Raw genomic sequence first — 57,671 nt, 5'->3', positions numbered from 1 at the left:
CGCGCTTTCACGACGTCGCGGGCGGACCAGGTGAGGACGAAGCCGGACAGGACGAAGAAGAACGAGACGCCCATGGCGCCGCCGTTGACGAGCATGGCCCACAGGACGGCCCGGACCGGTCTCGGGGCGGCCAGATCCGGGTCGTAGAACAGTTCGAGGGTGTGCTGACCGAATACGACGAGCGCCGCCGCCCAGCGCAGGCCGGTGAGGGCCGGCAGGCGGCTGTCGCGGTTCACGTTTGATGTCTAGTCACTCTTCCCGGCCCGCGCATGCCAGGCCGGGAAGAATTCACCCCGATGTGACCGGTGGTGACGTTGTGCAACCTCAATGTCACCGATTGCGTTCGTTCCAGTTCGCGCCGGCGCCACCGCTGCGGTCGCTGCTGCGGTCGCCGCTGCGGTCGCCACTGCGGTCGCCGCGGTTGTCGAAGCTGCGACTGTCGCGGTTGCGGCTGCCGCGGTTGCGGTCGCGCAGGGCGGGCAGGCGCATGGTCAACAGACCGAGGGCGATGATGACCAGGCCGATGACGATGTTGCTCGCGATGGCGCCGCCACTGGGGTACGCGCCCAGGATGACCCACGGTGCGATGAACGTCCACACGCCGACGACAACGGGCACCCACGTCATGCCGTGGGTACGGCCGTAGGCGACGGTGAAGCCGGCGGCGAGGACGCCGACGGCCACGCCGCAGATGAAGTTGTTGACCGCGAGGTCGTTCTCGAAGAGCGCGAACCCCACGATCCACGGCGACAGGGCGAGGTACAGCCCGGCGAGCATCAGCGCGCCGTCGGTGATGTGCGCGGTCGGCGTCTCCGCCGCGCGGTCGTAGCGGGCCCGAAGCTCGACGATGTCCGGGTGCTGATCGAGGTCCGCGATCGGGCGGGTCATGACGGTCCCCTTTCCTTGGTCGGATCCGTGCACTAACCCGAACAGGGGAGAACTAACACGGTGCGGCGGCGGCGCTGCAGACGCCGGCCGCCGCACCCTGGTTCGCGATGGGAGCCGCGAAAGGGTTGGCATCACCTCCGGTGGATCGATAGCCGTCGCGACCATAGGGGAATTCGAAGGTGCTTGTCCCGGGAGCGCTCCCATGCCAGAATCAGCGCCACCTCGCGTCTGGGAGCCGACGGGGCACACGCAGCGACTGGCTTATGCACCAACGCCGCCGTGCTGGCGCGTGCCCGTTTCCCGCCCAGAAACTTTCACGAGGAGCACCCCACTCATGACCACCCGGAATCAACGCTGGCTGCGTTCAGCGGCCGTCGGCCTCCTGGCCGCCGGCACGCTGTTCGTCATGCCGGCAGGGATCGCACACGCCGCCACCGGCTGTTCGGTCGTCTACTCGGTCCGCAGCCAATGGCCGACGGGCTTCACCGGCGATCTGCTGGTGAAGAACCTCGGCGACCCCCTGACCACGTGGAACGTCAGCTGGACCTGGGCCGGCAACCAGCAGATCCAGCAGAGCTGGAACGGCGACTACACCCAGACCGGCACGTCGGCCAGCATCCGCAACGCCCCGTGGAACGGCAGCCTGCCGTCGAACGGGACCGTCAACCCGGGCTTCAACGCCGGGTACAGCGGCACCAACGTCAACCCGACGAGCTTCTCGCTCAACGGGGTCGCGTGCACCGGCCCGAACGCGGCGCCCTCGGTGGCCATCACGGCGCCGGCCGCCAACACCCGCTACTCGGCGCCGGCGTCGATCCCGATCACCGCCACCGCATCGGACCCCGACGCCGGTGACTCGATCGCGAAGGTCGAGTTCTACCACGACGGGCTGCTGCTCGGCACCGACACCACGGCGCCGTACGCCTACACCTGGACCGGCGTGCCGAGCCAGGCCGCGGCGTACAGCCTGCAGGCGAAGGCCTACGACAGCAAGGGCGCGGTGACCACCTCGACGGCGGTGCCGGTGTTCGTCGACCCGGTCGTCGGGCCGTCGATCCTGGCCGCGCCGTCGCCGCTGACCGTGCCGGAGGGCGGCTCCACGCCGCTGTCCGTCAAGCTCAACCAGGCGCCGAGCGCTTCGGTCACGGTGGCCGTCACCCGGACCGGCGACACCGACATCACGGTCGCGCCCGCCACGCTGACGTTCACCACCGCCAACTGGAACACCGCCCAGACGGTCACCGTCAGCGCCGCACAGGACGCGGACACCGTCAACGGCGCCGCCACGATCAACCTGACCGCCACGGGTTGGGCATCGGCGTCGGTACCGGCGAACGAGAGCGACGACGACGTCGCCGGCGGCGTGTACGTCCAGCGGTTCCTCGAGCAGTACCAGAAGCTGCACAGCTCCGGGTACTTCTCGCCGGAGGGCGTGCCCTACCACTCGATCGAGACCCTCGTGGTCGAGGCGCCGGACTGGGGTCACGAGACGACGTCGGAGGCGTTCAGCTTCTGGCTGTGGCTCGAGGCGCAGTACGGCCGGGTGAAGCAGGACTGGGCCCCGTTCAACAAGGCCTGGGACACGATGGAGAAGTACATCATCCCGACCCACGCCAACCAGGTGACCGGCGGCTACAACCCGGCCGACCCGGCCGACTACGCTGCCGAGGCAGGGCAGCCCAGCCTGTACCCGCAGCAGGGCGGCCACCTCGACTCGTCCGTCAAGGTCGGCGCCGACCCGCTGTACAGCGAGCTGACCTCGACCTACGGCAACACCGACATGTACGCCATGCACTGGCTGATCGACGTGGACAACACGTACGGCTTCAGCTCGTGCACCCCGCAGCCCGGCTCGACGGTGTCGTACATCAACACCTACCAGCGCGGCCCGCAGGAGTCGGTGTGGGAGACCGTCGCCCACCCGTCGTGCGAGGACTTCCGCTTCGGCGCCAAGGCCAACGGCGGCTTCCTGCCGCTGTTCATCGACGGCTCGCCCGCCAAGCAGTGGCGCTACACCAACGCCCCTGACGCCGACGCGCGCGCCATCCAGGCCGCGTACTGGGCGCAGCAGTGGGCGACCGCGCAGGGCAAGGCCGCGGACGTGGCGGCGGTCGTGAAGAAGGCCGCCAAGATGGGCGACTACCTGCGGTACTCGATGTACGACAAGTACTTCAAGAAGCCCGGCTGCACGTCGACGGGCTGCGCCGCGGGCACCGGCAAGGACTCCTCGGCGTACCTGCTCAACTGGTACTTCGCCTGGGGCGGCGACGCCGGTGGCGCATGGTCGTGGCGGATCGGCTCCAGCCACAACCACCAGGGCTACCAGAACCCCCTGGCCGCCTACGTGCTGTCGAACGTCTCCGGCTTCGCGCCGCTGTCGCCGACGGCCAAGGGCGACTGGCAGACCAGCCTCGGGCGGCAGCTCGAGTTCTACCAGTGGCTGCAGTCCTCGGAAGGCGCGTTCGCCGGTGGCGCCACCAACAGCGTCGGCGGCAACTACTCGGCTCCCGCCGCGGGCACGCCGACGTTCTACGGCATGTTCTACGACGAGAAGCCGGTCTACCACGACCCGCCGTCGAACCAGTGGTTCGGCTTCCAGGCGTGGTCGGTGGAGCGGGTCGCGGAGTACTACTACGCGACCGGTGACGCCAAGGCCAAGGCCATGCTCGACAAGTGGGTGTCCTGGGCCATCGCGAACACGACGTTCACCGCGAACGGCGACTTCAAGATCCCGGACACGCTCCAGTGGACCGGCGCGCCGGCGACCTGGAACCCGGCTTCGCCGGCCGCGAACACGAACCTGCACGTCAGCGTCGTCAGCACCGGCACGGACGTCGGCATCGCCGCCGCCTACGCCCGGCTGCTGACGTACTACGGCGCGAAGGCGAACAACGCCGCGGCGAAGACCACGGCGAAGAAGCTGCTCGACGGCATCTGGCTGCACACCGACAGCAAGGGCGTCGGCATCCCGGAGACCCGCACCGACTACAACCGCTTCGACGACGTGTGGTCCTCGTCCAACCAGCAGGGGCTGTACATCCCGGCCGGCTACAACGGCGTCATGCCCAACGGTGACGTCATCGCCCCCGGGAAGTCCTTCCTGGACACCCGTTCCTTCTACAAGAACGACCCGAACTGGCCGGCGGTCCAGGCGTACCTGAACGGCACCGGCCCCGCGCCGGCGTTCACGTTCCACCGGTTCTGGGCCCAGTCCGACATCGCCATGGCGATGGCTGACTACGGCCTGCTGATCGGCTAGCACCCCCGCACGGCGGCGGCCATCGACTCGTCCTGCGAGCCGGTGGCCGCCGCTCCCGTGCCCGGCCGCCGCTCGTGTACCGGTGGCGCCGGGTCCGCGGTCGCCGGAAAGTGTCGTACCCCGGCGATAGTTTCCAGGGCATGACGGTGCTACAGGCTTCGCAGGGCGGCTTCCGCGCGGGATTCCGCACCCGCGTAGTGGAGTTTGCGGGCCAGGCGGAGGGCCTCTTCGGCGTCGCCCGGGTTGCGGTTCGCGAGCGCGAGGACGCGGCGCAGGTCGGGTTCGGCGAAGCCGGTCTGGCCCGGCAGTCCCTGGCTGAGGGCGGCCTCGGCGGCGCCGGTCGCGTCGGCGGTGCGGCCCAGGGTCAGGCACGCGTCGGCGTAGAGGGCCTCGAGGCGGGCGAAGCGGCGCATCGCGTCGCCGAGATGGTCGCGGGCCCGGGTGATCCTGGTGAGGCCCTCGGCGCCGCCGTCGCAGACCTCGGCCCAGCCGAGCAGGATCGCGGCCATCGCCCGGTATTCGAGGTGGCCGCCGCGCTCGGCGAGCTGCAGGGTGATGCGGGCCGCGGCGGCGGTCGCGGGCGCGTCGAAGCGGTCGGCGGCGACGCAGGCGGCGTAGTGACTGACGTACATCTCGAGGAACAGCTCACCGACGCGGACGGTGCGCTCCCGGGCGGACCGCAGGTGCCGTTCGGCGGCTTCGTGGTCGCCGAGCATGCCGCACACGATCGCGGCGGGGGCCTGCGCGCCGACGACCGGGTCCCAGTTGACGATCGGGAAGACCGGCAGGTCACCGCCGGGCAGGGCGTCCAGGGCCGTCTCGAAGCACTCGCGGGCGCGCGGCAGGTCGAGCACCGACAGCGCGGCGGCGCCCTCGTGCACCTCCGCGACGATCGTCGCCCACGGGTCGGTGCTGCCCTGCTCGCTCGCCGAGCGCGCCATCGCGACGCCGCGGGCGACGTCGCCGGCGGCGGTGTGGAAGGACGCGTAGCCCCACAGGGCCGGCAGGATGTCGAGGACCGGGCGGCCGCGCAGGCGCACCAGGAGGGGTTCCATCGCGGCGTACTGCGCGGTCACGAACGGCGCCAGGTAGCCGTCGGTGGCCTGATGCATGTAGGCGAGCCGGATCCGCAGATCGAGCTCCGTGACGTCGCGGCGCTCCCCCGCCGGTGCCCGGTGCAGGACGGCGATCGCCTCTTCGAGCAGCGCGGACGCCTGCTCGTGGGCGGTCAGGTCGTGGGCCTCGCCGGCCGCCTCGACCAGCGCGGGCACCACGTCGAAGGGCGACAGCACGGGCAGCGCCGCGCGCAGGTGCGCGGCGAGGTCCGCGACGGTGGCGAGGCCTGTGTCGCGCAGCGCCTGGGCGGCCCGCGCGTGCAGCCTGGCCCGGCGCAGCGGGCCCTGGTCGAGATATGCGGTCTGGCGGACCAGGTCGTGGGAGAAGCGCAGCAGTCCCGGGTCGTCGGTCGCGGTCAGGATGCCGCTGACGACGGCCGTGTCCAGGGTGTCGAAGAGGGCGAGCTCGTCGATCTGCACGACCTCACGCAGCACCGGCACCGACACGTCCCGCCCGAGGACCGACGCGACGGCGATGACGGCGTTGACCTGCCCGGGCAGCTTGGCGAGCCGCCGCCGCACGACCTCCTGCACACGCACCGGGACGTGCTCGGGCGCGAGGGTGTGCTCGGCGACGAGGACCCGCAGCAGTTCCACCACGAAGAACGGGTTGCCGCCGGTGCGGTCCAGCAGCATCGCCACGGTCTCGTCCGGCACGTCCGCGCCGGTGACGTCGCGGGCCAGGGCGGCGACCCCGTCGGCGCCGAGGCCCCGCAGCGGCATCCGCACTGCCGACGGGTCGGCGAGCAGCTCACCCAGCGCGCCGGCGAGGGGCGCCTCGGGCGCGAGTTCGGCCTCCCGATAGCCGACCGCGAGCAGGACCGCGCTGCGCCGCACCGCCTTCGCGAACATGGTCAGCAGCACCGTCGACGGCGCGTCCAGCCAGTGCGCGTCGTCCACGATGAGCACCAGTGGCCGGAGCGCGGCGAGGCGGCACAGCCCGTCGACGATGCCCTGGTAGAGCCGGGACCTGGCCAGCTCGGGGTCGGCGATGCGTTCCGCGGCGGGCAGCGGCAGCGCCTCGATGAGGGTCGGGTCGAGGACGGCGGGCAGGTTGCCGTAGGGCGCGAACGCGACGGCCAGGGCGTCGGCGGCACCGGGTGCGGCGGCGACGGTGCGGAGGATCTGCGCCCAGGGTAGGAACACGGGCGGCGCCTCACCGTCGACGCCGGTGCCGGTGCCGACGAGCCCGCCGGCGTGAGCGGCGAGCTCCCGCAGCAGGGCGGACTTGCCGATGCCGGGGCTGCCGGAGACCAGCAGCAGCCGGCCGCGCCCGGTGGCGGTGCGGGCGAGGAGTTCCTGGATGGTGCGCAGTTCCGCGTCCCGCCCGACCAGCCCGCCGTCATCGGCGATGTCACGGCCACCGGCTGCCGCGACCGCGTGGGAAGCTCCGGCCGTCGCGAGCGCGTGGGAGCCGCCGGCTGCCGCGACCGCGTGGGAGCCACCGGCCATGGACGTGGTGACGAGGCCGTCCGTGGCCGGTGCGTCCGGTCCTGCCCGTCGCTCCTGGCCCGCGCCGGGCGCGCCGGCGGTTCCCTGCCCTTGCCGGTCGGACATCTCCGGAATGTTCGCGTCAATATGGGCGAATGGCGTGGCGGGTGCGGGGTCTGGCGACCCGCTCGACGTCGCCGCCGCACCCTTGTCGGACATTTCGGAAATGTCCGCAGCAACCGGGGAGCCGGAAGCGGGAACGTGCGACCCGCTCGTCGTCGAACCTGCGGATGTCCCCGAGGGCGGAACGCCGCCCGCTCCGGACACCGGCGCCCCCGACGTCGGGGCGGTGGGCGCTGTCAGGTGGGGGGCCTGGCGCAGGATGTCCTGTTCGAGCCGCTGCAACGCGGGCCCCGGTTCGATGCCGAGCTCGTCGACGAGACCGGAGCGGGCGCGACCGTAGGCGGCGAGCGCCTCGGCCTGGCGGCCCGAGCGGTACAACGCCAGCATCAGCTGCCCCCACAGCCGCTCCCGGTAGGGGGCCTCGGCGAGGGCACTCTCGCTCAGGTAGGCGACCTCCGCGGCCCGGCCGAGCCGCAGGAGGGCCTCGGAGCGCTCCTCCACGGCGATGAGGCGGAGCTCCTGCAGGCGGCTGCGTTCGGCGCGGGCGAGCGGCGAGTCGCCCAGCTCAGGCAGCGGGTCGGCGCGCCACAGGTGCAGGGCGTCGGTGAGGACCCGCAGCGCGACGGCCGGGTCAGTGCCGGTGCGGGCCTGCTCGACCGCGGCGGCGAAGCGGGCGGCGTCGACGGCGTCGGCCGGCACCATCAGCTGATACCCGGGTGTGCGGCTGACCAGGACGGTCGAGCGGTCGCGGGCGGTGCGGCCGGGTTCGAGGGCGCGGCGGAGGCGGGAGACATACGCCTGCAGGGAGGCGATCGCGCGCTCAGGCGGCTCGTCCGCCCACAGCTCGTCGATGAGCCTCTGCACCGACACGGTCCGGCCGGGCTGCATCGTCAGCATCGCCAGGACGGCGCGCTGCTTCGGGGTGCCGGTGTCGACCGGGCCGCCGTCCCCGACGACTTCGAGCGGGCCCAGGATCCGAATCTGCAGGATGCGAAACTCCCGGAACTCCAACTCGGCCAAGGACGCTGACGCTGAGCCTGATGCTACCGCTCACAGCTCCACGGCGAACGACCCGTCGTCGAACGGTCCGAAGCCCGCCGCCTGGAGCAGCTCCTCGCCGTGCGCCAAGGGCGCCGCGACGAGCCTACGGGCGGGACCGGCCCGCAGTGCGTCCACCAACGAGATCAGCACCTGAACGGCGAGGTCTGTGCGTCCACCCGGCGCCACGAGACCGACCAGTCGGACGATGGTCTCGCCGGGGCGCACGGCCACGAGGGCGGCCGCGGGCTGCTCGTCGTCGTCGGCCGGGTCGATGAGCTCCCACCACTCGAGACCGTCGAACAGGAACTCGTCGACGACGGACACGCCGAGCGCGAGCCGGGTCACGGCGCGCCGCCCGGCCGGCACGCGCCGCACCAGCCGCATTGCTTCTTTCACGTCTCCAGCAAACCCGGCCGCGCTTGCAAACGCCTTGCCATGAAGCGCCGGGCGTGCGCGAGATCACGCCGGGCGCGCTGCTCAGCCGCCGGAGAAGAGCAGCTTGAGGCGGGTGCCGCCGCTGGAGACCCACTCGCGCCCGGCGCCGGAGCGCAGGTGGGCGCCCATCGCGTGCCAGTCGCGCTCCGGCAGGCCGACGACGTAGCCGTCCTCGAGCTGGTCGACCGTCACCGCGTCGCCGCCCTGGATGAACAGCAGGAAGTGCACGCCGGCCTGGTCCCGGGAGCACGGCCGGCCGGCGACGACCTCGCGCGGCTCGCTCTGGCCCGGAGTCCACACCCTGACGCGTCCGGTCATCGTGGTGTACCGCGGGATCAGCGCGAACCTCGGCGGCACCTGCTGCCAGATCCCGGCGATCGCGGCGCGCTGGCCGCCGTCGACGATCATGGCGACCTCGCCCGGGCCGTCGAGGACGAGGACGCTCTCGTGCACGGCCGTCGCGACGTCGCCGAGGATCGTGGACCCCTCGTAGCGGGCGAGGTCGACGACCGGGGCGCGGTCCGGGTCGAACCACCACGGGTAGGGGAAGCAGCCCTGGGCGGCGGCGAGGCTGCCGAGCACCCTGCCCCGGCCGTGCGGACCGGCGACCTCCCGCTCCCCCTCGAACAGCAGGACCAGCAGCAGCGGCGGCCACCCGGCGGGGAACCAGGCGGCGTCCCCCGCGGCGTGGGCGATCAGCGCTCCGGCGACCTCGGCCCGCCCGATGACCATCGGCCGGGGGAACCCGAGGACGTCGCCGACGGCGAACCGCCAGCCCTGGTGGAGGGCGGCCGAGTACATACCGATGATCAGGTCCACCAGTTCGCTGTGCACCGGGTCCTGCGGTGCGTCACCGGTGCGCAGGACCGCGGCGGTCACCTCGGTGAGGCCCACGGACGCCAGGCCGGCGGAGCTGTACACCCACAGACGGCTGCCGGCGGGCAGGCCCGGGAACCCGTCCGGGTCCTGCGGGACCTCGCACTCGTCGACGGTGACGGTCAGCGCCCCATCGGCGGCCACGACCCGTCCTACCTGCCGCACCGCCGGGAGCCGGACCGGGTCGTCGCCGCCGCGCGGCAGCGGGACGGACGCGGCCGGCCAGCGCGGCACCCAGTGCTGAGGGAACCGTTCGTGGACCGGTACGTCGACGGGGCCGTTGCCGCCGGGCACGAACTTGCGCATGACGGGCCGGGCGGTGACGGCCAGGTCCCACGCCAGCCGCCAGGTCCGGCCACCCTGGCTGACCTCGGCGATCAGCCGCCAGTGCAGGACGTCGGGCTCGTCGGTGACGACCGCCATGACGACGCGACCGGTCCCGCCGGCCGGCGCGGGGCGCAGGCGGCGGCCGTACGCGTCCCGGGCCGGCCGCGCCTGCGGCGGCACCCCTCGCAGCAGCAGCACCTCGTACTGCGGGATCTCCAGCGGCTCGAACGCGTCGACGGCACGTCCGGCCACCGGCTCGAGGTCGGGACTGAGGATCAGGTCCGGGCTGCGCGGCATCGCGAAGCTGGTGCCGTCCGCGAGCAGTGGCCCGGTGCCGATCTCATCCGCGGTGAGCGACCGCAGCGTGACGCCGTCGACGCCGCTGCCGCCCAGGTCGAGGTCGAGGTCGAGGAACAGGTTGTGCCCGGTGAGCGGCGTGTGGACCGGCCGCGGCCCGACGTCGGAGCCCGGGGACCGCACGAACGTGACGTGCGAGCGGGAGGACAGCTCGGCCCGGAACGGCGGCTGCTCCCCACCGGCCGCCGGCAGGCTCCGCGGGACGGGCCGGGTGAGGATCTGCGCGGCCCAGGCCTGGCCGCCGGTGCTGGCTGTCATCGTGCTCCGTTTCGTCGCGCTCGTGGTCCGCGCAGCTCAGTGGGCGATGGTGCGGAAGGGGTGGCCGCCGAGATCGATGCGCCGCACGCCGCTGCGCCCGGCGCAGGTCCAGTCGAGGTCGAGGACCCACTCGATGTCGCCGGTCTGCGTATGTACGACCAGGTCGAACACTTCAGGGTCGGCGGGGCTGACCTTGAACGGGAAGTCGTCGCCGCCGTCGGGCCGGCGCAGGCGCGGCTCCGGCTCGTCGAGGAACAGGTCGAACTGCCGGACCCGCAGGCTGCCGAGGTGCGGGTTGAAGTCCCCGGACGGTTCGCGCCGCGCGAGCACCACCGGCCGCAGCGCGTCGAGGACCACGGCGGGCATGCTGGGCGCCTCGACGATGAGCCGCACCCGGTGCCCGCTGCCCGGCACCTCCTCCGGGCCGTCCGGCCCGCGGGTGATGACGTAGCCGACGTCGTGCAGCTTGACGGTGACCGCCAGCGGGCCCTGGTCCTCGGCCGGCGGCCGGCGTCGCTCCTCGCGGTGCCGGGCCAGGTCGGCGAGCATCCGCACGTGCTCCCTGCGCCAGTGCGCGAGGTCGAGGTCCCCGGTCCCGCCGGCGTTGCGGTGACACGCGGCGACGAACGCCGCCACGAACCCCCAGTCGGGCACGGTCCGGCCCTGGAGCTTGTCGTCGATGGTGGCCCGCGGATAGGGCCGGCCCGCCTGCCGGGTCAGCCGCTCCAGCTCACGCAGCGACGGCTCCCCCGCCAGCCGCCGGCAGCCACGGAGATGTTCGGCGAACGCCGCCAGGGCGGTCGATGTGGACACCCGAAAATCGTAAGCGGCGAATACGCGGCCGGACGTCCGGAAACTGTCCGGAGATCCACCCGGCCGGTGGTTCGGCGGTGCCGGCCGGGCAGCTGGCGGTGCGGGTCTCCGTACGATGGCCGGCCTTGCGCGCGGCCGGATACAGCGAGAGACCGATCAGGAAGGACAGGCTCCAGTGGGGCAGCTCGGCGGCGGACCCGCCAGCAGGCTCCCGTCGATCAGCTCGACCCGGTCGTCGGTGGTCACTCGTCGGGGCGGTGGTCGCCCGTTGCGCCGTCGAGGAGCTCCCGGAGGATGTCGAGGTGGCCGGCGTGGCGGGCGGTCTCTTCGATCATGTGGATCAGGACCCAGCGGAGGGTGACCGTTTCGCCATACCAGGCGGTGCCCGTGTCCTCGACGGCGAGGGAGCCGATGACGGCGTCGCAGCAGGAGCGGGCGCGCGCATAGAAGGCGAGGACGTCGGCCGTCGACTCGCCGGGCTCGATGCGCAGGTCGGCTTCGGGGTCGTCGTCGCGGAACGGCAAGGGCTCGTGGTCGCGGGCGAACGTGCCGCAGAACCAGCTGTATTCGACGGCGGCGAGGTGCTTGACCAGGCCCAGCATCGTGCTGCCGGACGGGGTCATCGGGCGGCGGAGCTGCTCGTCGTCGAGGCCGTCGAGCTTCCACAGGACCACGTCGCGGTGGCGGTCGAGGCTGGCGTGCAGGCTCTGCTGCTCATCGCCCAGGTAGGGCACCCGAATCGTCACGCGCGCACCGTAACAGCGCGGTACGACACTTTCCCTCGGATTTCGCCGCGGCGTTGGTACGGTCGGCTGCGTGACGCGGGATGAGCTGATCGCACATTGCCTGGCGAAGCCGGGGGCGTGGCAGGACACGCCGTGGGACGGTGACGTCGTCGTCAAGGTCGGACCGAAGATTTTCGCGTTTCTCGGCGGCGAGCGCTCCGTCGGCGTCAAGTGCGCGCCGACGCGGGAGGCCGCCGACGAGTGGCTGCGGCGGTTTCCGCAGGACGCGGCGGTGATGCCGTACATCGGGCGGTCCGGGTGGAACTCGTTGACCGTCGGCGGGGCGATCCCCGACGACGAGGTCCTCGAGGCGGTGGACGAGTCCTACCGCTGGGTCGTGTCGAAGTTGCCGAAGAAGGACCGGCCCCAGTAGCTGGTTCGCGCTGATCATGTTCGGCGAGAGGACCGGGCACGGCCGCGGCAATGTCGTCGTCCGGGCCGTCCCGCGTCGCTGAAGCGGCTAGCGTTGACGGTGCCTGGGGGCGACGCGGCGGGGGATCACGGGTGCCGAAACCGATCGCGGTCACGCTGCGCCGGCAGTTCGTCTGGCTGGTCGTCGTCCTGTTGTCCGTCGGCGCCGCCCGGTTCTTCGCGGGGCACTACCTGACCGGCGTGCACGACGCGCAGCTGCGCGACCTCGCCGGGGCGCAGCAGGCCAACCAGCGGATCCTGCAGGACCTCACCGACATCGAGACCGGCGTGCGCGGCTATCAGCTGACCGGCGACCCGTTGTTCCTCGAGCCGTTCCGGACCGGCGCCGCGGACTACCCGCGGGCCCACGCCGAGGCGCTGCGCACGGCCCCCGACGACCGCACCCGGATCCTCGTCCGCGACCAGGACCAGGCGGCGCAGCGGTGGCTGGCGCAGGTCGCGCTGCCGATCAGCGCCCTGCCCGCCGGGCGTCCGGGCCTCGACGCGGACCGCAGCGCCCGCGGCAAGGAGCTGTTCGACGCGATCCGGGCGGCGAACGCGGCCGTCGGCGCGGCCGTCGAGGAGGCACGGGCGGCGGCGACGGCGGCGTACCACCGGGCGAGCAGCATCCTCGAGGTGGCCCTCGCGCTGCTGGCGTTGCTGCCGGTGCTGGTCGCGCTGCGCATCTACGCGGCGGTGAACCGGATGCTCCTCGCGCCCCTCGCCCGGCTGCAGGACACCCTCGAACGACGCGCGGGCGGCGACCGCGACGCGCGGGCCGTCGTGGAGGGACCGGCCGAGGTGCGGCGGCTCGGCGCCGCGTTGAACGCCGGGCTCGACGAGGCGGGCGAGGCGCGCGAGCGGATCGTGTCGGCGGCGGACGAGGTCGCGGCGCAGAAGGCGTATCTCGACCAGGTCCTGGACGTCGTCGAGGTCGCGGTCCTCACCAGCGACGCGGAGGGCCGGGTCGTGCACAGCAACCGGGCGGCGCGCCGCCTGGGCCTCGCCGCGGTCCGCCCGCCGGCCCCCAGGCCCGTCGGCGCCGCCGACGTGGTGCCCAGGCCCGTCAGCGCCGCCGAGGTGGTGCCCGCGCCCGCCGCCGCCGCCGACGTGGTGCCCGGGCGGGAGATCGCCGCCGACGTGGTGCCCGGGCCCGTCGGCGCCGTCGAGGTGGTGCCCGGGCGGGAGATCACCGCCGGCGACCGGTGCGTGGTCGTCGACGCCCGCCCGCTGTCCGGCGGCGCGGGCTGGGTCACCACCGGCCGCGACGTCACCGACCTGCGGGAGCGGGAGGCCGACCTGGCCGCGTTCGCCGCCGTCGCCGCCCACGACCTGCGCTCGCCGCTGGCGACGATCTCCAGGTGCACCGAGATCCTCGCCGGCCAGGTCACCGACCAGGACGACGCCGCGCTCGTCACGCGCATCGGCTCGGGCGTGGAGCGGATGCGCGGCCTGATCGAGGATCTGCTCGCGTACGCCACCGCCCGCGACGCCGTCCTCGAACCGGCCCCGATGGACGTGACCGCGCTGATCACCGGCCTGTCGCCGGCCGTTGTCGTGGACGGGCCGCTGCCGGTGCTGGACGCGGATCCGGCGATGCTGCGCCGCCTGTTCGACACCCTGATCGGCAACGCGCTGCGGTCCACGCCACCGGGCCGCGCCGCGGACGTCCACGTCTCGGCGTCGGCGTCGGCGGACGGGGGCGTGTGCCTGGTGGTCGCGGACCGGGGCATCGGCATCCCCGCGGACCTGCGCGGCCGGTTGTTCACCCCGTTCCACCGTGGCTCCGGCGGCCGAAGCTACTCCGGCACGGGCCTGGGTCTGGCGATCTGCCAGCGCGTCGTCGCCCGTCACGGCGGCACGATCGCCGCGTCCGGCAACCCTGGCGGCGGCACCCGCGTCGAGATCACCCTGCCGGCGTCACGCGTCGCCCAGCCTGTCCCTTCCTGAGGCGGCCACTGGTGTACTGACCGGCGCCGAGCAGCACCACGAGGGCCAGCACGCCGGCGATGACGAGCAGTCCGGCCGGATCGACGAGCCGCACCCCGCTCGCCCACGGCGGCGCGCTGTTGCGGACCCAGGCGTGGCCGAGCGGGAGGAGCCCGTCGATCGCGGCGGCAACGACGGTCGCGGTGACCATCGCTGCGACCGCCGCCGCGACGACGGTCGCGGTGCCGGTCGCGGTGCCGGAGGTCGTCCCGCCACGGCGCCCGATGCGGTGCGCGGCGACGCCGGCGACGGCGATCATGGCGAGGAGCGCGGGCACGTTGCCGGCCGCGACGCCGGGCAGCAGCGCCGCTGCCGCGAGCCACGCCGCGCCGCCCGCGAACCCGCACGTGGCCGCCGTCGCGACGCCCGGCAGGTTGCCGGTGCGGCGGCCGGTCGCGCGGACCGTCGCGAGGAGGACCAGCCCGAGCAGGGCCGCCCACACGGCGAGGACCGTTGCGGCGTCGCCGGTCCGGGGTCCCCCGTCGTGGGTGATCGGCGGGTCGGCCCGGAGCGCCTGTGCCACTGCGAGCACCTCGAACGCGACCACGCACCCGACCGCTGCCCGCACGACGGTCGCGCCGCTGTCGTGCGGTGCTGCCGGCCCGACCGGGATCGCGGCGACCAGGACGAGGACGGCCACGACCGCGACCATGACCTCGGCGCGCTGCCGCATCGCGTCGAACCCGACGTGCCGCGCCATCGTCGCCGCCGCGACGAGCGCGCCCGCCGCCCCCAGCCACAGCAGCCCGGCCGCCGGGTATCCGCTCAACCGCCCTGTCAGGGTCGTCATGAGCACGAACTTTACCGCCGGCTGTGTGGTCGATCACATGTCGGGTGTCTGCTGAGCCTGCCAACTGGGCCCGGCGGCTACGGGCAGCCGGGGCCGGCCGGCGGGGTCGTGCGGGTGCAGGACGGGGGTGCGGACAGGCGGTTGGTGGCGGCGACGCCGATGCCCGCGAGGGACATCACCGCTGCTGCGACGAGCAGGCATGGGGCCAGGAACGTCCTGAGCATGCCGTGATCGGACAGAGCGTCGGGCTCGGCAACGCGTTCGGATAACACGTTGGCAACGATCTCATGGCCGCTGGGTAACGCGGTGTCGACTGAACGCCTGATTCCAGCGGCCACGGTACGGACAAATGTGCGGATTCAGGGGCGGACGGCGGACCGGGCCGCGGCGGGGGTGTCGGCGGCGAGGGCGGCCTTGGCGAACTGGACGCATTCGTCGTAGGTGTGGGCGGCGAGGGCTTCGCGGACCGCGGGGATGCTGCGGGCCGCCATCGACAGGCTGGTGATGCCGAGGCCGACGAGGACGAGGGCGAAGTCCGGGTCGGCGGCCGATTCGCCGCAGACGCCGACGGGTTTGCCGGCTTCGCGGCCGGCGGTGGCGCAGGCCGCGATGAGCGAGATGAGGGCCGGCTGCCAGGGGTCGAGCAGTTCGGCCAGGTCGCCGCACATGCGGTCGGCGGCGAAGGTGTACTGGCTGAGGTCGTTGGTGCCGATGCTGAGGAAGTCGACGTCGCGCAGGACGGTGCCGGCGCGCAGGGCGGCGGCCGGGACCTCGATCATGACACCGGTGGTGCGCAGGCCGGCGGCACGGCAGGCGGCGGCGAAGGAGGAGGCTTCGGCTGCGGTGGCGACCATCGGGGCCATGACCCACACGTCGGCGGAGGTGGCGGCGGCGGCCGCGGCGATCGCGGACAGTTGCGTGTCCAGGACCGATGGCATGGTCCGGGCGACGCGCAGCCCCCGGATGCCGAGCGCCGGGTTGGGTTCGTCGGTGAGGCGCAGGAACGGCAGGGGCTTGTCGGCGCCGGCGTCGAGGGTCCGCACGACGACCTTGCACCCGGGCAGGGCGGCGAACACCTCCTGGTATGCGGCGACCTGCTCGTCGAACGAGGGTGGTTCGGTGCGGTCGAGGTACAGCAGCTCGGTGCGGAACAGCCCGACGCCCTCGACACCGGGGGCCAGGTCGCGGGCGGAGCCGATGTTGGCCAGCAGGGCCACGGGGCGGCCGTCGGAGGTCGCACCCGGCCCGGTCGAGGTGGAGCGGCGCTCCAGCAGCGCCCGCTGCGCCTCGTTGACCGATCTGACGGAAAGGTCCGACAGGCCCACCGCGACGGCCCCGGTGGAGCCGTCGAGGCTGACCTGTACACCATCCGGAATGTCCAGAACGGGAGCGCAGCGCACCACGGCGGGGATGCCGAGGGTGCGGGCCAGGATGGCGGTGTGGCTGGTCGGCCCGCCCTCGGCGGTGATCAGGCCCAGGACGACGGCGGGGTCGAGGCCGGCCGTGTCCGCCGGTGCGAGGTCGCGGGCCACCAGGATGAACGGGTGGCCGGGCGACGGCACCCCCGGCATCGGCAGGCCCTGGCAGGAGGCGACCAGCCGGTCGCGGAGGTCGTCGAGGTCGCTGACCCGCTCGGCGAGGTATCCCCCGGCCGCCTCGAACGCGGCCCGGTGCTCGGCGAGCGCGGCCGCGAACGCGTGCGGTGCCGCGGCCCCTCCGTCGATCGCCGCGTCCACCGCCTCGAGCAGCATCTCGTCGTCGGCCATCAGGACCTGCGCGCGCAGCACCTCGGCGGCGGTGGCGTCCGCGGCGGTGTCGGCCCGGCGGGTCAGGTCGGCGACGACGGCCGCGACCGCGGTCCGGGCGCGGGCTCGCTCCACGGCGATGTCGATGACCGGCGGTGCGGGCGGCAGCGGGGGCGGCGGGGCCAGCCGGTGGACCGGCCCCGCGGCGCGTCCGGGGCTGACGCCGATGCCGTGCAGCTCACCCATCTGCGGCGTCCAGGTCCCGCTCCAGCAGGTCCGCCAGGGCATCGACGGCGGCCTGCGCCCCGTCGCCGTCCGCTTCCAGGGTCACCGCTGTGCCCTTCTTCGCGCCGAGGGACAACACGGACAGCATGCTACGGGCCGGGACTGGCTTCTTCTCACCGGTGCGGATGGTGACCGGCACCGGCTGTTTCGCGGCGGCGGCGACGAACAGCGCGGCGGGGCGCGCGTGCAGGCCGCTGGCGGAGCCGACGAGGACGGTCCTGGTGGGCATCGACGACCTCCTACGGTTCGATGGTGACCTTGATGGCCTCGCCGCGGGCGACGATCCCGAAGGCGTCGAGGGCGTCCGCGAGGGGCAGGCGGTGGGTGATGAGGTCGGCGACAGGGACGGCACCGGACGCGATGAGCCGCAGCGCTTCCTTGTTGTGGGCGGGGCTGGAGCCGTTGGCGCCGACGATGGTGAGCTCGCGGTAGTGCACGACGTTGGAGTCGACGGCGACGACGGGCTTGTCCTTGGGCAGGCCGCCGAAGAAGCTGATCCGGCCCTGCCGGGCGGTCATCTGCAGGGCCTGCTCCTGGGCGGCGCCGGACGCGGCGGCGGTGATGACGACGTCGGCGCCGCGGCCCTCGGTGAGTTTCATGACGGCGTCGACGACGTCGGTGTCTGCGCCGCAGATCGCGGCGTCGGGGCGGACCATGCCGGCGGCGAGGTCGAGGCGTTCCCGGTTGAGGTCGACGAGGAAGACCCGGTTGGCGCCGCGGGCGCGGGCGAGGCGGACGTGCAGGCAGCCGATCGGGCCGGAGCCGACGACGACCACGTCGTCGCCTTCGCCGACGCGGGCGAGGTTCTGGCCGTTGAGGACGCAGGCGAGGGGTTCGGCGACGGACGCCTCGGCGTAGCTGACGCCGTCGGGGATGCGGTTGAGGCCGTCGACGTCCAGGACATTGTGCGGCACGAGCATGTACTCGGCGAAGCCGCCGTCGAAGTGGTATCCCATCGACACCTGGTTCGAGCAGACGGTCATGTGCCCGCGGGCGCACTCGCCGCAGCGACCGCACGGGATCGCCGCGATGACCTGGACGCGGTCGCCCGGGGCCCAGCCGGTCACGTCGGCGCCGACCTCGACGACCTCGCCGGCGATCTCGTGGCCCATGACGCGCGGCGGCACGATGTGGTGGTGACCGTGGTTGTAGATCTTCACGTCGGTGCCGCAGGTGGAGCAGGCCCGGACGCGGATCTTCACGTCGGCGGGGCCCGGGGTCGGCTCCGGGGCGTCCTCGATGCGGACGTCGCCGGGAGCGTGGAACGTCAGTACCTTCACAGTTCTTCCTTTGCCAGAAGGCGGATGACGAAGCCGGCATCCGTCGCGTTGCGCAGGCTTTCGGCAGCCGCGGGGTCCATCAGCACCTCGGCCAGGGAGGCGAGGATGTCGACGTGGCCGTCCCCGGCGGCGGCGATGGCGACGCAGACGCGGACGTCGTTGCCGTCCCAGTCGACGCCGTCGGGGAAGCGCAGCACCGCGAGGGCGTCGCGGCGCACCGACTCCTTGCTGTTCAGCGTGCCGTGCGGGATGGCGACGCCCTCCCCGATGTACGTGGAGATGCTCTGCTCGCGGGCGAGCATGGCGTCCACGTAGTCCTGGCTGACGGCACCGACCTCGACGAGGACCTCGCCGCAGCGGCGGATCGCCTCGTCCCGCGATCCGGCCCGCTCCTGGAGCCGGATCGCGTCCTCGGTGAGCAGGTCAGCCACTGAGCTCACCGCCACGCTGGACGGCGTTGACCACCTTCGTCACCGCTGGGTCGCCGATGAACACCATGAAGGGCACGATCACCTTGTCGGGGGCGCTGACCCGGGCCCGGGCGGCGAGGCCCTGGTGGCAGATGACCACGTCCGCGTCGGCGGGGATCTGGTTGACCGGGGTGTGCTCGACGGTGACGGCGTTCTTCGACAGCTGCCGGCGCAGGGTGCTGGCGAGCATGACGCTGCTGCCCATGCCGGCGTCGCACGCGACGACGACCTTCTTGATCTCGGTGCCGTTGATGGTGGGCATGTTCGCTATACCTCCTGGCGGGTCTGGGCCGGGGTGTGTGCGGGGCCCTCTTCGACGATCGATGCGTCGGCCGCCGCTCCGGAGTCGTCATCGGCGTCGGCCGGCGGTTCGCCGCGGCCGAAGCCGAGCAGGAGCGACGCGACGGCGAAGGTGACCGCGGCGGAGATCGCGATGCCGAGCAGGACGACGAAGTAGCCGCCCTTCGGGGTGACCGCCATGTAGGCGAAGATGCTGCCGGGCGCCGGGGTCGCGACGAGGCCCGCGCCGGTGACCATGAAGGTGCCGACACCGGCGGCGCCGCCGGCGATCATGGCGAGGATCAGCTTCGGCTTCATCAGCACGTACGGGAAGTAGATCTCGTGGATGCCGCCGAGGAACTGCACGATGATCGCGGCCGGGACGCTGGGACGCAGCGCGCGGGGGCCGAAGAGCATGAAGGCGAGCAGCAGGCCGAGGCCCGGGCCGGGGTTCGACTCGATCATGAACAGGATCGACTTGCCCTTGTCGGCCGCCTCGGCGACACCGAGCGGGCCGAGCACGCCGTGGTTGATGGCGTTGTTGAGGAACAGCACCTTGGCCGGCTCGACCAGCACCGAGGTGAGCGGCAGCAGGTCCTTGTCGACGAGCCAGTCGACGCCGGAGCCGGCGCGCTTGGTGAGCCACTCGACGACAGGGCCGATGCCGTACACGCCGCCGATGGCCATCGCGCCGCCGATGATGCCGGCGCTGAAGTTGTCGACGAGCATCTCGAATCCGGGCCGGATCCGGTTCTCGACCAGGCCGTCGAAGAGCTTCAGGAGGTACGCCGTCAGCGGGCCGATGATCATCGCGCCGAGGAACATCGGCACGTCGGCGCCGATGACGAGGCCCATGGTGGCGATCGCGCCGACGACCGCGCCGCGCTGGCCGTGGACGAGCCGGCCGCCGGTGTAGCCGATCAGGACGGGCAGCAGGACGGTGATCATCGGGCCGACGAGGCCGGCGAGCTTCTCGTTGGGCAGCCAGCCGGTCGGGATGAACAGGGCCGTGATCAGCCCCCACGCGATGAAGGCGCCGATGTTGGGCATGACCATGGCGGCCAGGTAGCCGCCCACGCGTTGCACGGAGGCCTTGAAGCCACCGCCTTGGACCTGCGGGGTGTAGGTCGACACGGGGTTCTCCTTCAGGAGGGCGGGCCGGAGCGCAGCAGGGGGCGGAGCTGGTCCGGCTGGGGGTGGATGGTGACGTTGTGGCGGATCAGGTCGGCGGGGCCGGGCATCCGGCTGCCGGGGAGGCTGACCGCGGCGGCGCCCCACGCGAGTCCTTCGGCGAGGGCGGCCGCGCCGTGCGCGCCGGCGGCGAGGAACCCGGCGAGGAGGGCGTCACCGGCGCCGACGGTGCTGCGGGGGCGGGTGACCGGGCAGGTGCCGGTGACGACCCCGTCGGCGTCGACGAGGACGGCACCGTCGGCGCCGAGGCTGGCGACGACCGTGCCGGCGCCCCACGACCGCAGCTGCTGGCAGGCCTCGACAACGTCGCCGAGGGCCGCGAGTGGCTTGCCGACGACCTCGGCGAGCTCGTCGCGGTTGGGTTTGAGCAGGGTGGCCCCGGCCGTGGCGGCCTCGCGCAGCGCGGGGCCGCTGGTGTCGACGGCGACCCGGATGCCCGCGGCGCGCAGCCGCCGGCAGAGTTGTGCGTACGCGTCGGCCGGCAGTCCCGGGGGGACGCTGCCGCAGAGCACGACCCAGTCGGCGCTGCCGGCGCGGGTCAGCACACGGTCGGTGATCTCGTCGAACTCGGCGCGGAACATCGCCGGCCCGGGCTCGTTGACCTTGGTCACGGTGCCGTCGGGCTCGGCGAGCGTGATGTTGGAGCGGGTCCGTCCGGTGATCGGGACGGCGAGGACCTCGACGCCCTCGGCCTTGAGCAGCCGGATGAGCTGGCTGCCCTCGTCGCCGCCGCACGGCAGGACCGCGACGGACGGCACACCATTGGCGAGCAGGGCGCGGGACACGTTGACGCCCTTGCCGCCGGGGTCGAGGTGCGCGGCGGTGGCCCGGATGACCTCGCCGCGGGTGAGCGCCTCGACCTCCACGGCCCGGTCGAGGCTCGGGTTCAGCGTGACGGTGACGATCATGCCCGGGTCACTCTCACGCCGGCGGCCTCCAGGTCACCGACGAGGTCGTTGTCGGCGACCGTGTCGGTGATGAGCAGGTCCAGGTCGGCGAGCTCGCCGAAGCGGGCCAGGTAGTCGTTGCCGAGTTTGGTGTGGTCGGCGAGCAGGACCGTGCGGCGGGCGGCGCGGATCATCGCCCGCTTCACGGCGGCCTCGGCCGGGTCCGGGGTGGTGAGGCCGCGCTCGACGGAGATGCCGTTGGTGCCGAGGAACGCCACGTCGACGTACAGGTCGGCCAGGGGCCGCAGCGACCAGTCGTCGACGGTGGCGAGGGTCTTGCCGCGGACCCGCCCGCCGAGCAGCAGCACGTTGAGGTTGGACCGGACCCCGAGCGTCGTGGCGATGACCGGGGAGTTGACCACGACGGTCAGCTCCCGGTCGGCGGGCAGCAGCGAGGCCAGGCGGGCGGTGGTGGTGCCCGCGTCGAGGATGATGGCGCCCTCCTCGGGCACCTCGGCGAGCGCGACCTTGGCGATGCGCTCCTTCTCCTCGATGAGGACCGCGTCGCGGGTCGCGAGCGCCGGCTCGAAGCCGATCCGCTCGACCGGGATCGCTCCGCCGTGCACCCGGCGCAGGACTCCGGCCCGCTCCAGCATGGTGAGGTCCCGGCGGATGGTCTCCGTCGTGACGTTGAGCTCGTCGGCCAGGCCCGCGACCTCGACCCGGCCCTGCGCGCGGGCGATCCGGAGGATCTCCTGCTGCCGCTCTTCGGCGTACATCGTGTTGTTTCACCGCCGTTTCGTTTTGCTTGTGCTTTGTTTACGCCCGCTTTTGTTGGAAGTCAAGAGTGGCCCGGTGACGAACCAGATGGCGAGCACGACCGATACCTGCCCGACACCCGCCTTGAGCCCGGCCGTACGCGCCGGGTCGCCGATCCACAGGATCCCGGCGCCGAGGAACGCGCAGGTCAGCGCCCACGCGATGGCAGCCAGGCCGAAGAGCCGCCACTCGTGTGCCCGCTTGTCAGTGGGTTTCTGTGGTTTCGGGCCACCGGCGAACCGGTACGCGAACCGCGCATCCGCCCACCGGACCATGGAGTGCCCGAACGCGAGGGAGAAGCCGAGATACAGCGCGGCGAGGGCGTGCCGCTGACCAGCGGTGGCACCATTGCGAAGGTCGACGGCACACGCGATCAGCAGCGCGAGGTCGACCAGCGGCACGGCCGTCAGGACCACCGCACCGGCCAGCGGGCGGCGCAGCGGGTACCGCAGCAGCAGCCCCAGACCGAGCACGACCCAGAACGCGATCTCACAACCGATGATGAATCCGATGACCATGCCTTTGAGCGTTCCGTGCCGGTCCGAGGATCGCGTCGGCCGTGACGACGGCTCGCGCGTACATCCTTCGTCGCATACCGGCGCTGCCCGGTCGGTGGTGGAATCGTGAGCATGAGAGGCAGGATCGTCGACCTGGCGCTGGCCGGTGCCGGGCTGAGCATCGGGCTGCTGATGCTCGTCACCGGGCAGTACCAGCAGCAGTGGGGCGCCGGCTGGCTGGTGCCGCCCCTCGTGGTCTGCTGCGCGGCACTGCTGCTGCGGCGCACCGCTCCCCTGGCCTCGGTGCTCATCGGCACCGCCGCCATCACCGCCGACGTCGTCGTCGGGCCGTCCCTGGCCACCCCGCTCGTCTACACGCAGGTCCTCTACGACGCGTGCGTGCACGGCCGGCAGTCCCTCGCCCGCGCGCTGCTCGCCTGCTCCGTCGCCGGCTCGGTCATCACCGCCGTGGTGGCGCTGGTCGTGTTCCGCGATGTGCGGGCACTCGGCCTGGCGATCCTGCTCGCCCTGGTCACCGTCGTGCCGGTGCTCACCGGCACACACGTGCGGCACCACCGGGAGCAGGCCTCCATCGCGCGGCAGCTGGTGCGGCTCACCGAACTCGACCGGGCCAACGCGGTCGCCGGCGAGCGCGCCCGCATGGCCCGCGAGCTGCACGACGTCATCGCCAACCACCTCAGCGCCGTCGCCATCCACGCGACCGCCGCGCTCAGCGCCGACCTCGGGCCGGCCAGGACCCGCGACGCGCTGCAGGTCATCCGCGAGAACAGCGTCCGTGGCCTGGCCGAGATGCGCCAGCTGGTCGGATTCCTGCGCGACCCCGCCGGCGGGTCCGCCGCCGAGGACGTCACCGCGGGCCTGGCCGACCTCGAGGACCTCGCGGGCAGGGCCCGGCGCTCCGGTCTGCCGGTCGCGGTGTCGGTGCGAGGTGAGCCGGCCGACCTCCCGACCTCAGTGGACCTGGCCGCCTACCGAATCGTGCAGGAGTCGCTCACCAATGCCCTGAAACACGGCTCCGGCGGCCCGGTCACCGTCTCGGTGTCGTATGCTCCATCCACTGTGGACATCGCGGTGGCGTCTTCCCTCGGTGCCGCCGCAGCGTCGGACGGTGCCGGCGCGGGCGTCATCGGCATGCGGGAGCGGGCCGAGCTCCTCGGCGGGTCCCTGTCCGCCGGCCCCTGCGACGACCGCTGGCTGGTCTCGGCCAGCCTGCCCCGCCAGGTGACCGCGTGATCCGGGTCCTCGTCGCCGACGACCAGCCGGCGGTCCGCGCGGGCCTCGTCCTCATCCTCGGCTCCGCATCCGACCTGGAGGTGGTCGGCGAGGCCTCCGACGGCCAGCAGGCGGTCGACCTCGCCGCCTCGCTGCGCCCCGACGTCGTCGTCCTCGACGTGCGCATGCCCCGCCTCGACGGCATCGCCGCCACCCGCTCCATCGTCGCCCTCGGCATCCCCGGCGTGCTGATCCTGACCACGTTCGACCTCGACGAGTACGTTTTCGGCGCCCTACGCGCCGGCGCCGCCGGCTTCCTGCTCAAGGACGCCTCAGCCGCCGACCTCCTCGCGGCGGTCCGCGCGGTCGCCCGCGGCGACGGCGTCATGGCCCCCGCGGTCACCCGCCGAGTCATCGCCACCTTCGCCGGCCCGCCCGCTCCCCCGGTCGACCTCACCGACCTCACCGACCGCGAACGCGACGTCCTGCGCTGCCTCGGCGACGGCCTCTCCAACGCCGAGATCGCCACCCGCCTCGGCATCGCCGAAGCCACCACCAAGACCCACGTCAGCCGCGTCCTGGCCAAACTCGGCCTCCGCAGCCGCGTCCAGGCCGCCATCGCCGCCCAGGGCCTCCCCGGCTCCTAATGCAACTCGCCTCGGAGCAGGCCGTAGATCAGGCTGTCCCGGCGCGAACCCCGGAACGGCATGTGGGAGCGCAGAAGCCCTTCCCGGACGAACCCGCACCGCTCCGCGACCCGCTGCGACGCCGTGTTGTCCGGCCCGCACGTCAACTCCAGCCTGGCAAGCCCCAGCTCGTCGAACGCCCACCCGGCCATCAACCGCACCGCCTGCGTCGCGGCACCCCGCCCCCGCCCCTGCGGCCCGAGCCAGTAGCCGACCGCCGCCGTGCCCCGGTCCAGCCGGATCTCGTGCACCGAAACCCCACCGAGCAGCGGGGCCGGCCTGCCCGCCTCGACCACCGCCATGTGGAACGCCTCGCCCTGCAGCAGCGCCGCTTCCATCCCGGCGAGGTGCTCCCGCGCGTCCACCTCCGTCATCGGCTCGTCCCGCCACGAGTAGCGCCGCATCACCGGATCGCCGAACGCCGCCACCAGCCCCGCGACGTCGCCCTCACCCCACTGCCGCAACCGCACCACGTCCCCCGCCAGCAGCGGCGGCATCACCCGAATCATCGGCATCGCAGACCTCCCCGTTTCGCCGACCATCACCACACGACCGCCAGGCTGTCATGGAGGCGGACAACAGCATCACTGACGGACAAGCCCGTCGAACGCCTGCACGGCGCCGCCGCTCCGACCGGCCGACCGATCCCGCGGTGCTCGCCGAGCTGCGGTCCCTCGTCGCCGAACCCGCCGCACAGCACCCGCGTGCCCGGCTCCCGGACGGCGTCATCGAGGCGTCGCTGCTCGCGGCGGAACGGCAGTCCGGCGTGCGACTACCGGCGGACCTGCACCTCCTGGGCGCCGCCGTGGCCGCGCCCTCGTCCGATGAGGACGAGGAGGCCGAAGCTATTTGGTCTCTGGGTAGCGCCGCCCTGTTCGAATTGTCAACTCCAAATTGACTGTTGCCTCGGTCACCTCGCCATCGGTCAGCACACGCGCGATGACCTGCTGGATGTTCTGCTTCGAGGTTCCGTACAGATCGGCCAGTTCTCGCCGCGTCAGCCAGACGGTGCCACGGACCGCACGCACCTGCACGGGCGCAGTGCTTGACATGTGACCTTTTGGTCACATAACTTTGGGTGGTGGATGACGACGACCGCGTCTTCAAGGCTCTTGCCGATGCGAGTCGGCGTTTCCTGCTTGACCTGCTCTTCGCGCGTGACGGCCGCACGCTCACGGAGCTGGAGTCGGAGCTGGAGATGTCGCGCTTCGGAGTCATGAAGCACCTGAAGGTGCTCGAAGAGGCAGGGCTGGTCGTGACCCGCCGGATGGGGCGGGAGAAGTTGCACTTCCTCAACCCGATCCCGATCCGCCAGGTGCACGACCGGTGGATCGACAAGTACACCGAGCACCACGTGACCGCACTGCTGGAACTGAAGGCCGACCTCGAAGGGGACAACCCGTGAGCAGCACGCAGGTTTACAAGATTCACATCAAGGCGACCCCGCAGAAGATCTGGGACGCGATCACCACCCCGGAGTGGACATCGCGGTACGGGTACCGCGGCGCCAACCACATGGAGTTGCGCCCCGGCGGCGAGTTCCGCGGGATGTCGAACGAGGGCATGATCGCCGCGGGCGCGCCCGAGGTCGGCGTCGACGGCGAGATCGTCGAGGTCGACGCGCCGTTCCGGCTCGTGCAGACGTGGCGGATGCTGATGGACCCGAACAACGTGCCCGAGGGGTTCACGCGCCTGACGTACGAGCTGAAAGAGGGCAAGGACGGCGTCACCTCGCTCACCGTGACGCATGAGATCGGCGACGAGGCCGGTCTCGCCGAGATGCTCGCGGGTGACCTGGAGGACATGGGCGCCGGTGGCGGCTGGCCGTGGATCCTCAGTGACCTCAAGACGCTGGTGGAGACCGGCACCGCGATGACGGGCTGACCGGCGCCGACCGGGGCGCCGGCCTTCCCGTCCTACGGGTGCGGCATGAAGCGTTCCTGGCGGCCGTCGGAGCCTGTTGCCGTTGCTGGTGGACTGTCAGTAGCGGAACCGGCGGACGAGGGCCTGCAGGTCGGCGGAGACGCGGGACAGGTCGCCGGCGGCGGTGCCGATGCCGGTGACGCCGTCGGTGGTGGTGCGGGCGGCGGTGGCGACGGCGGCGACCTCCCGGGACGCGTCGTCGCTGCTGGCCGCGACGCCGGTGATGGTGCGGCTCATCTGTGCGGTGGTGGCGGTCTGCTGTTCGATGGCGGATGCGATGGTCGTCTGCAGTTCGCAGATCCGGGTGATGACGTCGGCGATCTCGGTGATCGCGGCGACCGCGCCGGTGGTGTCGGTCTGGATCGCGGTGATGCGGGCGGCGATGTCCTCGGTGGCACGGGCGGTCTCGCCGGCGAGGTCCTTCACCTCGCCGGCGACCACGGCGAAGCCGAGGCCCTGCCGGCCGGCGCGGGCCGCTTCGATGCTCGCGTTGAGCGCCAGGAGGTTGGTCTGGCGGGCGATGCCGCTGATGATCTCGGCCATGTCGCCGATCTGCCGGCTGGAGCCGTCGAGTTTGTCGACGGTGGCGGTGACGGCGGTGGCGAGGGCGCCGGCGGCGGCCGCGACCCTGGCGGCCTCGTGGGCGCTGGCGGAGATCTCGGAGATGGAGGCGCCCATCCGTTCGGTGCCGACGGCGATGGTCTGCACGCTGCGGGAGATCTCGCCGGTGGCGGTCGTGACGGCGGCGGCGCGGGTCGCGGAGTCGGCGGCCGACACCTGCAGCGCCGCCGACACCTCGGTCAGTTGTCCTGAGGACGCGGCGACGATGTGGGCGCGGTCGTCGACGGAGCGCATCGCGTCGGCGAGGCCGGCGGCGAAGCGGTTGAAGGCGGCGGCGATCGTGGCGAGTTCGTCGCGGCCGCTCTCGTCGAGGCGGGCGGTGAGGTCGCCGTCGCCGTCGGCGATGTCGGTGAGCCGGGCGTCGAGCGCGCGTAGTGGCCGGGCGATGCCGCGGATCACGACGAGCGCGCTGGCCACGGCGAGGATCAGGCCGGTGAGGCCGGTGAGCCACATGACCTGGCGGCTGTGGTCGGCGGTGGCGGCGGCGTCGGCGTCGGCGGCGACGGCGAGGCCCCGGGTGGTGACGTGGGCGGCGAGGTCGTCGGTCGCGGTGACGGCGTCGCTGAACGCGGTGATCGAGTCGCCGGAGGCGAGGTCGTCGGCGGTGGTCTTCGCCTCGGGGGTTCCGGTCCGGTAGGCGGCGATCATCGTGTCGTCGATGGTCATGAACCGGTCGAACGCGGCGACGGCCTGTCGTAGCAGGGCCCGTTCGTCGGCGGTGAGGGCGGCGTCGGAGGCGGTGGCGAACGCCGCGCGCAGCGCGTCGGCGGCGATGAGGAACTCCTTGCGCTGGCCGACGGTGTCGTCGAGGGCGCCGGGTATGCCGCGGTCGTGGTCGAACGCGTAGCCGGTCTGCCAGCCGGAGACGTCCGCGACGCGGAATTTGGCCTCGAGCACGACCGTGGACAGCCGCATCGCCTGGGTGGTCTGCTCGCCGGCGGTGCGCTGGGCGCCGAAGCCGGCGACCGCGGTGGCGAGGAGCACGCCGGAGACCAGGGTGCCGACCGCGGCGAGCAGGAGGATGCGGGTCGTGATCCGCCAACGTCGCATCGCGGCCGTCACCTTCAATTCTGTGCTGCCTGGCAGGGCTCAGCTCTTCTGATCGGCGTGGCGGGCGCCGACCTGAGCATGTGACCGTTCACCCGTGAGACATCCCATGTATCTGCCGGCGGCGGCGGCATGATCGCGGATACTCTGGACGAAGTAGGGGCTGCACAGGCATTGACGGCAGCAGACGTCCAATGTTAACTGCTTGTCACATGAGAGGGACTCGACGGCGCGAGGCACCCTGCTCCCAAATGCGAAGGAGAGTTTTGTGGGCAAGCCCCGCCGACTCGCCCTCCTGGCGGCCGCCACCGTCCTGATGGGCACGTTCGTCACCCTGATCCATGGCCAGAACGCGACCGCGTCGACGACCGATGAGGTGTTCAACCCCGGCACCGGCGCTCTCGACGTCAACTACGGCTCGTACATGAGCAAGCACGACATCGTCTACAACAGCCCGCAGACGAACCCGCTGCACGGGCTGACCGTCGGCAACGGCAAGACCGGCGCGATGGTGTGGAACGCCAACGGGCTCACGATGCAGGCGTCGGGTGTGGACCTGTCGCCGCAGTCGGCGTTCGCGGCGGGCACGGTGAACCTCAACACCAGTCCCGCGCTCGATGCCGGTTCGAGCTCGTATCAGCAGCGGTTGTCGTTGTACGACGGGACGTTGACCACCAAGTACGACAGCAACCGCACGGTCACGATCATGGGTGTGCCCGGGACCGAGGTCATGGGTGTGCACGTCGATGACAGCCGGACCGGGCTGGGCACCACGACGCTGGACCTGAGCATGTGGGATCCGGCGTCGGTGACCAACAGCGCCGACGTGCCGAACCTCGACACGTGGAAGCAGGTGAGCACGTTCGCCGACGCGACGGCCGCCGGGTTCAGCCGCGGGCAGAACGACCCGAACAACTTCGGCTACACCCTGGCAGCGACGGTGGAGGGTGCCGCGTACACGACGCAGGTCGTCAACGGCACGCGGGTGCGGCTGAGCATCACGCCGACCGCCAGCTACACGATCTGGTTCACGGCGGCGAGCCGGGTCAACTCCCCCGGCGCGAACTCCGTCACGCAGGCCCGTAACCAGCTCGCGGCGGCGAAGAGCACCGGCTACCTGACCAACCTGAACAACTACCGCAACTGGTGGCACGCGTTCTGGGCGAAGTCGTTCGTGCAGTACTCCGGCGCCGCCGGTACGGGCGACTACCTGGAGAACGTGTACTACCTGTCGACGTACATGATCGCCGCGGGTGGCTACGGCAACTACCCGATGCACTTCATCAACGGCGTGTTCCGGGCGACCGAGGACCGCACGAAGTGGAGCAACGGCTACTGGTTCTGGAACCAGCGGGACGTCTACAACTCGTTCCTCGCCTCGAACCACGTCGATCTGTTCGCGACCGAGAACAAGCTGTACAGCCGCAATCTCAACGCGTTGAAGGCCTACACCCAGACCAGATATGCCATCGACGGGTTGTGGGTGCCGGAGACGATGGGCTGGGACGGCAACGCGCGCGGCACCGTCGGCAGTGACTACGTCAACGACATCTACTCCACCGGCACCGAGGCCGCCTACAACATGTACCTGCAGTACCGGTACACCAACGACACCGGATATCTGCAGAGCACGGCGTATCCGTACATGAAGGAAGCGGTGAAGTTCTACCAGTCGAAGCTCAGCTACGACTCCGGCACCGGCCGCTACTACATGGCGACGTCGAACGCCCACGAGACGTACTGGGACGTGAAGAACGCGATCACGGACCTCGCCGCGGTGCGGCTGCTGTTCCCGCTCACGATTCAGGTCAGCACCCAGCTCGGCCTGGACGCGGGGCTGCGCGCCGGATGGCAGAACGTTCTCGATCGGATCGAGCCGTACAAGACCAGCAACGGTGCGTGGCTGCCGCACGACCCGCCCGCGCCGGCGCAGCAGCGCAACGGTGAGAACGTCACGTCGGAGCTGATCTGGCCGTACGACCTGACGGGCATCGGCGCGCCGGACTACCAGACCGCGCTCAACAGCTGGAACACGCGGCCGAACCCCTACAGCAACGTGTGGGCGAACGACGCGGTCCAGGCGGCCCGGCTCGGCCTCGGCGACCAGGCGCTGTCGGGCATGAAACTGATGCTGCAGCGGTACCAGAACTACCCCAACGGCATGACCAACAACACCAACGGCGTGTTCGAGTACCTCGGCGTGCACCTCGCGGCGATGAACGAGACGCTGCTGCAGTCGTACAACGACAAGATCCGGGTGTTCCCGGCGGCGCCGAACGACGCGAACTTCGTCGGGAAGTTCACGCTGCTGGCGAAGGACGGCTTCCAGGTCAGCTCGGAGCGTGAGGGCAACGAGACGAAGTACGTGGGGATCAGGAGCCTCTACGGCAAGCAGGCACGGGTGGTGAACCCGTGGGGCACCGCGGAGATCCGGGTCCGCCGCGCGTCGGACAACGTCACGCTGACCACGTCGACGGCCGGTGAGGTCACGTTCGCCACCGCCGCCGACACGGTGTACATCGTCGAGCGGACCGCGAAGCCGTTGACGTCGTACACCTCGACGTCGCTGTCCGGCACCGCCAACAACGGCGTCAAGTCCCTGTCGGGCACCGCGTCCACGCTCGGCACCGGCGGCGGCGGCACCCCGGGCCTGGTGAACAACACGGCGCTGACGTACGACGCGAACTGGCACCTCACGACCGCCCGCGGCTACGGCGACTACAACGACGACACGCACCACTCGAACACCGTCAACGCCGCCGCCAGCTACACCTTCACCGGCACCGGCGTCGAGGTGCTGTCGGAGCGCTTCAGCGACATGGGCAACGTCGACGTCTACATCGACGGCGCCCTGCAGGCCAACGTCAACCTGAACGCGTCCGGCGCCCGCCAGGTGCAGCAGGTGGTGTACAGCAAGACGGGTCTGGCCAACGGCACCCACACCATCCGGATCGTCAACAAGACGACTTCGGTCGGCATGGTCGACGCGCTGCGGATCATCACCGGCGGCACCCCGCCGGTCGCGGGGCAGTCGCTGATGGCGCAGGTCAACAGCCGCTACGTCACCGCCGGGTCCGGGCCGCTGATCGCGAACAAGACGACGGTCGACACGGCCGAGCTGTTCGAGATCGTCGACCTCGGCAACGGCAACGTCGCTCTGAAGGCCAAGGCCAACGGTCAGTTCGTCTGCGCGGAGAACGCGGGCGCCAACCCGCTCGTGGCGAACCGCCCGTCCGCCGGCGCGTGGGAGACGTTCAAGCTGATCCGCAACTCCGACGGGTCCGTCAGCCTGCAGGCGACCGTCAACAACAAGTACGTCGTCGCGGAGAGCGCCGGTGCCGCCGCGCTCATCGCCAACCGCGACTCGATCGGTCCGTGGGAGAAGTTCAACCTCTCCTGACGTCTTCGCAGCGGGGCGGGCCGGCCGGCCCGCCCCGCTTTCAGTTTGAGGGTTGACTGTTAGAGCTCTAACTCTTAGAGTTCTCACTATGGACGCACCCAGGCTCACCACGACGCTCGACCTGCTGCGCTGGATCGGATGGGCGCAGCGCAAGGCGGGCGAGGACTGGATCCGGGCCCGTGAGCTCAGCCATGAGCAGGGCTTCGTGCTCGGATACCTGGTGCAGAATCCCGGTGCCATCCAGCGCGACATCGCCGAGATCACCCGGACCAGCGCGGCGAGCGTCTCGAGCCTCCTGCAGGGCCTCGAGCGTCGCGACCTGGTCGAGCGGCGGACCGACCCGGCCAGCGAGCGCAGCAAGCGCGTCTACGCGACGCTGGCCGGGGCCGAGCTGATCGCCGGGTTCGACGTCGCGATGGCGGCCGCCGAGGCGACGATCCTCGCGCCGCTGAGCGAGGACGAGCGGGCCGCGCTGCACGGGCTGCTCTCGAAGATCACCGCGGAGCTGCCGCAACCGACGCGGTCGTAACCGCTCCGCCCGAACCGCCCCACCTTCGCCGCGCCGGCGGTCCGTCGGCGTGCCCAAGAACCCCTCGCCGCGCCGGCGGTTCGTCGGCGTGCGCTCAAGCCTGCCCGGAAAGGAGCGGTCATGAGCAACCCGACCCTCGAATCGCCGGTGGCGGCCGACGCCGTCGGCACCAACCGCTGGTACCTCTCGTCGGCGCCGATCGTGCGTGCGCTCGTGCATCTGTGCGTACCGATGGCGGCGGCGATGATCGTCGGCGCCGTCTACAACCTCGTCAACGCCGGATTCATCGGCTCGTTGCACGACACCGCGCTGCTCGCCGCGGTCACGTTCGGCGCGCCGATCCTCGGCCTCGTCATGGCCATCGGCAACGTCTTCGGCGTCGGCGGCGGCGCCCTGGTCTCCCGGCTGCTCGGCGCGGCCGAGCACGACCCCGCGCAGGCCGGCGAGATCAAGCACGTCGCGTCGTTCGCCGTCTGGGGCTCGGTCATCGCCGGCGCCGTGGTCGGCGGGCTCGGGCTGCTCCTGCTGCACCCGCTCGTCGGCCTGCTCGGCGCCGAAACCTCCGCCGTGCCCGCGACCCGGGCCTTCGTCGGCGTCATGCTCGCCTTCGTGCCGGTCCTGGCCGCGGCCGTCTGCCTCGAGCAGCTCGTCCGTGCCGAAGGCGCCGCACGGCAGGTGATGATCGGGCTCATCGCGTCGACGATCGCCAACCTCGTGTTCGACGCGCTGTTCATCCTCGTCCTGCACTGGGGCGTCGCCGGCGCCGCGCTGGGCATGGGCCTCGCCAATCTCGGCGTCGCCGGCTACTTCGGCGTGTGGCTGGCCCGCAACAGCCAGTACATGAGCGTCGCACCGCGCTGGTTCACGCTCTCCCGCACCGTGCTGTCCCCGGTGCTCGGCGTCGGCATCGGTACGCTCCTGCAGTCCGCCTTCCTCATCGTCACCTCCCTGGTGCTCAACAACCTCGCCGCCGCGTACGGTGACGGCCCCCTCGCCGCGATGGGCGTCGCGGTCCGCATCGCCCAGATCCCGGAGTTCCTCGTGATGGGCGTGACCTTCGGCGTCCTGCCGCTGCTGGCGTACTCCTACGGCAAGGGCGACAGGGCCCGCCTCACGGCGGCGCTGCGCGGCTCGGCCGTCGCGGTGGGCGGCATCGCCCTGACCTTCTCGGTGCTCGTCCTCGCCTTCCGCGAGCAGGTCTTCACCGCGTTCGTCGCGGACCACTCGGTCCTCGCCACCGGCGTCACCATCCTCACCGCCCAGCTGGTGGCGATGGTCGCGAACGGCTTCACCGGCCTCATCACCTCCCTCTTCCAGGCCACGGGCCGCGCCCTGGCCGCAACGGTGATGTCCGTGACCCAGGGCGTCCTGTTCATCCCGATCGTCCTGCTCGGCAACCTGTGGCTCGGCCTGCCCGGCATCATCTGGGCCCTCACTGTCACCGAGACGCTGGTCCTCGTCACCGGCGTGGTGATGTGGCTCGCCTCCCGCCGCGCGATCGACCGCGGCCTCGCGCTCGGCAGCCCGCAGCGCGCCGAGGAAGCCCTCGAACAGGCCGACGCCTGATCGCCCGTCCCGCCCGGCTGACGGTGTCCACCGGCGGCATCCGGCCGAGGTGTCGAGAACCGCGCGGCGGCTCCGTCCCAGGGGCGACGGTAACGGCACGCACAACGCGGTGCTGAGCGTCAACCCGACCACCGGGGCACGGACCACGGTGTCGGGCAACACGGCGCCTGCGTCGCTGCCGGCGTTCGGTTACCCGTACGGGATCGCGGCCACCAACCCGGCCTGCGCCACCCGCGCGTAGCCCTTGCACGCACAGCACCCCGGCGCCGTGTTGATCATGCACCGCAATGACCGATACGGCGCCGGACCTGGCCGCCTGCCATCAGGTGGTCGCCGGTAAACGTGCTCGTGCCGATCAGAGCAGCCGGCGAATCGGCCGGTCATGTGGACCGTCCCGCGCTGCTGATGCGGCTCGCGACCGCGCTGGAATTCCGGGCCGACCAGTGGCTCCCCGACGACGGCTCCATGGCCCGCCCGGAGGCACTTCGCGGAGACATCCGGCGCGACCCGCCTTCGCGGCCTACGCTCCCAGTTGAAGGCTCCGAATGTGATCCGGGTCACACAATAGCCACTCTCAACTAGGCTCACCCCCTTGCGGAGTAGACAAACGTTCAACTCCTCGTAACGCGCTGTTCAGCAGCCGTTCACGGGGTTCGTCTTGTCTCACCGCTTCTTCTCGCCTGCCATCGTCCGGGTTGCCGCCTCGCGCGGCCCGCGGCTGATGGCCATTCCTGATTTTCCCACAGTTCGCCCGACCCGGCCCACCGGCCGGTTTCGTGCCGTGTCCGCGGTACGCGCCGGTGTGCCGCGGCACTGAACCCTGTCCGGGTTCTTCCTTGGAGGTTCTCTCTTGACCACACCTGCCGGTACCGATCTTTTCGCCCGCGGTGAAACCCCGGCAGACGACGGCGAGGACCCCGGTGCGTCCCTGCTGCTGACGGTCCTCGTCCCGACCCGCAACGAAGCGGACAACATCCCGACCCTGCTCGATCGGCTCGGTTCGGCGGTCACCGGCATCCGGGCCGAGATCGTGATCGTCGACGACAGCGATGACACGACACCGGCCGTGGTCGCGGAGTGTGCGGCACGCTGCCCCGTGCCGGTACGGCTGATCCATCGGACCGCCGGTGCGCGCAAGGGCGGCCTCAGCACCGCGGTGATCGACGGCGCTCGCCGTGCCCGGGGTCAGTGGCTCCTGGTGATGGACGCGGATCTGCAGCACCCGCCCGAGGCCGCCGTATCCGTGGCACGGGCGGCGTTCCGGCGGGACGTCGACGTGGTGATCGGCACGCGGTACGCCGGCGGAGGCTCGACCGGCACGGGACTCACCGGTGTCCACCGGTCGATGGTCTCGTCCACCACCACGCGACTGGTGCGGTCGTTGTTCCCCCGGCGCCTGGCGACGGTCAGCGATCCGATGAGCGGGCTCTTCGCGTTCCGGGCCGCGGCGATCGACCTCGACCGGCTCGACCCGGTCGGGTTCAAGCTGCTCCTGGAGATTCTCGTGCGGCACCCGTCCGCCCGGGTGGCCGAGGTGGCGTACCAGATGGACCCTCGGCACGCCGGGGACTCGAACGCGTCGCTGGGCGTGGGCCTGGCGTTCCTGCGCCACGTCGTCCGGTTGCGGCGGGCGCGGCTGGCCGGGCAACTCCGCAGCGGCCCGGTCACCGCCGCCGAACGGTTCCAGCAACTCTGGCGGATGATCGCGTTCGGGTTGGTCGGGCTGAGCGGCCTGGCGGTCAACACCGCGGCGCTGTGGGCCCTGCACTCGGCCGCCGGCCTGCACCACCTGCTCGGCGCGGCCCTGGCGACCCAGGCCTCGACGCTGTGGAACTTCGCCCTCATCGAACTTCTGGTGTATCGCCGCAAGGGCAACGGCACCTGGCGGGGCCGGGGTGCACGGTTCCTGACGATGAACAACGCACTGCTCCTCGCCCGGCTGCCGGTGCTGCAGGTGCTCGTCTGGACGGGCACCGATGTGCTCGTCGCCAACGCCGGGACGCTGGTGCTGCTCTTCCTCGTCCGGTTCCTGTTCAGTGACCGGGTCATCTACGCCGCGGGCAGCGTGTCCGGCCGGGATCCGGTCCACCTGCTGATCGACCACAGCCCCGCGGTGATCGCGGCGGCGACCACACGCAAGCGCTCGACCTACCTGAAGTACCGCTACGACGTCGCCGGCACCGTCACCATCGGCTCCCAGATCCTCCTGCCGGAGCTGGAGTTCTTCCGTGCCCAGTGGATCGCCGACGACCAGGTCGACATCGCTGTGCGGGTCGGGGACGTCGGCACCCGCGGACCGCGCCGGCGGGCTTCGATGACCGAGCACCTCAACCCGACGGTCCTGCGGTACGAGGAACACTTCGGCCGGATCGGCGCCAACTTCCTCGTAGAGCTGGGCAAGCCGATCAACATCGTGGTCGGCCCGCTGCTGGCCCGCTCGCCGCACGTGGTCTACACGAACGTCGTGGAGGCGTTGCTGCGCTTCGTGCTCGTCGCCCGCGGCCGGATGCTGCTGCACTCCGCCTGCGTCAGCCTGGACGGTGTCGGCGTGATGCTCTCCGCGCTCACCGACACCGGCAAGACCGCGACCGTGCTGCGGCTGCTGCGTGACCACGGGGGCCGGTTCCTGTCCGACGACATGACCGTGGTGTCCGCGGACGGCACGGCGGTCTGCTTCCCCAAGCCACTCACCATCAGCTCGCACACGCTGCGCGCGGTCAACGCGACCGACCTCACCGGCAAGGAATGGCGGCGGCTCCAGTGGCAGAGCCGGCTGCACTCCAAGGGCGGACGGTCACTGGCCCTGACGCTGAGCCGGTTCAACGTGCCGATCATGGGCATCAACGCGATCACCCAGATGCTGGTACCACCGCCGAAGTACAGCGTCGACCGGCTGGTGCCGTGCCGGATGGGCAGCAGCACCCGGGTCTCCGAGCTGTTCATCATCGAGCGGGGCACGCCGGCGGTGCACGACCTCGACCACGGCACGACGCTCGAGCGGATGATCGAGAACACCGATGACGCCTACGGGTTCCCGCCGTTCCGGTACCTCGCCCCGGCCATCACCGTCGACGGGCTGGGCTACCAGGAGCTCCGCGCCAAGGAGCGGGAGATCCTCGCCGGCTTCCTCGATCACGTGCGGACGCGTGTCGTCGCCTCGGACCGCTTCGGCTGGGCCGACGTCATCCCGTCCCTGATCGGCGCCCAGCCCGTGGCGGCCCTCGCGCAGCGGGCTCCGGTCGACGGGTGGCCGAACTGGGGCACCCATGAAGTGATCGCATCGGAAGGTGTCGTCGCGTGACAGCACCCGTGGCCGTCCGTCCACAAGAGACCTCCCTCCGACCGGTCCGCCGGCCCCGGTGGGACGCGGCGTGGGTGTGGCAGGGGGTGTGGCAGGGGGTGCCGCTCGCCGGCATCCTCGCACTGGCCACCTACCTCCGCTTCACCGAGCTGGCGCGCCTCGGGTTCAACAGCGACGAGGCCGTCTACGCCGGTACGGCTGCCGCGATCGCCGGTGACACGTCGCTCAGCGGGATGTTCCCGGTCTTCCGCGCGCATCCGGTGCTGTTCCAGACGGTGGTGGGGCTGGTGTACCGGTCCGGCGTCAGCGACTGGTCGGCGAGGGCCGTTGCCGCGGCGGTCGGCGTGCTGACCGTCGGCGTGACATATCTGCTGGCGCGGCGCCTGTACGGACGCCGGGCCGGCTTGATCGCCGCGCTGCTGCTGGCGGCCATGCCGTACCACGTGGTGGTCACCCGTCAGGTGCTGCTCGACGGGCTGATGACGGGCTTCGCCACCCTCCTGCTGTACTGCGTCGCGCGGTACGCCGAGACGGTCAGCGCCCGGTGGCTCGTCGCGGCCGGCGCGGCGCTGGGCGGAGCGGCACTGACCAAGGAGACGGCCCTGGTCCTCCTCGGCGGGCTCTACGCGTTCTTCGCCCTCACCCCGGTGGTCCGGATGCGCCTGTGGCATCTCACCGGCGCCGGCGCGGTGCTCGGCCTGGCGGTCCTGGTGCCGCCGTTGACCAAGGCGTTCGCCGGCGCGCCGGCCAGCTCCAGCGGGTACCTGATGTGGCAGTTGGTCCGCCCCGCCAACCATGAGTTGCTCTTCTACTTCAAGACCGTGCCGTCCGCGGTCGGGTTCGCGACACTCGCCGCGGCGGTGGGCGGACTGGTGTGGCTGCGCCGCGAGGGCACGTGGCGGGAGCGGTTGCTGGTCTGCTGGATCGTCGTGCTGGTGGTGTTCTTCACCATGTGGCCGGTCAAGGGCTACCAGTATCTGTTGCCGATCGCGCCCGCGCTGGCCGTGCTCGCGGGGCGGACGCTGGATCGGCTCGGCCTGCGAGCCGGTCGGCTGGTCCTCGCCGCCGCGCTGATCGTCGTGACCGTCTCGCTCGTCGTGCCGACCTGGCAGGCGGTCCGGCCCTCCGGTGACGGCCGGTTCCTGGCCGGAACCGGCGGGCTCGCCGGTGGGCGCGAGGCGGGCCGGTGGGTGCGGGACAACGTGCCGGCCGACGCCCAGCTGCTGACGATCGGCCCGTCGATGGCGAACGTGCTCCAGTTCTACGGCAAGCGCCGGGCCTACGCCCTGTCGGTGTCGCCGAACCCCAACGAACGGAACCCGTCGTACGTGCCGGTGCCGAACCCGGACCGCGCCCTGCGCGACGGCCAGTTCCATTACGTGGTCTGGGACTCCTACACCGCCGGCCGGGCGAAGTTCTTCGCCGACAAGGCCCGCGCGCTCGTCGACCGGTTCCACGGTGTCGCCGTCTACACCGGCACGGTCGACGTCGGCACCCGCGGCGGCGCCGTGGCCCAGCCGGTCATCGTCATCTACCAGGTGCGTGGCCGGTGAGGGCCCGTACCTGGCTGGGCGTGGTCCTGGCTGCACCGCTCGCGCTCCTGCCGGCCGCGCCGGTCGCCGCGGCACCCGCCCGCACGCCGATCGAGCACTTCGTGTACCTCATGCAGGGCGACCGGACGTTCGACAACTACTTCGGGACGTACCCCGGCGCGGACGGCCTGCCGGACGGCACGTGCCAGGCCGTCGATCTCACCCGGTCCGATCGTGGCTGCGTGCGGCCGTATCCGTTGCACGGCAAGCAACCACCGGTCCTCGACCCCGGGCGCAGCATCGTCGAGGCTCAGGTCGGCGACGGCGCGATGAACGCGTTTGTCGCCGCCTACACCAGGCAGGGCCGGGACGGCGCCGGCGTCATGGGGTACTACGACGAGCAGGACCTGCCCTACTACTGGGAGGCCGCCGACCGGTACGTGCTGTTCGACCGCTTCTTCGCCTCGGCGGCGTACGGCATCCGGCAGAACCGCTCGTACTGGGTCGCCGGCGCTCCGCCACCGGGCGGAGGGGACCGCGTGCCGCCGGGCGGCTACGGCGACCAGGTGACGATCTTCGACCGGCTCCAGGCGGCCGGGGTCAGCTGGAAGTTCTACGTGCAGGACTACAATCCGGCCGAGACCTTCCGGGCGGCGTCCGATGTGGACCCCGCGGCGCAGTCCGTGCGCGTGCCGCTGCTCAACTACGCCCGGTTCCTCGACGACCCGGCGCTGCGGGGCCGCATCGTCGACCTCAGCGAATACCACCGCGACCTCGACCAGGGCACGTTGCCGGCGGTCGCGTACGTGGCGAGCTCCGGATCGAGCGAGCGATCCGCGCGGTCGCTCACCTCCGGGCAGCGCCTGGTCCGGGACATGGTCACCCAGTTGCAGCTCAGCCAGTACTGGAAACGTTCTGCGTTCCTGTGGTCCTACGACGGCTCCGGCGGCTGGTACGACCACGTCACGCCGCCGAAGGTCGCCGACCGGCGGCTCGGGCTGCGAGTTCCGGCGCTGCTCGTCAGTCCCTACGTCGCGGAGGGGCGCGTCGACCACACCACGCTCGACGCCACCTCGGCGCTGCGGTTCATCGAGGAGAACTGGGGCCTGCAGCCGGTCGGCGAGCGTCGCGGCCCGACCGCGAGCCTTGCCGCGGCCTTCGACCTCACCGCACCGCCGCGCGAGCCGGCGGTGCTCGGCATCGGCCCCGCACCGTCCGCACTGGTGCGGGTCGACGTGGCCCCCGTCTACGGCTTCTACGGAGGGGCCATGGTCCTCGTGCTGGGCGTGTTCATCTTCGCCGCCGCCAGAGGCGCCCGGGCGCCCGGTGTACCCGACGCGATCGGTGTACCCGACACATCCGGCGTATCCAATGCGTCCGATGTACCCGATGTACCCGATGTACCCGATGTACCCGATGTACCCGATGCATCCGACGCAACCGATGCATCCGATGTACCCGACGCAACCGATGTACCCGCAGCGTCCGGCGTGCCCGACGCGTCCGGTGCATCCGACGCAGCCGGTTCACCAGACTCGACCGGTGCGTCCGACGCGCCGGAGACAACGGCGGAGGCAGTGGTATGAGGCGGGCTGCAGCCGCGGTGCTGGCATTGGTGGCGGCAATGCTGGTCTGGGTCCCGGCCGGCGTGGCCGGTGCCGCGCCCGAGGCGAAGCGCCCGCACCCGAAGCGCAAACCATGGCCGGTCACCGTCACGGTGCGGACCGTCCCGGCGCTGCCGGGGGTCGGGTTCACCTTCGACGGCCGGTCACTCGTCACCGACGCGGCCGGCACCACCTCGTACACGGCCGAGCACAACTTCACGAAGCACACGATCGCCCTGCGGGACACGACGTTCGAGCGCGGCGACCGCCGCTACCGCTTCGTCCGGTGGGCCGGGCAGCGTGACCCGGAGCAGGCGTACCTACCGACGGTCACCGACCTGCCGATGCGTGCCAACTACACGGTGACGGTCGCCTTCGCGGTGCAGTACAAGGTCACCGGCGCGTTCGTCGACACCGAGGGCAAGGCCGTCACGGTGGCCGAGGGCACCGTCGCCAAGGTCAGGAGCGACACAGGGGCGACCGCCGACCTGCCGGCGGGCGGCGCGGTCTGGCTGGACGGTTCGGTGCCGGTGTACCACCAGAGCACCCTCAAGAGCAGCGACGTGTCCTACGCCGTCCAGAGTGTCACGATCGCCGGCGGCAACGTCGTCGACGTGGGCAGACAACGCTTCCAGCCGGCGACGTCCGGGACGGTGACGGTGGCGCTGCGGTTCCACGACCTCACCGTCCGGGCCCACGACGCGCTGCTCCGGACGCGGGTGCGGCAGACCGCGGAGGTCACCTTCCCGGACGGCTCCTCACGCACCGTGCGACTCGGCCCGGACGGCACGGTCCGGCTGGATAACCTTCCCCGCGGCACCTACCGGGTGAACGTCGACGCCGCCGGCGTCCTCGTCGACCGGCGGTTCGTGCTTTCGCGCGACCGGGACGTCGACGTCGCCGTCATCAGCGTCGCCGACCTGGTGCTCACCGGGCTCGCCGGCCTGTTCCTCGCGGTGGGCATGCTGCTCTACGGCCGGGCCGGATGGCGGGGCCGGTGCGCCAGGTTCCTCCGGCGGGTGGTACGCCGATGAGACGGCTCATCGCCCTCCTGGTCGCCGGCGGACTGCTCGGCGCGGGGCTGCCCGCCCTGCCGGTGCCGGCCCGGGTCGTGACGGCCGCGCGCGCCGCCGAGCCGGTGACCCCGCTGCTGGCCTACTACTACGCCTGGTTCGACCCGTCGTCGTGGAACCGCGCGAAGATCGACTACCCGACGCTGGGCCGGTACTCCAGCGACGACACGTCGGTGATGCGCCGGCAGATCGAATGGGCCAAGGCGGCGGGGATCAACGGGTTCGTCGTCAGCTGGAAGGACACCGAGACCAACAACCGCCGGCTGCGCCTGCTGATGCAGGTGGCGAAGGCGGCGGACTTCAAGCTGGCGATGATCTACCAGGGACTCGACTTCTCCCGCAAGCCGTTGCCGGCGAGCCGGGTCGCCGCAGACATGGCGATGTTCCGCGACAAATTCGCGCCCGACCCGGTCTTCTTCCGGCTCAACGGCAAACCGTTGACCATGTTCAGTGGCAGCTGGGAGTTCTCCCGGGACGAGGTCGCGACGGTGACCGCGCCGGTGCGCAAGGACATGCTCGTGCTGTCGACCGAGAAGTCGCTGGAGGGGTACCGGCGGCTGGCCGACGTCACGGACGGCGACGCCTACTACTGGTCGTCGGTCGACCCGGACACCTACGGCGACCACACCCCGAAGCTCGCGGAGATGAGTGCCGCGATCCACCGCGACGGCAAGTACTGGATCGCGCCGTTCGCGCCCGGCTTCGACGCCAGGCTCGTCGGCGGGACCCGCAGCGTCGACCGGAAGAACGGGGAGACGCTGCGGATCCAGTATTCGGCCGCGGTGCGCTCCTCACCCGATGTTCTCGGCCTCATCAGCTGGAACGAGTTCTCGGAGAACACGCACGTCGAACCATCGCAGAAGTACGGGACCACCGCGCTGGACGTGCTCCGCGGGCTGCGCACCGGCGCGGTGCCCAGCGCACCGGTGGCCGCGCTGGACTCGAGCGCCCCGGGCAGCACGCCCTTGGCCGCCGCGCCCAACGGCGGTCGCCGGCACGGGCCGGGCCTGCCGAACCTCCCGATCCTGGCCGGTTTCCCGGTCCTCCTTGTCACCGCGGTCTGGCTCATCGCCTGGCTGCGTCGCCGCCGGCGCCCGGCACCGGTCCGGCACCACCGGTCACCTACCTCGAAGGGAACGTTGTGATCAGGTCATGGCCGCGCGCCACACGCGCCGGGTACATCCTGGCCCTCGTCATCGGCACAGGGCTCGGCATCGTCGCACCGGACGCGGCCCGCGCCGAACTGCCCGGCGCCGACACGCGCCTCGCGCGGGCGCCGTATCTCACCGACCTCACCGCCACATCGGTGCAGGTCACCTGGGCGACGACCACGCAGAGCCGCGGAGTGGTCAAGTACGGGGAGCCCGGCAACTGCGCCGCGTCGTCGGTGCTGTCGGCCGCGCAGGGCAGCCCGATCGCCGTCAACGGCGTCACCCGATACCAGTCGTCGATCCGCGTCGACGGCCTGCGGGCCGGCACCAGGTACTGCTACCGCGTCTACTCCGACGCCAGCGCCGACCTGCTCGGCGACAACGCCACGCCGTCCTTCACCACCCTCGAACCGGCCGGCGGCACCGCGCCGTTCACGTTCGCGGTCTTCGGTGACTGGGGGGACACCACGAACAGTGGCGTCAACGACGGCACCCTGAACGTCAACCAGGCCGGCGTGCTGGCCGGGGTCGGCGCGAGCGGTGCGCGTTTCGCCCTGCACACCGGTGATCTCGGTTACCCGAGCGGCACCCAGACCAACTTCGGCGACCTGGAGCAGACCGGCGTCAACGTCAGTGCGGTGTTCGGCCCGGCGTACTGGGCGGTGCCGGGCCAGAAGGTGCCGGTCTACACGCTCGCCGCCAACCATGGGCGTAACGCCAACCTGCTTTCGGCGTGGCCCCAGTCGGCGGTGACCTCGGCGTCGGGCGGCGTCTACGACATGACGGCGTACCCGTCGATCATGGGCAGCAACGCGACGAGCTACCCGACGTCCTACTACGCCTTCTCGACCGGCGGCGTCCGCTTCTACATGCTCGACGCCTCCTGGGCCGACCAGAACGTGGGCGACGCGACCGGCGGTGACTGCGGATCGCACTGCGCGATGTACGAGCTGGACCACCAGGCCCACTGGACACCCGGCTCGGCGCAGTACCAGTGGCTGCAGCGGGACCTCGCCGCGCACCCGGGCGAGCTCAAGATGGCCGCGTTCCACTTCCCGCTGCGCTCCGACGACCGCAGCCAGCCCGGTTCGGAGTACCTGCAGAACGTTCCGGGCGGCACCGGCAGCCTCGAGAAGCTGCTCGCCGACGGTGGGGTGAAGCTCGTCTTCAACGGCCACTCGCACAGCTACCAGCGGCACGTCGCCCCGCCCGGCGGTGTCTTCAGCTACGTCAGCGGCGGTGGGGGTGCGCGACTGAGCTCGGTCAGCGGCTGCTCACCCGGTGACGCCTATGCACTGGGCTGGTCGTACAGCAAGCAGAAGGGCTACGCGTGCGGCGAGGCCCCGGTGCCGGCGGCCGACTCGCAGGTCTTCCATTTCCTCAAGGTCCGCGTCGACGGCCGGCGTGTCTCGGTCACCCCGACCGACGCGCAGGGCAACGCGTTCGACGCGCAGACCTTCGACTTCACCGGTGACACCGTCGCACCGGGTGCGCCCGGCGACCTCACGGCGAAGAAGTCCGGCTCCACCGCGGTGCGGCTGGACTGGTCGGCGGCGACCGACAACCTGAGGGTCGCGGCCTACGACGTCTATCGCAACGCCGACTACCTGGCGACCGTGGCGGGCGCCGGGCGCCAGTACACCGACAAGACCGCGGTCTCCGGCGTCGGGTACACGTACCACGTCAAGGCCCGTGACCTGGCCGGCAACACCGGCTCCGCGTCGGTGGCCTACGGCACCGGCAGCCCCGTGGACACCACACCGCCGCAGACGCCCGGCGGGCTCGCCGTCACCGCCACCGGCACGACGACGGCGGGCCTGTCCTGGACCGGCTCCACCGACAACGTCGGCGTCAGCGGATACGACGTCCTGCGCGACGGCGTCCAGATCGCCACCGTCACCGGCACCAGCTTCGGCGACGTCGGTCTGACCCCGGGCACCGAGTACACGTATCGGGTCGTGGCCAAGGACGCCGCGGGCAACGCGTCACCGCCGAGTACACCGGTGATCGCCACCACCGTCGCGGACACGTCGCCGCCGACGTCGCCCGGACAGCTGCGCTCGACCGGGAGCACGGCAAGCCAGGTCAGCCTGGCGTGGAACGCGTCGACCGACAACGTCGGCGTCCTGCGGTACACCGTCCGGCGCGACGGCGACGTCGTCGGCACCGCCAGTGGAACGCGATACACCGACACCACCGTGGCGCCCGGCACCGCGTACACGTACACCGTCAGCGCGTATGACGCCGCCGGCAACGTGGCGACGAGCGCGGGGCTGTCGGTCACGACACAGGTTGCCGGTTCGGTGTTCTACGAGGGGTTCGAGAGCGGAGACCTGGCGCAGTGGACGCCGGCGGACGGGCTCGAGCTGCAGAGCGGGATCGTCCACACAGGGGATCAGGCCGCGCGGGCCGCCGGTGAAGGCACCCTCGCATACGGATACAAGACCCTGGCGAACAGCTATCAGGAGCTGTGGATGCAGGGCTGGGTGTACGTGCTGAACCGCACGACGTCGGTCAACGTCCTCGGTTTCCGGGTCGGCACCGGCGCCTCGATCGTCAACGTCTACATCGACGCGAGCGGCCGGGTGGCCCTGCGCAACAACATCGGCGGCGTCACGACCTACGGCACCGCCAAGATCGCCCTGGGCGGGTGGCACCGCCTGGTCCTGCACGCGAAGCTCGGCGACGGCACTGTCGACGTGGCGCTCGACGGCGTCCCTGTCCCCGGCCTGACACTCACCGGTCAGAACCTCGGCACAGCGCCGATCTCGCGGGTGCAGATCGGCGAGAGCACGGCCGGCCGGACGTACGACGTCGTGCTCGACGACATCACGGTCTCCTTCAACCCGTTGCAGTAGCCCACCTTAGCCGTGCTGTCCAGGTTCTGGACAGGTGAAGGCCTCCGGTTGCGGAGTGGAGCTGTCCAGGAACCGCTCAGGCAACCGGAGGCCGGCTGGATCAGCCTCCGCGCGTCGTGCGGCGCAGCTCCCGGACGACGCCCGCGGTGCCGGCGACCAGGAGGAACCCGCCGCCGGCGAGCATGATCGGGCGGTCGTCCGACGGCTTGTCGTCCGAGTCGACCCACAGGTGGTCGGCCTCGATGAGGACGGGCTTGCCCCGGTACAGCGTCACCCGCACCTGCCGGCCGCCCGCGGGCGGGACGTCGTGGGAGATGATCGTGCTCATGGTGAGCTGACGCCCTTCGACGTCCACCCGCGCGAAGTTGCTGGTGAGCTCGACCAGCGCTCCGTCGAGCACGGTCACACACCTCGCCGGCGTGAACTCCTCGGCCTGCGTGCACCGCGGCGCGCCGCGCATCCGTTTGTCCTCGTTGTCGGCGTACCAGGCCAGCACCAGCAGACCGGTCCCGCCGATCCACACGACGATCAGCATGACCAGCAACTCGCGCTTCGTCCAAGGTCGCTGCATCGCCCGCATCCGATCAGTGTCCCGCCCGGGGCTGCCACTGTCAGTAGCCGATCGCGGTGGCGGCGACGGCGCGGAGCTCCGCGGCGACGGGGGCGGGCAGGTACAGGTCGGCGAGGTCGCGGGGTGACTCGCCGGACAGGATGCCGCACAGGGTGACGGCATCGAGGTATCTGGCGGTGTCGTTGGGGTGTTTGCCGTCCGGGTCGATGAGGAACGACGCGCCGTGGGTGGCGATGAGCGTTTCGAACGCGTCGGCGATCGGGGCGATCACGTGCGGCGTCGCCAGGGCGGCCGACAGGGCCGCGTAGTTGCGGTCGATCGCGTCGTTCGCCGCGGCGGTGGACGGGAACGGCGCGGGGTTGACGAGGGCCCAGTTCTTGAAGAGCACGACGCGGCCGCCGGGCTTCAGCGCGCGGTGGAGGTTCGGCTCGTACGTCTGGCGCAGCGTCCTCGTCGCCGCCGCGAGGTCGGTGGCGACGAGCGTGCTGTACTCCTGGAGCACGACGAAGTCGTATTGCCTGCCGTCGCTGAGGGCGGGCGCGACCAGGCCGTCGTCCCAGGTCTGCTGCAGTGTGTAGCCGGAGTGGATGACCTCGACGACGTCGATCGTCCGGCCCGCACCCGACGCGAGGCCGCGCACCAGGGCGGGCGTGCTCTCGCCGGTGGCGCGGGTCATGGAGCCGAGCAGGCTGTTGCCGACGAACAGTACGCTGAAGCCGTCGGCCGGGCGGGTCTCCGCGGACACGCGCGGCGCGACCCACACCAGCACGGCCGCCACGAGGACAGCGACGGCGATGTACGCGCGGTGACGGTACGGCATCGAACGGTCACCCCCTGAACACCGCTAGGGAACGTGTTCGAACAGGGTGCTGGCCGGTGCGCGGGACGTCAATCCACCGAAGGCCTGGCATGGTCGGCCCGCCGTACGACGTCACGGCATACTGCACCGGTGAAGCTGACGTCCTCGGACGGTGCCACGGTCGAGCTGCGGCCCATCGCGTACCAGTTCGGCGCGAACCCGCGCGCCGCACCGGGCACCGACTGGGACGCGAACTGGCTCATCGTCCAGGGCTATGTCACCGCCTCCGACGCGACGGCGTGGGACTTCACCGATCCGTGCCTCACGACCTGGGAGGCCCGCACGGTGAGCGCCTGGCTGCGCGGCGTCGTCGAGGGCGTGATCCGGCCGGTCGCGGTGTGGCCCGACGAGTCGTGGCCGCCCGAGCCGCACTTCCGCACCTACACCGAGCCGAACCTCGCACTGAGCCTGCAGGAGCGGACCGTGGACCGGGCGACGGTCAGGATCCACTTCTCCCTCGAGGCGCTCCCGCCCGGGATCCAGCAGGACATCTACTCGTACTTCCTCGTGCTGGACCTGAGCCTCGAGGAGCTCGCCGCGGCGGCCGAGGAGTGGGCCGCCGACTGCGAGCCGTTCCCCGTGCGCTGACCCGCCGAAGGTTTCCCGAAGGTTCGCCGAAGGGCGGCCGTCCACGGTGGACGGGCGCGCCGCTACCGACGCGCCCGAACCGGAGGAGACCATCATGATGAAGAAGCTTGCCGTGGGCACCGCGGTCGCCGCCCTGGCCGTCGGCCTGGCCGCCGCACCGGCGAACGCGGTCGTCGTCAGCACCGACCCCGTCAAGATCACCGAACAGGAGCTCGACTTCGGCGGCAGCCCCTGGATTCTCGGCGCCCCCGTCAACAGCGGCGTGCTCGGCTGGGACAACACCGGCGGCCGGAAGAGTGCGATCCTGTCCGGCACGCTGTACATCAACAACGCCTCGGGGACGTGCGCCCGGATGCGGCTGGAGACCTACGACGCCGCCCACAACCTCGTCAACTACCGCGACGGCGGCACCGTCTGCGCGCCCAACGGCGCGTTGAACCCGTTTTCCGTGTACTTCCAGACCGCCGCCGACCCGAGCATCTCGCACGCCCACGCCATCCTCCAGGTGCAGAACACCGGCGGCACGTACACCGACGTCGGCGTCGTCATCCACAACTACTGACCCGGATCCGCCGGGCCACGGACGGCGACGGCGGCGAACACCGCGACCAGCGCGACGTTGACCAGGACCGCCAGCCATCCGATGTTCGCGATGTGCGCGAGCGGCCAGGCGGCACCGGCGACGGCGAGCAGCACCACCGCCCACAACGGCTGGGTGCGGCGCAGCACGGCCGCACCCAGCAGCAGGGTCAGCGGGAAGCACAGGCCGAGCGGCTTGATCAGGGTCGCGGCACCGGACGCGTCGACCAGGTCGGTGTCGCCGAGGGACACGTGGATCGTGTTGAAGCCGTAGGCGACGTTGCCGGCGGCGCCGAGCGCACCCACGACGAGCAGCACCGCGGCGAGGACGCCCCGCCCGAGGTCGACGAGTTTCAGCATGAGGATGATGTACGCCGTCGCGCCGAGCACGTGGACGACGGCGGCGGCCGGGTCGTCCCAGCCGCGCACGGCGTAGAGGACGTCGGCGATCAGGTAGATCACCGGGGCGAAGAACAGTGACGCGGTCAGCGCCCGGTCGACGGGCGTGGCGGGTCGGTCGGTCATGGCGGGCTCCTGTCGGATCGGGTCGCTTCCCCACCGGTACCGTCGCCGCACGGACCATCCGGGGACATCGGGGCCGCCCCTGCGACATTGCCGGGTTAACCCTGCTGTCCGCCGGCGTCCGCGCTGGCACGATGACACCGTGACGCGGGACGGGACGTATGCCCGGGCGGCGGCGGGTGCGGCGACGGCCGTGCTGGTCGTCGGCGGGTTCGCGCTCGGCCGGCACGTGGGGAACCTGCACAACGGGCTCATCGCGGCGTCGTTCACGGCGGTCGGGCTGTTCGTGCTGCGGCGCAGTCCCCGCAACCCCGAGGGGCGGCTGTTCGTCGCCACCGGCGTCGCGCACGCGGTCATGTTCGCCGGGCGGCAGTACGGGCTGCATCCCGGTCCGCTGCCGGGCGCGTCGTGGGTCGGCTGGTGCGGGGTGTGGCCGCTGCCGGTCGTGCTCGTGCTGATCGGCGTGACGGTGATGGGCTTCCCGGACGGGCGGCTGCCGTCACGGGCGTGGCGGCCGGTCGTCGCCGCGCTCGCCGTCGTCGGTGTCGTGCTGTCCGGCGTGTCGGCGCTGTGGCCGGTCGAGTACGCGCGGACCGGCCTGATCGCCGCGCATCCGCTGCACCTGCCGGGCGCCGCGGCCGCCGAGGCGTTCTACGCGGCGGCGCGGCCGGTCGGGTACCTGCTGTTCCAGCTGACGTGGGCGGCGTGCGTCGTCGTCCGGCTGCGCACGGCCCGCGGTGACGAGGCGCGGCAGCTGCGGTGGTTCGTGTACGCGGTCACGGTGTCCGCCGCGGTGATGGTCGCGGGCCTGCTCGTGTGGCGGTCGCCGATCCCCGGCGCGCTGACCACACCGCTGATCGCGGCCGCGGCCGGTGCGGCGATCCTCAAGTACCGCCTGTACGACATCGACCCCGTCATCAACCGGTCCCTGGTGTTCGGGGCGATGGCCGCCGTGGTGACCGCCGGCTACGCCGTCATGGTGACCGGCGTCGGCCGGCTCGTCGACGGGCACGGGACGCTGCTGTCCCTGGTGGCCACCGGCGTCGTCGCGGTCGCGTTCGAGCCCTTGCGGCGGCGCGTCCAGCGGGTCGCGGACCGTCTCGTGTACGGGCGCAGGTCGACGCCCTACGAGGCCCTGGCCCGGTTGTCGGCGCACCTGACGGCACCGGCGGGTGGGCTGCTCGACGGGATCTGCACCACCGTCGCCGATGCCGTCGGCGCCCGGGAGGTCACGCTGTGGACCGGCCCGCCGGATTCGCTGCGGGCGGTGGCGATCTGGCCGGCGTCGTCGCCGCTGCCGGCGTCGGCCCGGCCGCTCAGCTCGCTCGTGGCGGTGCCGGTGCGGCACGACGGCGGGTTCCGCGGCGCGCTCACCGTCACGAAGGCGCCCGGCGACCCGCTGTCCCCGGCCGAGCAGCGGCTCGTCGGCGACCTGGCCGCCCAGGCGGGGCTGGTCCTGCAGCTGCGGGCGACCGCGCAGCGCCTGGTCGCCGCCGGTGACGCCGCCCGGCGCCGGCTCGAACGCGACCTGCACGACGGCGCCCAGCAGCGCCTGGTGACGGTCGCCATGGAGCTCGGCGCGGTGGTCCGCTCGGCGACGGATGCGGGCGCCGCCGACGTCGCCGCCCAGGCGTCCTCGGTCCGGGCGCGGCTGCTCGAGGCGACGGCGGAGCTGCGGGAGATGGCCCGCGGGCTGCACCCCGCGGTCCTGACCCAGGACGGGCTCGAGGCCGCGATCGGGTTCCTCGCCGACCGGTCACCGGTGCCGGTCCGGCTCACCGTGTCGATCGGGCGGCGGCTGCCCGCCGAGGCCGAGGCGACCGCGTACTTCGTGATCAGCGAGGGCCTGACGAACGCCGCCAAGCACGCCGCCGCCACCGTCGTGTCGGTGTCCGTGTCGCTCACCGGTCACCGTCTGGTGGTCCAGGTGGCCGACGACGGCTGCGGTGGTGCCGAGGTCCGGCCCGGCAGCGGCCTGGAGGGGCTCATGGACCGGCTCGCGATCATCGACGCCCGGCTCACCATCGACAGCGGACCGTCCGGCACCCGGCTGCGGACGGTGATCCCGTGCGGGTGATGCTCGCCGACGACGGCGTCCTCTTCCGCGAGGGCATGGCCCGCATCCTGGCCGACGCCGGGTGCACCGTCACCGGCCAGGCCGGTGACGGGGCCGCGCTGCTCGCCCAGGTCCGCGCCGACCCGCCGGACGTCGCGGTCATCGACCTGCGGATGCCGCCCGGCTTCACCGCCGAGGGCATCGAGACGGCCGCCGCGATCCGCGGTTGTGCGCCCCGCGTCGGGCTGATGCTGCTGTCGCAGTACGTCGAGGTCCACCACGCGCTGCGGCTCATCACCGAGTTCGACGGTGGCGTCGGCTACCTGCTGAAGGACCGCGTCTCCGACCTGACCGCGTTCGCCGTGGACCTGCGCCGGGTCGCCGCCGGCGACACCGTCATCGACCCAGAGCTCGTCGCCAGGCTCGTCGCCCGCCGCCGCGAGCGGGATCCCCTGGACGCCCTCACCGAGCGTGAGCGTGCCGTCCTCGCGCTGATGGCCCAGGGGCTGTCGAACGCGGCGGTCGCGGCCGACCTGCACCTCGCGGTCAAGACCGTCGAAGCGCACGTCACGTCCATCTTCACGAAGCTCGGCCTCGTCCAGCACGAACGCGAGCACCGCCGGGTCCTCGCCGTGCTCACCTTCCTCCGCGCCTAGCCGGCGATCTCTTGTGGCGGTGCGGTGAAGTCGCGGGCCGGCAGCGGGGCCAGGCCGTCGTGCTGGACGCCGGCGACCGCGCCGGTGGCGCGCTCCGGCACGCCGTCGGCGATCTCGACCGAGGTGGTGTCCGCCTTCGGCGACGTCGCGATCATGCCCGCGGTGACCAGCTGGGGTCCGGCGACGACCATGGAGAAGGTGCGGCGGTTGGTGGTCGGGCCGAGCTGCCCGGCCACCGGACGGCCCACGGTGTCGCGGACGGTCGTGACGGCTCCGGCGCCGCAGCGGTCCCCGAACGCGGAGCGGTCCCCGACCGGGCACCGGCCGGCGTCGATCGCGGCCCGGGCAACCTCGGGGCGGAGCACCGCCTCGCAGGCCGGCCCGGTCCCGACGACCGGCCGCCCGGCGGCGTCGGTGAGCTTGGCGACGGGGAGCGGGTCGCAGTGGGTGCCGTCGGCGGCCAGGGTCGCGTACGCGTTGGCCAGGTCCAGGGCGGTGGTCGCCGAGACGCCGAGGGTGAACGCGCCCCATGACGCGCCGGCCGCCTGGCTCAGCATCTTGTCCTCCTCGGCTCGGAAGACGATGCCCAGGCGCTTGGCCATGGCGATCGCCTTGTCCGCGCCGACCTTCTCCTGTAGCGCCACGAAGTACGTCACCACCGAGTGCCCGAACGCGTCCCACATGGTGCGTCGCCCCGACTGGTACGCCGTGTCGCCGGTGTTCACCGGGCACCAGTGCCCGCCGTTGCAGGCCACCGGGCTGGACGGATCGATCCGGTAGTTCGACTCGTACACCCGCTTCGTGTCGATCGCGTGGTCCAGCTTCAGGCCGCTCTCCAGCGCCGCCGCGAGGGTGAACATCATGAACGGCGCCCCGGCCGCCGCCCCGGGCATGTCCTCGTCGCCGGAGATGAGCGGGTCGACGAGGTCCGGTCCGGCGGGCCGCCACGGCCGTCCGTCCCGCTCGGCGGGGCTCACGGCCGGGCTCGCGCCCGGCGGGCGGCGGAAGTTGCGGTTCACGGCCATCGTCCTGATCAGGCCGGTGCCGGGTTCGATCGTGGCGAGGGAGAACACCTTCGGATCGCCGACCGGCAGGACCGCGTCCACCCGGCGCTTCGCGTTCGCCTGCAGTCGCGGGTCGAGGGAGCCGCCGACGCGGAACCCACCGTGCCGCAGCCGCTCCACCCGCTCCGCCTTGCCTGCGCCGAACACCTCCTGCGCCTGCCACCACGTCACCACGTAGTCGCAGTAGTACCCCCAGTCGTTGACCGGGACCCGCAGGCAGGCCTCACGGGGGTCCTCGGTGTCGAACCGCGCGATCAGCGTCGTGCCGTCGGCCGCGTACAGCTCCGACGCCTGCCCCTTCGACGCCGGCCGCGCAACGGGCGCGCCCTCGTCCCGGGAACGCCAGACGACGATCCCGGCGACGGCGGCGACCACGAGGACGACCGCCAGCGCCGCCGTCCCACGCCGCCGGCCGGTCTCCGGCCCGTGCTCGATGATCGACTCGTTCACCGTTTCCCCCGCGACTCACCCACCGTGAGGGTCGGATGCTATCGACTGCCGCCACCGCCCGCTGCCCCGGACACGGTGGAGCGACCCGATCGAGGCACCACGGGCGGTGGGACGTCGCGCGCACGCGCGCGAAGGCTGCCGCGCGGCAGCGCCGGCAGTGCGCCACGCAGTGGCGCATTGGGGGTCCGGGGTGAGAATCCCCCGGCCCGGCGGCGTGCCGCCGGAGCTGGCACAGCGCAGCACGCCGGCCGCGGAAGGCGCCTTCCGCGACCGGGGTGCCTACCCTGCGCAGCGTCGGCGTCGCCTTGCAGGGTGTCGTCCGCAGGTCTGCGAGCGGTGGGTCCGCTCATCGAACCATGGACAACCCTCGACACAGAGTGAACATCGGAGGTATGACTTCGTCAAGAAGGGTTCCGAACTTCTGTCCGGAAGAACAAAAGCGACAGCCTCCAAGATTTTACCCCTTGCCGAGGGAAGCCGGAGCCTGCTAGACATCGGATGTCTTCGAAACAGCGGCGGTACCTGGACGAGGGAGGGCCATGACCAACCGATTCGTGTCGCTGGACACCTACGACGTGCGGTTCCCCACCTCCAGAGACCTCGACGGCTCCGACGCCATGAACCCCGACCCCGACTACTCGGCCGCCTACGTGGTCATCCGTACCGGCGACGGCGCGGGCAAGGAGGACCAGCAGGAGGGGCACGGGTTCGCGTTCACGATCGGCCGCGGCAACGAGGTGCAGACCACCGCGATCCAGGCCCTGGCGCCCTATCTCGTCGGACGTCTGGTGAAGGAGATCCTCGACGATCTCGGCGGCCTGTACCGCGAGCTCGTCTACGACTCGCAGCTACGCTGGCTCGGCCCGGAGAAGGGCGTCATGCACATGGCGATCTCCGCGGTCGTCAACGCGCTGTGGGACCTGAAGGCGAAGCGGGCCGGGCTGCCGTTGTGGCGGCTGCTGTCGTCGATGCCGGCCGAGGAGCTCGTCGACCTCGTCGACTTCCGGTATCTGTCCGACGCGCTGACCCCGCAGGACGCCCTCAAGCTCCTCCGCCGCGGCGAAGACGGCCGCGAGGAGCGGATCCAGACGCTGCTCGACAAGGGTTACCCGGCGTACGCCACGTCACCCGGCTGGCTCGGCTACGACGACGTCAAGCTCGCCCGGCTCTGCCGGGAGGCGATGCGCGACGGGTTCACGCAGATCAAGCTCAAGGTCGGCGCCGACCTCGACGACGACCTGCGCAGGATGCGGATCGCCCGCGAGGTGTGCGGACCGGATGTGCGGATCGCCGTCGACGCCAACCAGCGGTGGGACGTCGGCACGGCCGTCGAGTGGGTCCGTGCGCTGCAGCCGTTCGACCCGTGGTGGGTGGAGGAGCCGACCTCCCCCGACGACGTCGTCGGGCACGCGGAGATCGCGCGGCGGATCGCGCCGATTCCCGTCGCGACCGGTGAGCACGTCCAGAACCGGGTCGTGTTCAAGCAGCTGCTGCAGCTCAACGCGGTCTCGTTCGTCCAGCTCGACGCCGCCCGCGTCGCCGGGGTCAACGAGAACGTCGCGATCCTGCTCCTCGCCGCGAAGTTCGGCGTGCCGGTGTGCCCGCACGCCGGCGGGGTCGGGCTCTGCGAGCTCGTCCAGCACCTGTCGATGTTCGACTACGTCGCGGTGTCCCGGTCCATGGACAACCGGGTCATCGAATACGTCGACCACCTGCACGAACACTTCACCGACCCGGTGCACGTGCACCGGGGGCACTACCTGGCGCCGCTCGCACCAGGGTTCAGCTCCACCATGCGGGCCGAGAGCCGCGCCCGCTTCGCGTTTCCGGACGGCCCCATCTGGAGCACCACCAACACCCCCTGAGGATCCACATGAGACTGTTACTGGCCACCGCCCTGGTCGTCTCCGTCGCCACCCTCGCCGCCTGCAACTCGTCCGCGTCACCCGGCACCGGGGAGTCGCAGAACGCCAAGGGCCAGCCGATCGCCGTCGATCTGCCGCGCGCCGACTCCGACTTCTGGAACTCCTACGCCAAGTACATCCCGCAGTTCGCGAAGGACACCGGCCTCAACCTGATGACGCCGACGAACTCGCAGAACGACATCGCCAAACTCGTCGCGAACACCCAGGCCCTGACGAGCCAGGGTGCGAAGGCGATCGTGATGGCACCGCAGGACACCGGCGCGATCGCGACCACACTCACCCAGCTGGAGCAGAAGAAGATCCCGGTCGTCACCGTCGACACCCGCCCCGACAAGGGCAACGTCTACATGGTCGTCCGCGCCGACAACCGCGCCTACGGACAGAAGGCCTGCGAGTTCCTCGGCGCCAAGCTCGGCGGCAAGGGCAAGGTCGTCGAGTTCCAGGGATCCCTGTCCAGCGTCAACGGCCGGGACCGCTCCGAGGCGTTCGCCGAATGCATGTCCAGCAAGTTCCCCGGCATCACCGTCTTCGCCGAACCCACCGACTGGGAGGGCGCGAAGGCGTCCGCGGCACTGCAGACCCGCCTCGCCCAGCACCCCGACATCAACGGCATCTACATGCAGGCCGGCGGCGTGTTCCTCGCCCCGACGCTGCAGCTGCTGCGGACCAAGAACCTCCTCGTCCCGCCGAGCGACCCGAAGCACATCTTCATCGTGTCCAACGACGGCATCCCGCAGGAGTTCGACGCGATCCGCAAGGGCGAGATCGACGCGACCGTGTCACAGCCCGCCGACCTGTACGCGAAGTACGCGCTCTTCTACGCGAAGGCCGCCGTCGACGGCAAGACGTTCCAGCCCGGCAAGACCGACCACGACAGCACCATCGTCCAGGTCCGCGACGGCCTGCTGGAGGACCAGCTCCCCGCCCCGCTCGTCACCAAGGACAACGTCGATGACTCGGCGTTGTGGGGCAACCAGATCGGCAAGTGATGACCGACGCGACCGGCGCCTCCACCGTCCCGGCGGTGGAGGCCGTCCACACGAGCAAACGCTTCGGCGCGACCACGGCACTGCACGACGTGTCGGTCACGGTCGCGCCCGGCAGCACCCACGCCCTCGTGGGCCGCAACGGCGCGGGCAAGTCGACGCTCGTGTCGCTGCTCACCGGCCTGCAGAGCCCCGACGCCGGCGCGATCGCCTTCGACGGTCAGCCCGCCCCGCCGGTGTCGGACCGGGCCGCGTGGCGCCGCCGCGTCGCGTGCGTCTTCCAGCGCTCCACCATCATCCCCGAGCTGTCGGTGGCGGAGAACCTGTTCCTCAACCGGCAGGGCGACGTCGTCCGCTGGGGTGCGCTGCGCCGCCGGGCGGCGCACCTCCTCGACGAGTACGCCGTCGACGTCTCCCCCGCCGCCCGCGCCGGGGACCTCGGCGTCGAGCAGCGGCAGCTCGTCGAGATCGCCAGGGCGCTGTCGCAGGGCGCCCGCTTCATCATCCTCGACGAGCCGACCGCCCGGCTCGACGCGACCGCCATCGACCGGCTCTTCGGCCGGCTGCGGGCGTTGTCCGCGACCGGGGTGACGATGCTGTTCATCTCCCATCACCTGCAGGAGGTCTACGCGGTCTGCGACACCGTCACCGTGTTGCGGGACGCTCGTCATGTACTGACGGCGCCGGTGTCCGAAGTGGACCACGACGCCCTGGTCGCGGCGATGACCGGCGAGGCGGTCGGACTGACCGCGGTGCGGCCGCGGCCACCGGCCGACCCGTCCACCCCGGTCGCGTTGCGGCTGACCGGGTTGACGTTGCGCGGCTCGTACGATGGCATCGACGTCGACGTGAAGGCCGGCGAGATCGTCGGGGTCACCGGCTCCGGCAGCAGCGGCAAGGTGGCCCTCGCCGAGACCGTCGGCGGGCTGCGGCGCCCCGGCTCCGGGAGCGTCAGCGTGGCGGACCGGCCGGTGCCGCCGGGGAGCGTGCCCGCCGCGCTCGCCGCCGGGATCGGCCTCGTCCCGCAGGACCGGCACCGCGAAGGCCTCGTCCCGCTGCTGTCGGTGGCGGAGAACGCGACCCTGCCGATCGCCTCGACCTTCGGGCGCTTCGGCTACGTGGCGCCGAAACGTCTGCGGGAGACGGCGAACACGTTCATCGAGCGCTACGACATCCGGGCCGAAGGGCCGTCGGCGCCGGTGAGCAGCCTGTCGGGCGGCAACGCGCAGAAGGTCGTCCTCGCCCGCGCGCTGAGCACCTCGCCCCAGGTCCTGGTCCTCATCAACCCGACCGCCGGGGTCGACGTGCGCTCCAAGGAGTCGCTGCTCGGCGCCGTCCGGGCCGCGGCAGCATCCGGAACGGCGGTGCTGATGGTCTCCGACGAGCTCGACGACCTGCGGCACTGCGACCGGGTCCTCGTCATGTTCCACGGCCGCGTCGTCGCGGCCCTGCCCGCCGGGTGGAGCGACACCGACGTGGTCGCCGCCGTCGAAGGAGTCTCGTCATGACCACAGTCCCGGCCCGGCTGTCCGGGATCCGCCTGGCCAGGATGCGGGACCTCACCCTCGTCCCGGCGATCCTGCTGCTGCTCGTCGTCGGCGCGATCGTCGACCCCGTCTTCCTGTCCAGCGCCAACATCACCAACGTGCTGCAGCAGCAGACCGAGCTGTCGCTGCTGGTCCTCGCCGAGACGGTCATCCTGATCGGCGGCCGTTTCGACCTGTCCCTGGAGTCGACCGTCGGTCTCGCGCCGGCGTTGGGCGTCGCGCTGGTCGTCCCCGTCGCCAGCAACGGCCTCGGCACCGGGTGGCCGTCCGCCCTGACGGTGCCGTTGATCCTGCTCATCGGGCTGCTCGTCGGCGCGCTCAACGCGCTGCTGATCCTGCGCTTCGGGCTGTCCGCGTTCATCGTCACGCTGGGCATGCTCATCACGCTGCGCGGGCTGCAGATCGGCATCACCGGTGGCCAGAGCATGTTCGAGCTCCCGCCGTCGGTGCTGTATCTCGGCAACGCCACGTGGCTCGGCCTGCCCGTGTCGATCTGGCTCTGCGGCACGCTCTTCGCCGTGGGGATCGCGCTGCTCGGCTGGTTCCGCCACGGGCGGGCCGTCTACGCGATCGGCGGCAACGTCGACGCGGCCCGCGCCGCCGGCATCCGCAGCGGCCGCGTCATGTGGATCGTCTTCATCGTCGCGGGCGGCCTCGCCGCGCTCGCCGGGTTGCTGATGACCGGCCGGCTCGGGTCGATCGCCGCAGCTCAGGGCGACGGCTTGATCTTCCAGGTCTTCGCCGCCGCGGTCATCGGCGGCGTCAGCATGGACGGCGGCAAGGGCACCCTGTTCGGCGCGCTCTGCGGCGTGCTGGTCCTCGGCCTGATCAGCAACATCCTGACCCTCGCGGGCGTCTCCGCGCAGTGGATCCAGGCGGTGTACGGCCTGATCATCCTCGTCGCACTGATCCTCGCACGGGTCACGACGGGCAAGGCCCAGGACTCCTAGACCGGTGTGGTGGGCGGTGTCTTGGCGGTCGCCGCCCACCACA

At 71.8% G+C, this 57,671-nt stretch carries 50 protein-coding genes (1 of these 50 cut by a window edge); 25 read left to right on the top strand and 25 right to left on the bottom strand.

Going from position 1 to position 57,671, the window contains the following annotated elements; all coding sequences use genetic code 11:
* Both ABZS58_RS12330 and ABZS58_RS12325 read right to left on the bottom strand, forming a co-directional pair.
* Positions 1–236: the start of an acyltransferase gene (locus ABZS58_RS12330; RefSeq protein WP_354780521.1), read on the bottom strand. The gene continues 883 nt to the left of window position 1, outside the view; the window shows 236 of its 1,119 coding nt (coding positions 1–236); it begins with the start codon at positions 234–236; its stop codon lies off the left edge, out of view.
* 94 nt (positions 237–330) lie between these two features.
* On the bottom strand, positions 331–888 hold the full coding sequence (locus ABZS58_RS12325; RefSeq protein ID WP_354780519.1) for an SPW repeat protein: 558 nt from the start codon (positions 886–888) through the stop codon (positions 331–333).
* A 334-nt stretch (positions 889–1,222) separates the two neighbouring features.
* Between ABZS58_RS12325 and ABZS58_RS12320 the strand changes: the two genes are divergently transcribed.
* Positions 1,223–4,147, top strand: coding sequence for a glycoside hydrolase family 48 protein (locus ABZS58_RS12320; RefSeq protein WP_354780517.1), 2,925 nt, complete (start codon positions 1,223–1,225; stop codon positions 4,145–4,147).
* A gap of 149 nt (positions 4,148–4,296) precedes the next feature.
* Here the strand turns inward: ABZS58_RS12320 and ABZS58_RS12315 are convergent, their stop codons facing one another.
* The 5 genes from ABZS58_RS12315 to ABZS58_RS12295 all read right to left on the bottom strand — a co-directional run bounded on the left by ABZS58_RS12315 (position 4,297) and on the right by ABZS58_RS12295 (position 11,669).
* Complete coding sequence (locus ABZS58_RS12315) at positions 4,297–7,836, bottom strand: BTAD domain-containing putative transcriptional regulator (RefSeq protein WP_354780515.1); 3,540 nt, start codon at positions 7,834–7,836, stop codon at positions 4,297–4,299.
* 30 nt (positions 7,837–7,866) lie between these two features.
* Positions 7,867–8,253 (bottom strand): hypothetical protein, encoded by a 387-nt coding sequence (locus ABZS58_RS12310; RefSeq protein ID WP_354780513.1) that lies wholly within the window; start codon positions 8,251–8,253, stop codon positions 7,867–7,869.
* An 81-nt stretch (positions 8,254–8,334) separates the two neighbouring features.
* Positions 8,335–10,110 carry a hypothetical protein gene (locus ABZS58_RS12305; protein ID WP_354780511.1) on the bottom strand — a complete coding sequence of 592 codons (1,776 nt, stop codon included), beginning with the start codon at positions 10,108–10,110 and terminating at the stop codon, positions 8,335–8,337.
* A gap of 36 nt (positions 10,111–10,146) precedes the next feature.
* Complete coding sequence (locus ABZS58_RS12300) at positions 10,147–10,923, bottom strand: hypothetical protein (protein WP_354780509.1); 777 nt, start codon at positions 10,921–10,923, stop codon at positions 10,147–10,149.
* Between the two features lie 242 nt (positions 10,924–11,165).
* Entirely contained in the window at positions 11,166–11,669 is a 504-nt protein-coding gene (locus ABZS58_RS12295; RefSeq protein ID WP_354780507.1) for a DinB family protein, read from the bottom strand.
* A 70-nt stretch (positions 11,670–11,739) separates the two neighbouring features.
* On the opposite strand from ABZS58_RS12295, the gene ABZS58_RS12290 reads away from it, so the two are divergent.
* Positions 11,740–12,081, top strand: coding sequence for an MmcQ/YjbR family DNA-binding protein (locus tag ABZS58_RS12290; RefSeq protein ID WP_354780505.1), 342 nt, complete (start codon positions 11,740–11,742; stop codon positions 12,079–12,081).
* 131 nt (positions 12,082–12,212) lie between these two features.
* Positions 12,213–14,069, top strand: coding sequence for an ATP-binding protein (locus ABZS58_RS12285; RefSeq protein ID WP_354780503.1), 1,857 nt, complete (start codon positions 12,213–12,215; stop codon positions 14,067–14,069).
* Here ABZS58_RS12285 and ABZS58_RS12280 read toward each other — a convergent pair.
* From ABZS58_RS12280 to ABZS58_RS12230, 11 genes are all read right to left on the bottom strand, one after another.
* The gene (locus tag ABZS58_RS12280) at positions 14,026–14,898 is read right to left on the bottom strand and encodes a hypothetical protein (protein WP_354780501.1); all 873 of its coding nucleotides are present in this window, start codon (positions 14,896–14,898) and stop codon (positions 14,026–14,028) included. The two genes, ABZS58_RS12285 and ABZS58_RS12280, sit on opposite strands and share 44 nt — an antisense overlap.
* Before the next feature lie 77 nt (positions 14,899–14,975).
* Positions 14,976–15,122 carry a hypothetical protein gene (locus ABZS58_RS12275; RefSeq protein WP_354780499.1) on the bottom strand — a complete coding sequence of 49 codons (147 nt, stop codon included), beginning with the start codon at positions 15,120–15,122 and terminating at the stop codon, positions 14,976–14,978.
* A 135-nt stretch (positions 15,123–15,257) separates the two neighbouring features.
* The gene (ptsP, locus tag ABZS58_RS12270; protein WP_354780497.1) at positions 15,258–16,889 is read right to left on the bottom strand and encodes a phosphoenolpyruvate--protein phosphotransferase; all 1,632 of its coding nucleotides are present in this window, start codon (positions 16,887–16,889) and stop codon (positions 15,258–15,260) included.
* On the bottom strand, positions 16,882–17,157 hold the full coding sequence (locus tag ABZS58_RS12265; protein ID WP_354780495.1) for an HPr family phosphocarrier protein: 276 nt from the start codon (positions 17,155–17,157) through the stop codon (positions 16,882–16,884). The genes ptsP and ABZS58_RS12265 overlap by 8 nt, the downstream gene beginning before the upstream one ends.
* A gap of 10 nt (positions 17,158–17,167) precedes the next feature.
* On the bottom strand, positions 17,168–18,208 hold the full coding sequence (locus ABZS58_RS12260) for a zinc-dependent dehydrogenase (protein ID WP_354780493.1): 1,041 nt from the start codon (positions 18,206–18,208) through the stop codon (positions 17,168–17,170).
* Complete coding sequence (locus ABZS58_RS12255) at positions 18,205–18,639, bottom strand: PTS sugar transporter subunit IIA (RefSeq protein WP_354780492.1); 435 nt, start codon at positions 18,637–18,639, stop codon at positions 18,205–18,207. The genes ABZS58_RS12260 and ABZS58_RS12255 overlap by 4 nt, the downstream gene beginning before the upstream one ends.
* Positions 18,632–18,940, bottom strand: a complete 309-nt coding sequence (locus ABZS58_RS12250) for a PTS lactose transporter subunit IIB (RefSeq protein WP_354780490.1) — start codon at positions 18,938–18,940, stop codon at positions 18,632–18,634. The genes ABZS58_RS12255 and ABZS58_RS12250 overlap by 8 nt, the downstream gene beginning before the upstream one ends.
* Before the next feature lie 5 nt (positions 18,941–18,945).
* Positions 18,946–20,091 (bottom strand): PTS mannitol transporter subunit IICB, encoded by a 1,146-nt coding sequence (locus tag ABZS58_RS12245; protein ID WP_354780488.1) that lies wholly within the window; start codon positions 20,089–20,091, stop codon positions 18,946–18,948.
* Positions 20,092–20,102: 11 nt separating this feature from the next.
* Positions 20,103–21,056 (bottom strand): 1-phosphofructokinase, encoded by a 954-nt coding sequence (gene pfkB / locus ABZS58_RS12240; protein WP_354780486.1) that lies wholly within the window; start codon positions 21,054–21,056, stop codon positions 20,103–20,105.
* On the bottom strand, positions 21,053–21,814 hold the full coding sequence (locus ABZS58_RS12235) for a DeoR/GlpR family DNA-binding transcription regulator (protein ID WP_354780484.1): 762 nt from the start codon (positions 21,812–21,814) through the stop codon (positions 21,053–21,055). Before ABZS58_RS12235 ends, pfkB begins: the two co-directional genes overlap by 4 nt.
* Before the next feature lie 9 nt (positions 21,815–21,823).
* A complete protein-coding gene (locus tag ABZS58_RS12230) occupies positions 21,824–22,372 on the bottom strand; it encodes a hypothetical protein (protein WP_354780482.1) in 549 nt (182 codons plus the stop codon).
* 111 nt (positions 22,373–22,483) lie between these two features.
* Here ABZS58_RS12230 and ABZS58_RS12225 point away from each other — a divergent pair, with 111 nt between their 5' ends.
* Together ABZS58_RS12225 and ABZS58_RS12220 are read left to right on the top strand one after the other, a co-directional pair.
* Positions 22,484–23,605: a histidine kinase gene (locus ABZS58_RS12225; RefSeq protein WP_354780480.1), complete on the top strand. Its 1,122-nt coding sequence runs from the start codon at positions 22,484–22,486 to the stop codon at positions 23,603–23,605.
* Positions 23,602–24,231 (top strand): response regulator transcription factor, encoded by a 630-nt coding sequence (locus ABZS58_RS12220; protein ID WP_354780478.1) that lies wholly within the window; start codon positions 23,602–23,604, stop codon positions 24,229–24,231. Before ABZS58_RS12225 ends, ABZS58_RS12220 begins: the two co-directional genes overlap by 4 nt.
* On the opposite strand, the gene ABZS58_RS12215 is transcribed toward ABZS58_RS12220, so the two are convergent.
* Together ABZS58_RS12215 and ABZS58_RS12210 are read right to left on the bottom strand one after the other, a co-directional pair.
* On the bottom strand, positions 24,228–24,785 hold the full coding sequence (locus ABZS58_RS12215; RefSeq protein WP_354780476.1) for a GNAT family protein: 558 nt from the start codon (positions 24,783–24,785) through the stop codon (positions 24,228–24,230). The genes ABZS58_RS12220 and ABZS58_RS12215 overlap by 4 nt on opposite strands.
* Positions 24,786–25,115: 330 nt before the next feature.
* Positions 25,116–25,304, bottom strand: coding sequence for a hypothetical protein (locus tag ABZS58_RS12210; protein ID WP_354780474.1), 189 nt, complete (start codon positions 25,302–25,304; stop codon positions 25,116–25,118).
* Between the two features lie 47 nt (positions 25,305–25,351).
* Here ABZS58_RS12210 and ABZS58_RS12205 point away from each other — a divergent pair, with 47 nt between their 5' ends.
* Both ABZS58_RS12205 and ABZS58_RS12200 read left to right on the top strand, forming a co-directional pair.
* Positions 25,352–25,675 carry a metalloregulator ArsR/SmtB family transcription factor gene (locus ABZS58_RS12205; protein WP_354780472.1) on the top strand — a complete coding sequence of 108 codons (324 nt, stop codon included), beginning with the start codon at positions 25,352–25,354 and terminating at the stop codon, positions 25,673–25,675.
* Positions 25,672–26,154 (top strand): SRPBCC family protein, encoded by a 483-nt coding sequence (locus ABZS58_RS12200; protein WP_354780470.1) that lies wholly within the window; start codon positions 25,672–25,674, stop codon positions 26,152–26,154. The genes ABZS58_RS12205 and ABZS58_RS12200 overlap by 4 nt, the downstream gene beginning before the upstream one ends.
* 96 nt (positions 26,155–26,250) lie before the next feature.
* Here ABZS58_RS12200 and ABZS58_RS12195 read toward each other — a convergent pair whose 3' ends face one another.
* Positions 26,251–27,864 carry a methyl-accepting chemotaxis protein gene (locus tag ABZS58_RS12195; RefSeq protein WP_354780468.1) on the bottom strand — a complete coding sequence of 538 codons (1,614 nt, stop codon included), beginning with the start codon at positions 27,862–27,864 and terminating at the stop codon, positions 26,251–26,253.
* A 265-nt stretch (positions 27,865–28,129) separates the two neighbouring features.
* Here ABZS58_RS12195 and ABZS58_RS12190 point away from each other — a divergent pair, with 265 nt between their 5' ends.
* From ABZS58_RS12190 to ABZS58_RS12145, 10 genes are all read left to right on the top strand, one after another.
* Positions 28,130–31,261, top strand: a complete 3,132-nt coding sequence (locus ABZS58_RS12190; RefSeq protein WP_354780466.1) for a carbohydrate-binding protein — start codon at positions 28,130–28,132, stop codon at positions 31,259–31,261.
* A gap of 88 nt (positions 31,262–31,349) precedes the next feature.
* On the top strand, positions 31,350–31,790 hold the full coding sequence (locus ABZS58_RS12185) for a MarR family transcriptional regulator (RefSeq protein WP_354780464.1): 441 nt from the start codon (positions 31,350–31,352) through the stop codon (positions 31,788–31,790).
* 120 nt (positions 31,791–31,910) lie between these two features.
* Positions 31,911–33,356 carry an MATE family efflux transporter gene (locus ABZS58_RS12180; RefSeq protein ID WP_354780462.1) on the top strand — a complete coding sequence of 482 codons (1,446 nt, stop codon included), beginning with the start codon at positions 31,911–31,913 and terminating at the stop codon, positions 33,354–33,356.
* Positions 33,357–33,405: 49 nt separating this feature from the next.
* Positions 33,406–33,597, top strand: a complete 192-nt coding sequence (locus ABZS58_RS12175) for a hypothetical protein (RefSeq protein ID WP_354780460.1) — start codon at positions 33,406–33,408, stop codon at positions 33,595–33,597.
* 609 nt (positions 33,598–34,206) lie between these two features.
* Positions 34,207–36,657, top strand: coding sequence for a glycosyltransferase (locus ABZS58_RS12170; protein WP_354780458.1), 2,451 nt, complete (start codon positions 34,207–34,209; stop codon positions 36,655–36,657).
* Complete coding sequence (locus ABZS58_RS12165) at positions 36,654–38,210, top strand: glycosyltransferase family 39 protein (RefSeq protein ID WP_354780456.1); 1,557 nt, start codon at positions 36,654–36,656, stop codon at positions 38,208–38,210. The genes ABZS58_RS12170 and ABZS58_RS12165 overlap by 4 nt, the downstream gene beginning before the upstream one ends.
* The gene (locus ABZS58_RS12160) at positions 38,207–39,775 is read left to right on the top strand and encodes an alkaline phosphatase family protein (protein WP_354780454.1); all 1,569 of its coding nucleotides are present in this window, start codon (positions 38,207–38,209) and stop codon (positions 39,773–39,775) included. Before ABZS58_RS12165 ends, ABZS58_RS12160 begins: the two co-directional genes overlap by 4 nt.
* Positions 39,772–40,827 carry a hypothetical protein gene (locus ABZS58_RS12155; RefSeq protein WP_354780452.1) on the top strand — a complete coding sequence of 352 codons (1,056 nt, stop codon included), beginning with the start codon at positions 39,772–39,774 and terminating at the stop codon, positions 40,825–40,827. The genes ABZS58_RS12160 and ABZS58_RS12155 overlap by 4 nt, the downstream gene beginning before the upstream one ends.
* A complete protein-coding gene (locus tag ABZS58_RS12150; RefSeq protein WP_354780451.1) occupies positions 40,824–42,011 on the top strand; it encodes an endo-1,3-alpha-glucanase family glycosylhydrolase in 1,188 nt (395 codons plus the stop codon). The genes ABZS58_RS12155 and ABZS58_RS12150 overlap by 4 nt, the downstream gene beginning before the upstream one ends.
* Entirely contained in the window at positions 42,008–44,875 is a 2,868-nt protein-coding gene (locus tag ABZS58_RS12145) for a fibronectin type III domain-containing protein (RefSeq protein WP_354780449.1), read from the top strand. The genes ABZS58_RS12150 and ABZS58_RS12145 overlap by 4 nt, the downstream gene beginning before the upstream one ends.
* A 100-nt stretch (positions 44,876–44,975) precedes the next feature.
* On the opposite strand, the gene ABZS58_RS12140 is transcribed toward ABZS58_RS12145, so the two are convergent.
* On the bottom strand, positions 44,976–45,446 hold the full coding sequence (locus ABZS58_RS12140; RefSeq protein WP_354780447.1) for a hypothetical protein: 471 nt from the start codon (positions 45,444–45,446) through the stop codon (positions 44,976–44,978).
* 40 nt (positions 45,447–45,486) lie between these two features.
* Positions 45,487–46,266, bottom strand: a complete 780-nt coding sequence (locus tag ABZS58_RS12135) for a hypothetical protein (protein ID WP_354780445.1) — start codon at positions 46,264–46,266, stop codon at positions 45,487–45,489.
* Positions 46,267–46,395: 129 nt separating this feature from the next.
* On the opposite strand from ABZS58_RS12135, the gene ABZS58_RS12130 reads away from it, so the two are divergent.
* Positions 46,396–46,893 carry a hypothetical protein gene (locus ABZS58_RS12130; RefSeq protein WP_354780443.1) on the top strand — a complete coding sequence of 166 codons (498 nt, stop codon included), beginning with the start codon at positions 46,396–46,398 and terminating at the stop codon, positions 46,891–46,893.
* Between the two features lie 94 nt (positions 46,894–46,987).
* Positions 46,988–47,455, top strand: a complete 468-nt coding sequence (locus tag ABZS58_RS12125) for a hypothetical protein (protein WP_354780441.1) — start codon at positions 46,988–46,990, stop codon at positions 47,453–47,455.
* Here ABZS58_RS12125 and ABZS58_RS12120 read toward each other — a convergent pair.
* The gene (locus ABZS58_RS12120) at positions 47,449–47,997 is read right to left on the bottom strand and encodes a hypothetical protein (protein WP_354780439.1); all 549 of its coding nucleotides are present in this window, start codon (positions 47,995–47,997) and stop codon (positions 47,449–47,451) included. The genes ABZS58_RS12125 and ABZS58_RS12120 overlap by 7 nt on opposite strands.
* Before the next feature lie 139 nt (positions 47,998–48,136).
* Between ABZS58_RS12120 and ABZS58_RS12115 the strand changes: the two genes are divergently transcribed.
* Positions 48,137–50,071 carry a histidine kinase gene (locus ABZS58_RS12115; RefSeq protein ID WP_354780437.1) on the top strand — a complete coding sequence of 645 codons (1,935 nt, stop codon included), beginning with the start codon at positions 48,137–48,139 and terminating at the stop codon, positions 50,069–50,071.
* Positions 50,062–50,706: a response regulator transcription factor gene (locus ABZS58_RS12110; RefSeq protein WP_354780435.1), complete on the top strand. Its 645-nt coding sequence runs from the start codon at positions 50,062–50,064 to the stop codon at positions 50,704–50,706. Before ABZS58_RS12115 ends, ABZS58_RS12110 begins: the two co-directional genes overlap by 10 nt.
* Here ABZS58_RS12110 and ABZS58_RS12105 read toward each other — a convergent pair.
* Complete coding sequence (locus tag ABZS58_RS12105) at positions 50,703–52,220, bottom strand: penicillin-binding transpeptidase domain-containing protein (protein WP_354780433.1); 1,518 nt, start codon at positions 52,218–52,220, stop codon at positions 50,703–50,705. The genes ABZS58_RS12110 and ABZS58_RS12105 overlap by 4 nt on opposite strands.
* Before the next feature lie 539 nt (positions 52,221–52,759).
* Between ABZS58_RS12105 and ABZS58_RS12100 the strand changes: the two genes are divergently transcribed.
* From ABZS58_RS12100 to ABZS58_RS12085, 4 genes are read left to right on the top strand one after another with little or no spacing between them, the layout of a single operon-like run.
* Positions 52,760–54,085, top strand: coding sequence for an enolase C-terminal domain-like protein (locus ABZS58_RS12100; protein ID WP_354780431.1), 1,326 nt, complete (start codon positions 52,760–52,762; stop codon positions 54,083–54,085).
* Between the two features lie 8 nt (positions 54,086–54,093).
* The gene (locus ABZS58_RS12095; protein WP_354780429.1) at positions 54,094–55,134 is read left to right on the top strand and encodes a sugar ABC transporter substrate-binding protein; all 1,041 of its coding nucleotides are present in this window, start codon (positions 54,094–54,096) and stop codon (positions 55,132–55,134) included.
* Positions 55,134–56,639 carry a sugar ABC transporter ATP-binding protein gene (locus ABZS58_RS12090; RefSeq protein ID WP_354780427.1) on the top strand — a complete coding sequence of 502 codons (1,506 nt, stop codon included), beginning with the start codon at positions 55,134–55,136 and terminating at the stop codon, positions 56,637–56,639. The genes ABZS58_RS12095 and ABZS58_RS12090 overlap by 1 nt, the downstream gene beginning before the upstream one ends.
* The gene (locus ABZS58_RS12085) at positions 56,636–57,628 is read left to right on the top strand and encodes an ABC transporter permease (protein WP_354780425.1); all 993 of its coding nucleotides are present in this window, start codon (positions 56,636–56,638) and stop codon (positions 57,626–57,628) included. Before ABZS58_RS12090 ends, ABZS58_RS12085 begins: the two co-directional genes overlap by 4 nt.
* The last annotated feature ends 43 nt before the right edge of the window (positions 57,629–57,671 follow it).

It is taken from the genome of Dactylosporangium sp. NPDC005555 (assembly GCF_040605635.1).
In the GTDB taxonomy this organism is placed as follows: Bacteria; Actinomycetota; Actinomycetes; order Mycobacteriales; family Micromonosporaceae; genus Dactylosporangium.
The sequence above is the reverse complement of the archived record's forward strand: the minus strand, read 5'-3'. Positions and strand labels throughout refer to the sequence as shown.

Bases quoted from the DNA above. Each gene is read 5' to 3' on its own strand.
- ABZS58_RS12265 (WP_354780495.1), bottom strand. From the start codon at position 17,157: ATGCCCACCAGGACCGTCCTCGTCGGCTCCGCCAGCGGCCTGCACGCG.
- ABZS58_RS12125 (WP_354780441.1), top strand. From the start codon at position 46,988: ATGATGAAGAAGCTTGCCGTGGGCACCGCGGTCGCCGCCCTGGCCGTC.
- ABZS58_RS12185 (WP_354780464.1), top strand. From the start codon at position 31,350: ATGGACGCACCCAGGCTCACCACGACGCTCGACCTGCTGCGCTGGATC.
- ABZS58_RS12250 (WP_354780490.1), bottom strand. From the start codon at position 18,940: ATGCCCACCATCAACGGCACCGAGATCAAGAAGGTCGTCGTCGCGTGC.
- ABZS58_RS12280 (WP_354780501.1), bottom strand. From the start codon at position 14,898: ATGACGACCCTGACAGGGCGGTTGAGCGGATACCCGGCGGCCGGGCTG.
- pfkB (WP_354780486.1), bottom strand. From the start codon at position 21,056: ATGATCGTCACCGTCACGCTGAACCCGAGCCTCGACCGGGCCGTGGAG.
- ABZS58_RS12180 (WP_354780462.1), top strand. From the start codon at position 31,911: ATGAGCAACCCGACCCTCGAATCGCCGGTGGCGGCCGACGCCGTCGGC.
- ABZS58_RS12215 (WP_354780476.1), bottom strand. From the start codon at position 24,785: ATGCCGATGATTCGGGTGATGCCGCCGCTGCTGGCGGGGGACGTGGTG.
- ABZS58_RS12085 (WP_354780425.1), top strand. From the start codon at position 56,636: ATGACCACAGTCCCGGCCCGGCTGTCCGGGATCCGCCTGGCCAGGATG.
- ABZS58_RS12150 (WP_354780451.1), top strand. From the start codon at position 40,824: ATGAGACGGCTCATCGCCCTCCTGGTCGCCGGCGGACTGCTCGGCGCG.
- ABZS58_RS12090 (WP_354780427.1), top strand. From the start codon at position 55,134: ATGACCGACGCGACCGGCGCCTCCACCGTCCCGGCGGTGGAGGCCGTC.
- ABZS58_RS12305 (WP_354780511.1), bottom strand. From the start codon at position 10,110: ATGACAGCCAGCACCGGCGGCCAGGCCTGGGCCGCGCAGATCCTCACC.
- ABZS58_RS12195 (WP_354780468.1), bottom strand. From the start codon at position 27,864: ATGCGACGTTGGCGGATCACGACCCGCATCCTCCTGCTCGCCGCGGTC.
- ABZS58_RS12140 (WP_354780447.1), bottom strand. From the start codon at position 45,446: ATGCAGCGACCTTGGACGAAGCGCGAGTTGCTGGTCATGCTGATCGTC.
- ABZS58_RS12275 (WP_354780499.1), bottom strand. From the start codon at position 15,122: ATGCTCAGGACGTTCCTGGCCCCATGCCTGCTCGTCGCAGCAGCGGTG.
- ABZS58_RS12095 (WP_354780429.1), top strand. From the start codon at position 54,094: ATGAGACTGTTACTGGCCACCGCCCTGGTCGTCTCCGTCGCCACCCTC.
- ABZS58_RS12230 (WP_354780482.1), bottom strand. From the start codon at position 22,372: ATGGTCATCGGATTCATCATCGGTTGTGAGATCGCGTTCTGGGTCGTG.
- ABZS58_RS12155 (WP_354780452.1), top strand. From the start codon at position 39,772: ATGAGGCGGGCTGCAGCCGCGGTGCTGGCATTGGTGGCGGCAATGCTG.
- ABZS58_RS12325 (WP_354780519.1), bottom strand. From the start codon at position 888: ATGACCCGCCCGATCGCGGACCTCGATCAGCACCCGGACATCGTCGAG.
- ABZS58_RS12100 (WP_354780431.1), top strand. From the start codon at position 52,760: ATGACCAACCGATTCGTGTCGCTGGACACCTACGACGTGCGGTTCCCC.
- ABZS58_RS12225 (WP_354780480.1), top strand. From the start codon at position 22,484: ATGAGAGGCAGGATCGTCGACCTGGCGCTGGCCGGTGCCGGGCTGAGC.
- ptsP (WP_354780497.1), bottom strand. From the start codon at position 16,889: ATGGGTGAGCTGCACGGCATCGGCGTCAGCCCCGGACGCGCCGCGGGG.
- ABZS58_RS12135 (WP_354780445.1), bottom strand. From the start codon at position 46,266: ATGCCGTACCGTCACCGCGCGTACATCGCCGTCGCTGTCCTCGTGGCG.
- ABZS58_RS12235 (WP_354780484.1), bottom strand. From the start codon at position 21,814: ATGTACGCCGAAGAGCGGCAGCAGGAGATCCTCCGGATCGCCCGCGCG.
- ABZS58_RS12320 (WP_354780517.1), top strand. From the start codon at position 1,223: ATGACCACCCGGAATCAACGCTGGCTGCGTTCAGCGGCCGTCGGCCTC.
- ABZS58_RS12120 (WP_354780439.1), bottom strand. From the start codon at position 47,997: ATGACCGACCGACCCGCCACGCCCGTCGACCGGGCGCTGACCGCGTCA.